Annotated in this window: 48 protein-coding genes (1 of these 48 running past the window's edge); 21 read left to right on the top strand and 27 right to left on the bottom strand. The window is 56.6% G+C overall.

Annotated features, from left to right (window positions below):
* On the top strand, window positions 1-1,110 hold the 3' portion of the coding sequence (locus D6851_RS12115; protein ID WP_120325156.1) for an NADP-dependent isocitrate dehydrogenase. 114 nt of this gene lie to the left of the window's left edge; 1,110 of the gene's 1,224 nt are visible here — the last part of the coding sequence; the start codon falls outside the window, past its left edge; it ends in the stop codon at window positions 1,108-1,110.
* Between the two features lie 209 nt (window positions 1,111-1,319).
* Here D6851_RS12115 and D6851_RS12110 read toward each other — a convergent pair whose 3' ends face one another.
* The gene (locus tag D6851_RS12110) at window positions 1,320-2,405 is read right to left on the bottom strand and encodes an AI-2E family transporter (RefSeq protein WP_120325155.1); all 1,086 of its coding nucleotides are present in this window, start codon (window positions 2,403-2,405) and stop codon (window positions 1,320-1,322) included.
* Window positions 2,406-2,517: 112 nt separating this feature from the next.
* On the opposite strand from D6851_RS12110, the gene D6851_RS12105 reads away from it, so the two are divergent.
* On the top strand, window positions 2,518-3,612 hold the full coding sequence (locus D6851_RS12105) for an AbrB family transcriptional regulator (protein WP_120325154.1): 1,095 nt from the start codon (window positions 2,518-2,520) through the stop codon (window positions 3,610-3,612).
* A gap of 264 nt (window positions 3,613-3,876) precedes the next feature.
* On the top strand, window positions 3,877-5,643 hold the full coding sequence (locus D6851_RS12100) for a cation:proton antiporter domain-containing protein (protein WP_120325153.1): 1,767 nt from the start codon (window positions 3,877-3,879) through the stop codon (window positions 5,641-5,643).
* Window positions 5,644-5,713: 70 nt separating this feature from the next.
* Here D6851_RS12100 and alaS read toward each other — a convergent pair whose 3' ends face one another.
* The 6 genes from alaS to smpB all read right to left on the bottom strand — a co-directional run bounded on the left by alaS (window position 5,714) and on the right by smpB (window position 14,166).
* Window positions 5,714-8,383, bottom strand: a complete 2,670-nt coding sequence (gene alaS / locus D6851_RS12095; RefSeq protein ID WP_120325152.1) for an alanine--tRNA ligase — start codon at window positions 8,381-8,383, stop codon at window positions 5,714-5,716.
* Window positions 8,384-8,483: 100 nt separating this feature from the next.
* The gene (locus tag D6851_RS12090) at window positions 8,484-9,314 is read right to left on the bottom strand and encodes a class I SAM-dependent methyltransferase (RefSeq protein ID WP_120325151.1); all 831 of its coding nucleotides are present in this window, start codon (window positions 9,312-9,314) and stop codon (window positions 8,484-8,486) included.
* Window positions 9,315-9,394: 80 nt separating this feature from the next.
* The gene (gene recA / locus D6851_RS12085) at window positions 9,395-10,465 is read right to left on the bottom strand and encodes a recombinase RecA (protein ID WP_120325150.1); all 1,071 of its coding nucleotides are present in this window, start codon (window positions 10,463-10,465) and stop codon (window positions 9,395-9,397) included.
* 118 nt (window positions 10,466-10,583) lie between these two features.
* On the bottom strand, window positions 10,584-13,025 hold the full coding sequence (locus tag D6851_RS12080) for a hybrid sensor histidine kinase/response regulator (protein ID WP_238474074.1): 2,442 nt from the start codon (window positions 13,023-13,025) through the stop codon (window positions 10,584-10,586).
* Window positions 13,025-13,582 (bottom strand): DUF2062 domain-containing protein, encoded by a 558-nt coding sequence (locus D6851_RS12075; protein WP_120325149.1) that lies wholly within the window; start codon window positions 13,580-13,582, stop codon window positions 13,025-13,027. The genes D6851_RS12080 and D6851_RS12075 overlap by 1 nt, the downstream gene beginning before the upstream one ends.
* Before the next feature lie 101 nt (window positions 13,583-13,683).
* Window positions 13,684-14,166, bottom strand: coding sequence for an SsrA-binding protein SmpB (smpB, locus tag D6851_RS12070; RefSeq protein WP_120325148.1), 483 nt, complete (start codon window positions 14,164-14,166; stop codon window positions 13,684-13,686).
* Window positions 14,167-14,408: 242 nt separating this feature from the next.
* Between smpB and D6851_RS12065 the strand changes: the two genes are divergently transcribed.
* Window positions 14,409-16,343 (top strand): alpha/beta hydrolase family protein, encoded by a 1,935-nt coding sequence (locus D6851_RS12065; RefSeq protein WP_238474073.1) that lies wholly within the window; start codon window positions 14,409-14,411, stop codon window positions 16,341-16,343.
* Between the two features lie 89 nt (window positions 16,344-16,432).
* On the opposite strand, the gene dapA is transcribed toward D6851_RS12065, so the two are convergent.
* Window positions 16,433-17,314, bottom strand: coding sequence for a 4-hydroxy-tetrahydrodipicolinate synthase (gene dapA, locus D6851_RS12060; protein ID WP_120325147.1), 882 nt, complete (start codon window positions 17,312-17,314; stop codon window positions 16,433-16,435).
* A 106-nt stretch (window positions 17,315-17,420) separates the two neighbouring features.
* Here dapA and D6851_RS12055 point away from each other — a divergent pair, with 106 nt between their 5' ends.
* A complete protein-coding gene (locus D6851_RS12055) occupies window positions 17,421-19,361 on the top strand; it encodes a lytic transglycosylase domain-containing protein (protein WP_120325146.1) in 1,941 nt (646 codons plus the stop codon).
* 299 nt (window positions 19,362-19,660) lie between these two features.
* Here D6851_RS12055 and D6851_RS12050 read toward each other — a convergent pair whose 3' ends face one another.
* A complete protein-coding gene (locus tag D6851_RS12050; protein WP_120325145.1) occupies window positions 19,661-20,431 on the bottom strand; it encodes a helix-turn-helix transcriptional regulator in 771 nt (256 codons plus the stop codon).
* A 79-nt stretch (window positions 20,432-20,510) separates the two neighbouring features.
* Between D6851_RS12050 and D6851_RS12045 the strand changes: the two genes are divergently transcribed.
* The 3 genes from D6851_RS12045 to D6851_RS12035 are packed head-to-tail and all read left to right on the top strand — an operon-like array spanning window position 20,511 to window position 22,324.
* Window positions 20,511-21,272: a class I SAM-dependent methyltransferase gene (locus D6851_RS12045; protein ID WP_120325144.1), complete on the top strand. Its 762-nt coding sequence runs from the start codon at window positions 20,511-20,513 to the stop codon at window positions 21,270-21,272.
* A gap of 51 nt (window positions 21,273-21,323) precedes the next feature.
* Window positions 21,324-21,827: a GreA/GreB family elongation factor gene (locus D6851_RS12040; RefSeq protein ID WP_120325143.1), complete on the top strand. Its 504-nt coding sequence runs from the start codon at window positions 21,324-21,326 to the stop codon at window positions 21,825-21,827.
* Complete coding sequence (locus tag D6851_RS12035) at window positions 21,773-22,324, top strand: invasion associated locus B family protein (protein ID WP_238474072.1); 552 nt, start codon at window positions 21,773-21,775, stop codon at window positions 22,322-22,324. Before D6851_RS12040 ends, D6851_RS12035 begins: the two co-directional genes overlap by 55 nt.
* Before the next feature lie 82 nt (window positions 22,325-22,406).
* Here D6851_RS12035 and D6851_RS12030 read toward each other — a convergent pair whose 3' ends face one another.
* The gene (locus tag D6851_RS12030) at window positions 22,407-23,057 is read right to left on the bottom strand and encodes an outer membrane protein (RefSeq protein ID WP_420797109.1); all 651 of its coding nucleotides are present in this window, start codon (window positions 23,055-23,057) and stop codon (window positions 22,407-22,409) included.
* Between the two features lie 251 nt (window positions 23,058-23,308).
* On the opposite strand from D6851_RS12030, the gene rlmN reads away from it, so the two are divergent.
* Together rlmN and ygiD are read left to right on the top strand one after the other, a co-directional pair.
* Entirely contained in the window at window positions 23,309-24,559 is a 1,251-nt protein-coding gene (rlmN, locus tag D6851_RS12025) for a dual-specificity RNA methyltransferase RlmN (RefSeq protein ID WP_120325360.1), read from the top strand.
* Window positions 24,560-24,722: 163 nt separating this feature from the next.
* Window positions 24,723-25,571, top strand: a complete 849-nt coding sequence (ygiD, locus tag D6851_RS12020; protein ID WP_120325140.1) for a 4,5-DOPA-extradiol-dioxygenase — start codon at window positions 24,723-24,725, stop codon at window positions 25,569-25,571.
* A 57-nt stretch (window positions 25,572-25,628) separates the two neighbouring features.
* On the opposite strand, the gene pgi is transcribed toward ygiD, so the two are convergent.
* Window positions 25,629-27,152 (bottom strand): glucose-6-phosphate isomerase, encoded by a 1,524-nt coding sequence (pgi, locus tag D6851_RS12015; RefSeq protein ID WP_120325139.1) that lies wholly within the window; start codon window positions 27,150-27,152, stop codon window positions 25,629-25,631.
* Between the two features lie 198 nt (window positions 27,153-27,350).
* Here pgi and lepB point away from each other — a divergent pair, with 198 nt between their 5' ends.
* From lepB to era, 3 genes are read left to right on the top strand one after another with little or no spacing between them, the layout of a single operon-like run.
* Complete coding sequence (gene lepB, locus D6851_RS12010; RefSeq protein WP_120325138.1) at window positions 27,351-28,190, top strand: signal peptidase I; 840 nt, start codon at window positions 27,351-27,353, stop codon at window positions 28,188-28,190.
* Entirely contained in the window at window positions 28,145-28,864 is a 720-nt protein-coding gene (gene rnc / locus D6851_RS12005) for a ribonuclease III (protein ID WP_120325137.1), read from the top strand. The genes lepB and rnc overlap by 46 nt, the downstream gene beginning before the upstream one ends.
* Complete coding sequence (gene era / locus D6851_RS12000) at window positions 28,861-29,778, top strand: GTPase Era (RefSeq protein ID WP_120325136.1); 918 nt, start codon at window positions 28,861-28,863, stop codon at window positions 29,776-29,778. The genes rnc and era overlap by 4 nt, the downstream gene beginning before the upstream one ends.
* 40 nt (window positions 29,779-29,818) lie before the next feature.
* On the opposite strand, the gene D6851_RS11995 is transcribed toward era, so the two are convergent.
* The 5 genes from D6851_RS11995 to plsY form a co-directional block, all read right to left on the bottom strand.
* On the bottom strand, window positions 29,819-31,267 hold the full coding sequence (locus tag D6851_RS11995) for an MFS transporter (protein ID WP_238474070.1): 1,449 nt from the start codon (window positions 31,265-31,267) through the stop codon (window positions 29,819-29,821).
* Between the two features lie 66 nt (window positions 31,268-31,333).
* Window positions 31,334-33,934 (bottom strand): type I DNA topoisomerase, encoded by a 2,601-nt coding sequence (gene topA, locus D6851_RS11990; RefSeq protein WP_120325359.1) that lies wholly within the window; start codon window positions 33,932-33,934, stop codon window positions 31,334-31,336.
* 274 nt (window positions 33,935-34,208) lie between these two features.
* A complete protein-coding gene (locus D6851_RS11985; protein WP_147395472.1) occupies window positions 34,209-34,877 on the bottom strand; it encodes a hypothetical protein in 669 nt (222 codons plus the stop codon).
* Window positions 34,878-34,957: 80 nt separating this feature from the next.
* Window positions 34,958-36,052, bottom strand: a complete 1,095-nt coding sequence (gene dprA / locus D6851_RS11980) for a DNA-processing protein DprA (RefSeq protein ID WP_120325133.1) — start codon at window positions 36,050-36,052, stop codon at window positions 34,958-34,960.
* A complete protein-coding gene (gene plsY, locus D6851_RS11975) occupies window positions 36,049-36,642 on the bottom strand; it encodes a glycerol-3-phosphate 1-O-acyltransferase PlsY (RefSeq protein ID WP_120325132.1) in 594 nt (197 codons plus the stop codon). The genes dprA and plsY overlap by 4 nt, the downstream gene beginning before the upstream one ends.
* A 151-nt stretch (window positions 36,643-36,793) precedes the next feature.
* Between plsY and murI the strand changes: the two genes are divergently transcribed.
* The 4 genes from murI to D6851_RS11955 all read left to right on the top strand — a co-directional run bounded on the left by murI (window position 36,794) and on the right by D6851_RS11955 (window position 40,827).
* Window positions 36,794-37,639, top strand: a complete 846-nt coding sequence (gene murI / locus D6851_RS11970; protein ID WP_120325358.1) for a glutamate racemase — start codon at window positions 36,794-36,796, stop codon at window positions 37,637-37,639.
* A gap of 127 nt (window positions 37,640-37,766) precedes the next feature.
* Window positions 37,767-38,981: a 5-aminolevulinate synthase gene (gene hemA, locus D6851_RS11965; RefSeq protein WP_120325131.1), complete on the top strand. Its 1,215-nt coding sequence runs from the start codon at window positions 37,767-37,769 to the stop codon at window positions 38,979-38,981.
* Window positions 38,982-39,288: 307 nt separating this feature from the next.
* A complete protein-coding gene (locus D6851_RS11960) occupies window positions 39,289-40,062 on the top strand; it encodes a hypothetical protein (protein WP_120325130.1) in 774 nt (257 codons plus the stop codon).
* Window positions 40,063-40,161: 99 nt separating this feature from the next.
* A complete protein-coding gene (locus D6851_RS11955) occupies window positions 40,162-40,827 on the top strand; it encodes an epoxyqueuosine reductase QueH (RefSeq protein ID WP_120325357.1) in 666 nt (221 codons plus the stop codon).
* Window positions 40,828-40,920: 93 nt separating this feature from the next.
* On the opposite strand, the gene D6851_RS11950 is transcribed toward D6851_RS11955, so the two are convergent.
* Together D6851_RS11950 and D6851_RS11945 are read right to left on the bottom strand one after the other, a co-directional pair.
* Window positions 40,921-42,126, bottom strand: a complete 1,206-nt coding sequence (locus tag D6851_RS11950) for a type III PLP-dependent enzyme (protein ID WP_120325356.1) — start codon at window positions 42,124-42,126, stop codon at window positions 40,921-40,923.
* A gap of 172 nt (window positions 42,127-42,298) precedes the next feature.
* A complete protein-coding gene (locus D6851_RS11945) occupies window positions 42,299-43,477 on the bottom strand; it encodes a carboxynorspermidine decarboxylase (protein WP_120325129.1) in 1,179 nt (392 codons plus the stop codon).
* 193 nt (window positions 43,478-43,670) lie between these two features.
* On the opposite strand from D6851_RS11945, the gene D6851_RS11940 reads away from it, so the two are divergent.
* The gene (locus tag D6851_RS11940) at window positions 43,671-44,207 is read left to right on the top strand and encodes a hypothetical protein (protein ID WP_120325128.1); all 537 of its coding nucleotides are present in this window, start codon (window positions 43,671-43,673) and stop codon (window positions 44,205-44,207) included.
* A gap of 192 nt (window positions 44,208-44,399) precedes the next feature.
* Here the strand turns inward: D6851_RS11940 and D6851_RS11935 are convergent, their stop codons facing one another.
* Complete coding sequence (locus D6851_RS11935; protein WP_120325127.1) at window positions 44,400-45,479, bottom strand: aromatic ring-hydroxylating dioxygenase subunit alpha; 1,080 nt, start codon at window positions 45,477-45,479, stop codon at window positions 44,400-44,402.
* A gap of 77 nt (window positions 45,480-45,556) precedes the next feature.
* Between D6851_RS11935 and D6851_RS11930 the strand changes: the two genes are divergently transcribed.
* Complete coding sequence (locus tag D6851_RS11930) at window positions 45,557-46,117, top strand: TetR/AcrR family transcriptional regulator C-terminal domain-containing protein (protein ID WP_120325126.1); 561 nt, start codon at window positions 45,557-45,559, stop codon at window positions 46,115-46,117.
* 144 nt (window positions 46,118-46,261) lie between these two features.
* Here D6851_RS11930 and D6851_RS11925 read toward each other — a convergent pair whose 3' ends face one another.
* The 7 genes from D6851_RS11925 to otsB form a co-directional block, all read right to left on the bottom strand.
* Window positions 46,262-46,882: a DUF3885 domain-containing protein gene (locus D6851_RS11925; protein ID WP_120325125.1), complete on the bottom strand. Its 621-nt coding sequence runs from the start codon at window positions 46,880-46,882 to the stop codon at window positions 46,262-46,264.
* A gap of 385 nt (window positions 46,883-47,267) precedes the next feature.
* Window positions 47,268-47,645: a hypothetical protein gene (locus tag D6851_RS11920; RefSeq protein ID WP_120325124.1), complete on the bottom strand. Its 378-nt coding sequence runs from the start codon at window positions 47,643-47,645 to the stop codon at window positions 47,268-47,270.
* A gap of 14 nt (window positions 47,646-47,659) precedes the next feature.
* Window positions 47,660-48,871 (bottom strand): saccharopine dehydrogenase family protein, encoded by a 1,212-nt coding sequence (locus D6851_RS11915; protein ID WP_120325123.1) that lies wholly within the window; start codon window positions 48,869-48,871, stop codon window positions 47,660-47,662.
* 355 nt (window positions 48,872-49,226) lie between these two features.
* A complete protein-coding gene (trxB, locus tag D6851_RS11910) occupies window positions 49,227-50,210 on the bottom strand; it encodes a thioredoxin-disulfide reductase (protein WP_120325122.1) in 984 nt (327 codons plus the stop codon).
* A gap of 168 nt (window positions 50,211-50,378) precedes the next feature.
* Complete coding sequence (locus D6851_RS11905; protein ID WP_120325121.1) at window positions 50,379-51,773, bottom strand: alpha,alpha-trehalose-phosphate synthase (UDP-forming); 1,395 nt, start codon at window positions 51,771-51,773, stop codon at window positions 50,379-50,381.
* The gene (locus D6851_RS11900) at window positions 51,770-53,581 is read right to left on the bottom strand and encodes a glycoside hydrolase family 15 protein (RefSeq protein WP_120325120.1); all 1,812 of its coding nucleotides are present in this window, start codon (window positions 53,579-53,581) and stop codon (window positions 51,770-51,772) included. Before D6851_RS11900 ends, D6851_RS11905 begins: the two co-directional genes overlap by 4 nt.
* Window positions 53,566-54,318, bottom strand: coding sequence for a trehalose-phosphatase (gene otsB / locus D6851_RS11895; protein ID WP_120325119.1), 753 nt, complete (start codon window positions 54,316-54,318; stop codon window positions 53,566-53,568). The genes D6851_RS11900 and otsB overlap by 16 nt, the downstream gene beginning before the upstream one ends.
* A gap of 262 nt (window positions 54,319-54,580) precedes the next feature.
* Between otsB and D6851_RS11890 the strand changes: the two genes are divergently transcribed.
* The gene (locus D6851_RS11890) at window positions 54,581-55,153 is read left to right on the top strand and encodes a TMEM165/GDT1 family protein (RefSeq protein WP_120325118.1); all 573 of its coding nucleotides are present in this window, start codon (window positions 54,581-54,583) and stop codon (window positions 55,151-55,153) included.
* Window positions 55,154-55,187: 34 nt separating this feature from the next.
* Here the strand turns inward: D6851_RS11890 and D6851_RS11885 are convergent, their stop codons facing one another.
* Window positions 55,188-56,996 carry an SLC13 family permease gene (locus D6851_RS11885; protein ID WP_120325117.1) on the bottom strand — a complete coding sequence of 603 codons (1,809 nt, stop codon included), beginning with the start codon at window positions 56,994-56,996 and terminating at the stop codon, window positions 55,188-55,190.
* A 333-nt stretch (window positions 56,997-57,329) separates the two neighbouring features.
* Here D6851_RS11885 and D6851_RS18370 point away from each other — a divergent pair, with 333 nt between their 5' ends.
* Complete coding sequence (locus tag D6851_RS18370; protein ID WP_120325116.1) at window positions 57,330-57,602, top strand: transposase; 273 nt, start codon at window positions 57,330-57,332, stop codon at window positions 57,600-57,602.
* Window positions 57,603-57,671: the final 69 nt, after the last annotated feature.

The raw sequence follows: 57,671 nt of genomic DNA, 5'->3' as shown, positions 1-57,671 counted from the left end.
CTCAAATATTTCGACCTGTCGATCCAGAAGCGTGACGAAACGGATGACCAGATCACCGTCGACGCTGCCAATGCGATCAAGGAACATGGCGTTGGCGTGAAATGCGCCACGATCACCCCCGACGAAGCGCGTGTGGAAGAGTTCGACCTCAAACACATGTACCGCTCCCCCAATGGCACGATCCGTAACATTCTGGGCGGCGTTGTATTCCGCGAACCGATCGTGATCGACAATGTGCCGCGCCTTGTTCCGGGCTGGACCGATCCCATCGTCGTTGGCCGTCACGCTTTCGGTGACCAGTATCGCGCCACCGATTTCCGCGTTCCGGGTCCGGGCAAGCTGCGTCTTGTCTTCGAAGGCGAAGATGGTGAAGTAATCGACCGTGAAGTGTTCCAGTTCCCGAGTTCGGGCGTCGCTATGTCGATGTATAATCTGGACGATTCGATTCGTGACTTTGCTCGCGCATCCTTCAATTACGGGCTTGATCGTGGCTGGCCGGTTTATCTGTCCACCAAGAACACGATCATCAAAGCTTATGACGGACGCTTCAAGGATCTCTTCGAGGAAGTGTTCGAAACCGAAGGCTTCAAGGAAAAATTCGAAGCTAAGAAGATTTGGTACGAACATCGCCTGATCGACGATATGGTCGCTTCCGCCCTCAAGTGGAGCGGCAAATTCGTCTGGGCCTGCAAAAACTATGACGGTGACGTACAGTCCGATATCGTCGCGCAGGGTTTTGGCTCACTCGGCCTGATGACATCGGTTCTCATGTCTCCCGACGGCAAGACCGTGGAAGCCGAAGCTGCCCATGGCACAGTGACCCGTCACTATCGCCAGCATCAGGAAGGCAAGTCGACCAGCACGAACCCGATCGCTTCGATCTTCGCCTGGACCCGCGGCCTGAAATATCGTGGCATTTTCGACGAAACACCCGATGTTGTGCGCTTCGCCGAAACGCTTGAAAAGGTCTGTGTTTCCTGTGTCGAAAGCGGCAAGATGACCAAGGATCTCGCGCTTCTGATCGGTCCTAACCAGAACTGGATGACCACCGAGCAGTTCTTCGCAGCCATTGTGGACGGGCTCGAAGCCGAAATGGCCAACTGGGCCTGATCCCACACCGGCTTACGCCGATTGCAAACAGGCCCTGCGGTTCAGTCGTGGGGCCTGTTTTCTTTTATGTAGGCCAGTTCCCTCTGGCCCACTTCACTTTCAGGCTCGATCTCAAGGCTGTCACGATAAGACTTTTCCGCTATTTCCGTTCCGACGCCCCTTCCTGTTCCGACAGTGAATGCTCCTTCGGTTCATTAAGCGAGCATAAGTCAGTCAGCCGGTTCTTCGCCCATGCCTTCACGGGCAACGGTAATATTCTTGCCCAGCAGTGTGCGCACATAGACTCGCTGGATAATAACGAAAAGCACAATAGTAAGCGGTGCAGCCAGCAGAACCCCCAGCGAACCGAACAGCATACCGGCGCCGAGAACCGCAAAAAGCAGCACAGCAGGTGGCACATTCACCGCCTGTTTCTGGATCATCGGCTGGAGGAAGTTACCCTGTAATTGCTGAACCACCAGGAATAAACCGACAGTCCACACAGCCGTCATGGGAGAAACGGTAAAGGCCAGCAGAACTGCCGGTACTCCGGCTATGATCGGCCCAACCATCGGAATAATATCGAGCAGACCGGCAATAAGCCCCAGCCCGCCCGCAGCGGGAACGCCGAGAACTGCAAGCCCCGCCCAGGTCAATATTCCCACCAAAATGGAGGAAAAAAGCTGTCCGATCATCCAGCCGCGCAATCCGCGCCAGGCATCATCGAGAACCTGACCAGTGACAGTTTCCGCGGCGCGCGGCACCAGTAATACCAGTCCACGGCGATAAACTGCCGGATCGCCAGCAATGAAGATGGCACCGACAAAAACGAGAACCAGATCGGCAATCCCGTTGCCTGCCGCCAGCAGATACCCGCCGGCCTTGGCGATCAATCCGGAAAAATCGCTACTGCCCTGACTCACAAGATTACGTGCGCTTTCTCCGAGCCCGAACCGATCGAGTAAATCCTCGACCTGTTCCATGGCGCCGGGCAAACTGTCCCTGATCGTGTCGAATTCGCTCACCATCTGCGAGCCAAACAGGATGAAAGCCCCAATAAAAACCGCCACAAGTACGAATACGGCACAGATCAGTGCGCCGGCCCGGGGCAAACGAGTCCAGCGGGCGATAAGACGTGTGAGCGCATCGAAAATCACTGCCAGCACCGTGGCGGCAAAAATCAGCATGACGAAACGCGTCAGATCGACCAGCACCAAAGCCACGCCCAGTATCGCCAACAGCATCACCGCCGCTGCGGCGACCCGCCCCATCGTCCATACCTGCCCTGCCCGGCTCTTATCTGCATCGCTATTCATAGATTATTCCCCGACGAGATGGCCCGCCCTGTTTCTCCATCCTGTTGTGGCACAATTTGCAAAGCTGCCATATGGACAATCTATCCGCCCGTCGCGAGAAACCGGACCGTGAATGCCTGAAACGCCCGCCGACCTGCCTCAACCAACGGCATTGACGCGACTGCCTTACATAGTGCGCTGGATCGTGCTGGCAGGCACGTCAGCCCTGATATGCGCTATCTTTATGGCGCTTCACGTTCCCGCGGCTTTGTTGCTCGGTTCCATGATCGCCGCTGTAACACTTGCCCTCAAGGGAATCAGGCTGAGTTTACCTGAGCGGTCGCATATCTTTGCCCAGGTCGTTATCGGCTGCCTGATTGCTGAGAGTCTTTCTGCAAATGCCATGGCTGCCTTTATTCAGCAGGCTCCTCTGCTGTTGGGAATCATTCTGGCTACTATCGGCGTGACCTCTCTGGTCGGCTATATTCTGGCGCGAATGGAAATCTTGCCCGGAACCACTGCTCTGTGGGGCAGCTCTGCCGGTGCAGCCAGCGCCATGACGCTAATGTCCGAAGAATTCGGGGCCGACCCGAGGCTCGTTGCCTTCATGCAATATGTCCGTGCCATGGCAGTCGCCGGACTGGCATCGATCATTACCACACTGGTTGTTCACGCTACGGGAAATGTCCCATCCGATATCGATCCCGATCAGGTTTCTTCTTTTCTGCATATCTCAGTTGCCATGCTAATCGCCACAGCTGCAGCCAGCATAGCCGTGTTTCTGCGTATTCCCGCAGGTGCCTTACTTGGCCCGCTTCTGGTAATGGGCAGCCTGAAACTGGCAGGTTTTCTGAATGTCACGATGCCGATCTGGCTGCTCATCCCCGCCTATCTCATAATCGGCTGGCGGATCGGTCTCGGTTTTACACGGCAGGTTCTGCGCCATGTCTCGCGAGCCCTGCCCGCGATCATGCTATCCACCGCGTTACTGTTGTTATTCTGCGCTTTGCTTGCGCTCGCACTGGTCTTTTTGCTCGATGTCGACCCGTTAAGCGCCTATCTGGCAACGAGCCCGGGAGGGGCAGACTCGATCGCCATTATCGCTGCGACCAGCAATGTCGATGTGCCGCTGGTCATGTCGATGCAGATGACCCGCCTTATTCTGGTCGTTATTCTTTCCCCTTTCCTTGCCCGTATTCTGGCCAAAAGGCTGACATCTGCGAAATAAAGCTTAAGGGCGAGCCGGAAGAACGTAAAATTCATGCCCGCCTGCTGCGCTTGTTTAAAGCTCTGTCGGGATCGGGCCGGAAAAACCTGTTTAAACCCATTCTGTATCGCACCTTGTGAGCAGATCACCCAAAGGGGCTTGCCTCACCACAACGGGGCAGACATTTTGCATAACCAGACAAGCCCGGTTTCCGCTCGACATCCGATAGCATAATACGTCTCCCGGATAATGAACCCGATCACAATGGAATGACAAAGAAAATATATGCACGGCGAACTCAATTCCTCTGTCCTGTCCGATGCGCTGGTCATTCTTGGCGCAGCCGGCATTGTGATCCCGCTTTTCGCCCGTTTTCGTATCACGCCTATTATCGGTTTCATTCTGGTCGGCCTGCTGGTCGGCCCCTACGGCCTTGGCCGGATGGTGCTGGATTATCCGTGGCTCGTCCATGTCACGATCAGCGAACCCGAGGCGCTCGATCCCTTCGCTGAATTCGGCATTATCCTTCTCCTTTTCACTATCGGGCTGGAACTGTCCTTCAATCGTCTGTGGGCCATGCGAAAACTGGTTTTCGGCCTCGGTGCGCTCGAATTGCTGACGATCTCAATGCTGATAACGGCCATGCTGTGTATGCTCGGCCAGTATTGGACGGGGGCTCTCGGGCTTGGACTCGCTCTGGCCCTCTCCTCCACAGCGCTGGTCCTGCCAATGTCCGGCACACAAAGCCCTGTCGGCCGTGCGGCCCTTTCCATGCTTTTGTTCGAAGATATCGCCATTGTGCCGATTATTTTCCTGCTCGGCGCCCTGGCCCCTTATGCCGATGCCGGTGGACTGGAAGGTCTGGTGGATACGCTATGGATGGGTCTGGCTGTCGTCGCTGCAATGATGATCGTCGGTCGCTATGCCCTGCCCCGTCTATTCGCTCAGGCAGCGCGAACCAAGAGCCCCGAAGTCTTTCTCGCCGCATCGCTACTCGTAGTCATCGGCTCCAGCCTTGCCACCTCGGCTGTGGGCCTTTCGCCTATCGTGGGGGCACTGATCGCCGGCTTGCTGATTGCCGAGACCGAATATCACAATGAAGTCGAAAGTATCATGGAGCCCTTCAAGGGCCTCGCACTCGGGATTTTTCTGCTTACCGTCGGCATGGGTATTGATCTGGCCACCATCTGGAACAACCTCGCTCCCATCGCCATCGCCGTAGTGTCGGTTCTGGCGCTCAAAGCCTTGGTGACAGGTATCCTCCTGCGCCTGATGGGCGCGCGCCGCGGCACCGCCACCGAGACTGGTATTCTCATGTCCAGCCCCTCGGAAACGACGCTCATCGTGCTGGCTGCAGCTGCGCAAGCTATGCTGATCCAGCCCGGAACAGCACAATTCTGGCAAATCGTCACCGCCATTGGCCTTACCATCACGCCCCTTCTCGCCCTGCTCGGCCGATTGGTAGCCAAGAGGGTCGAGCCTTCTCCCGATCTGTCGGAGTTCAGGGACGATGAAAGCACCCATCGTGTCATCATTGTCGGTTTCGGGCGTGTCGGCCGGTTAGTAGCCGATATGCTCGCATCCCATGACAAGCCCTATGTAGCCATCGATTTCGATTCCGATATGGTGGAACAGGCCAAGCGGGAAGGGTACAATGCTGTGTTTGGCAATGCTTCACGCAATGATGCTTTGAGCAAGCTGGAAATCGATACCGCACCGGCAGTCATCCTGACGATGGACGAACCGGTTCTGGCGCAGCAACTGACCCGTAAACTGCGCAATAACTATCCCGACTTGCCGGTTATTGCCCGTGCACGTGATGGTGCCCATGCAGCCGAACTCTATCGCAATGGCGCAACACATGCCGTGCCCGAAACGCTGGAAGCCTCGCTCCAGCTTTCCGAAGCGGTGCTGGTCGATCTGGGAGTGGCGGTCGGTCCGGTGATCGCATCGATCCACGCCAAACGAGATGAATTCCGCAAGAGTATTCAGGAAGGCGGAGAGCTGGATTACACACCGCAATTGCGGACCAGAACAGCAGACAGCGCCTGATTCCGTTATAAAAAAGCCCGGCTCCTCTTCAGAGCCGGGCTTTTTTCTCCATAGAGAAGCCGGGTTGAAATCAACTCACCTTTTCGCCGGCCAGCTCTGCCTTAACTGCAGCCAGCGCATCGTCAGCCTTCGAACCTTCCGGTCCGCCACCCTGCGCCATATCGGGGCGGCCACCGCCGCCCTTACCGCCCAGTGCAGCTACACCCGCACGCACCAGAGCAACCGCATCGAAGCGATCGGTCAGATCGTCAGTCACCGCCACGGCAAAGGCAGCACGGCCATCATTGACTGCCACAATAGCGGCAACACCGGAGCCCATACGCTTTTTCGCATCGTCAAGCAGACCGCGCAGATCCTTCGGATTGAGACCCTGAAGCACCTGGCCCGAGAAAGTGACGCCGCCAATATTCTCATCTTTTGATGCATCGGCCGCACTACCGCCGCCAAGAGCCAGTTGCTTCTTCGCTTCGGCCAGTTCCTTTTCGAGCCGCTTACGCTCCTCTACCAAAGCGCTAGCGCGGGCCTCAGCGTCCTCTGGGGTGGTCTTCAGCACCCCGGCGATCGATTTGAGCGCCTCTTCACGCTCCACCAGCCATTGCCTTGCAGCCTCACCGGTCAGTGCTTCGATACGACGAACGCCGGACGATACGGCACTGTCGGAAATGATACGGAACAGGCCGATATCGCCCGTTGCACGAACATGCGTACCACCGCACAGCTCGATCGAATAATTTTTCCCCGAACCGTTCCAGTTGCTGCGCCCCATGGAAAGAACACGCACTTCCTCGCCATATTTTTCACCGAAAAGCGCCATGGCACCAGCTTCGATAGCGTCATCCGGGCTCATCAGACGCGTATTAACATCTTCATTATGACGGATTTCTTCGTTCACTTCGGCTTCGATAGCCGCAATGTCCTCCACCGTCAGCGGTTTGGGATGCGAGAAATCGAAACGCAGACGGTCTTCTGCCACCAGAGACCCTTTTTGCGTAACATGATCGCCAAGACGATTACGCAAGGCCGCATGGACAAGGTGAGTGGCCGAATGGTTGGCCCGAATACGATCCCGCCTCTCTGCATCGACAGCAAGATGCACCGTATCGCCTTTTGCAATGCCCCCTTCTTCGATCACACCATGATGCGCATGCAACCGGCCCAGCGGTTTGGTCGTATCGGTAATTGCGATCCGCAGCCCTTTGTCACCGGTGACGAGGCCCGTATCGCCCATCTGACCGCCGCTTTCGCCATAAAAAGGCGTCTGGTTGGTCAGCAGGGTAACTTTCTGCCCTGCCTCCGCACTGTCCACTTCCTTGCCGTCAACGACCAGCGCAACCACATGGCCATCGCCCGCCGTAGCAGAATAGCCGGTGAACTCAGTAGCGCCTTCGCGATCGGCAATATCGAACCAGACTTCACTATCGGCAGCCGCGCCGGAACCCTTCCACGCTGCGCGCGCCGCAGCTTTCTGCTGCGCCATAGCGGCATCGAATCCTTCACGATCAACATCAAGGCCACGTTCACGCAGTGCGTCGACCGTCAAATCGTATGGGAAGCCATAAGTATCGTAGAGCTTGAATGCGGTTTCACCGGGCAAAGCCGACCCGTCAGCCATGCCGCGCGTTTCTTCATCGAGCAGACGCAGACCCTTTTCCAGCGTCTGCCGGAAACGGGTTTCTTCACGCTCCAGCACTTCCTGAATCAACGGTTGTGCACGGGTAAGATCCGGATAGGCCTGCCCCATCTCAGTGATGAGCGCCGGCACCAGACGATGCATCAAGGGGTCCTTTGCCCCCAGAAGATGGGCGTGGCGCATGGCGCGGCGCATGATCCGACGCAGGACATACCCACGTCCCTCATTAGAAGGCAGAACGCCATCGGTGATGAGGAAACTGGTCGAGCGCAAATGATCGGCAATTACCTGATGGCTGGCGCGCTGCTCTCCTTCCGCACGAGTTGCGGTCAGATCCTCACTCGCAGAAATCAGATTGCGGAATGTATCGATATCGAAAACGTTCTGGCGCCCCTGCAACACTGATGCAATCCGCTCGAGTCCCATGCCGGTATCGATACTGGGATGCGGCAGGTCGCTGACAATTTCGTCATTGGCCTGCAAATGCTGCATAAAAACCAGATTCCAGATTTCGACGAAGCGATCACCGTCTTCTTCTGGTGATCCCGGCGGACCACCGGCAACGTCAGGGCCATAATCCCAAAAAATTTCCGAACACGGACCGCATGGACCATCCGATCCCATGACCCAAAAATTATCCTTAGTGGCAATGCGAATAATCCGGTCTTCCGGCAAACCCGCAATCTTGCGCCAAAGATCGAAAGCTTCATCATCCGTGTGATAGATTGTCACAAGCAGGCGTGACGGATCGAGACCGAACTCTTTGGTTACAACATGCCAGGCATGGGAAATTGCCTGTTCCTTGAAATAGTCGCCAAAACTGAAATTGCCGAGCATTTCAAAGAATGTCAGATGGCGTGCGGTATACCCTACATTATCGAGGTCATTATGCTTGCCCCCGGCGCGCACGCATTTCTGCGAGGTGGTAGCTCGCGGCGCCGGTGGATTTTCCAGACCGGTAAAAACATTCTTGAACGGGACCATGCCCGCGTTCACAAACATCAGGGACGGGTCGTTATACGGGACCAGCGGAGCGGACGGCACTTTCTCATGGCCTTGCGAGGCGAAATAATCGAGAAAGGCGCTGCGGATGTCGTTCGTCGAGTACATGGGGCGGAATTAGGCGGTGGAGCCGCCCAGGACAAGCGGATTTGACCGCTTAGGCTCACCAATTCTCCCGATCAGACGAAAGACTGCCGCAAATTGGCCTCTATCGCTTTGTCGCAGAGACAATCCAGACTGCCGCAGGCAGGGAAACGATGCCGTCAGAACAGTTTTTCATGGCAATTTCGCGAATCCCTTCACGTAATCGCTCTTTTTCCATTGTTTCCATCTGCGCCATAGCGCGTGCTGCCGGACCGATCGTAGTGAAATAGGTGACTGCGTCGAGAACAGCATCACGACCTTCCCCGGCGATAGCGGGATAGTCATAGGCTTCGAAAGCGATATCGCCCCAGCCCCCGTCCTGCAAAATCGAACGAACACGATCCTTATCCGCAAAAGCGAAAGGCCCCGGTGCGGTCGGATCAGTAACCATCCTGTCCGGAGCAGGCAGCAATTCACTCATTTTTGTGAAGAAAGGATTTTCATCGGTGGATCGAAAACAGGAGAAAACCAGCCTGGCTGCCGGAGCCGCAACATCAGCAAGGTGACCGAAGGCTGAAGATGGATCGTCGAAAAACATCACACCATGGCGAGAGATAAGCAAATCGGGTGCAAAGCCGTCCTCTGCCTGCCAACGCAACGCATCCATGTTGACGAAAGTGACATTCGCGCCTTCTGCCCGTGCACGCTGACGGGCAATTTCGATTAAGCTCGGGGAAATATCGAGACCGACAATCTTAATTTGCGGATGAGATTTGGCGAGAGCGATGGCCGTTTCCCCTGCCCCGCAACCAATATCGAGAATGCGAGAAGAAGGCTGCCCGGCAATACGCGTGAGGAGATGCGGTGTAAGACGGGAGAAACTGAGATCGGTGCGCTGCCATTCTTGCGCCCATTTATCTCCCATCCGTGCTTGCCATTCATTCTTATCCGGCATGCGATATCACTTCCTGCAACAGAAAAGGGGGGCAGAGTGTTACGCTCTGCCCCCTCATTAATCAATATTGCAAATCACTATCAGTCTTCGCCATCATCCTTGTCAGGTCCGGTCATCATTTCCTCGGCCACCTCATCGGTCTTACCCCGGATAGCATTTTCAAGCTTGTCACAGACTTCCGGATTGTCCCGCAGATATTTCTTGGCGTTTTCGCGGCCCTGCCCGATCCGGATCGAATCGTAGGAAAACCAGCTTCCTGACTTTTCGACCAGACCGGCTTTGACACCAAGATCAAGAATTTCCCCGATCTTGGAAATACCTTCCCCATACATGATGTCGAATTCGACCTGCTTGAAAGGGGGAGCCACTTTATTTTTCACTACTTTCACGCGTGTCGCATTGCCGACAATTTCATCGCGATCCTTGATCTGTCCGGTACGGCGAATATCAAGGCGAACCGAAGCGTAGAACTTCAGAGCATTACCACCCGTCGTGGTTTCGGGATTGCCGTACATCACACCGATCTTCATCCGGACCTGATTGATAAAGATCACCATGCAGCGCGAGCGGTTGATCGAACCGGTCAGCTTACGCAGCGCCTGGCTCATCAAGCGGGCCTGAAGGCCGACATGACTATCCCCCATTTCGCCTTCGATTTCAGCGCGCGGTACAAGAGCGGCAACCGAATCCACGACCAGCACATCAATCGCATTGGAGCGTACCAGCGTATCGGTAATTTCGAGCGCCTGCTCCCCGGTATCAGGCTGCGAAACGATCAGTTCATCGATATCCACGCCCAGCGCTTTGGCATAGACAGGATCCAGCGCGTGTTCGGCATCGACGAAAGCAGCCGTACCGCCTGTCTTCTGTGCCTCGGCAATGGCATGTAACGCCAGTGTCGTCTTGCCCGAGCTTTCCGGCCCGTAAATTTCGATAATCCGGCCCCGCGGCAATCCGCCAATACCAAGCGCAATGTCCAGACCGAGCGAGCCCGTGGACACCGATTCGATCTGCATGGCTTCGCGACTGCCCAGTTTCATGGCAGACCCTTTGCCGAAGGCCCGGTCTATCTGGGCAAGTGCGGCATCGAGCGCTTTCTGACGATCCACGTTGCTTTCCTTAGCTTCAACCACTTTGAGATTTGCAGCCATGACATGACCTCCGTCGGTTTCCTAGGGGGGAGCCCCAATTCATCAACTGGAAAGCTGTGTACTCAATTTGTTCCAAAAGAACAAGAGAAGAACACCATTGTGTCACATCAGGACAGAATCAACCTTGCCCGCCATGCAGAATTTCTCCCACTTTGACCGCAATCTGCTGAACTGAAAAAGGTTTGGGAATGAAATGCATTCCATCAATGTCGATTTCCCGGCGCAACTGCTCCTCAGCGTAACCGGACATAAAAAGTACCGGTAAATCGGGTGCGAGCTTGCGAATTTCACGCGCCATGGCCGGCCCGTCCATACTCGGCATTACCACATCGCTGACCACCAGATCGAACGGCTCCCCGCCAGCCCTGACGATTTCAAGCCCTTCATCACCATCCTCGGCTGAAATAACGGTATAGCCTTGCCGGACAAGTGCCCTCTCAGCGACGGCGCGCACCATATTTTCATCCTCGACGAGCAGGATACGGCCACCACCCGACCATTCGCTTGCCTCTTCCGATTCCACCACCGGATCAGTCTCCGCTTCGCCACCTTCGTAGACCGGCAGATAGATCAAAAAACGCGCGCCTTGCGCCTTACCGTCCGAACCGGGAACATTATCCGCAAAAATAAACCCACCCGATTGCTTAACGATGCCATAAACGGTGGAGAGGCCTAAACCGGTTCCCTTTCCCTGCTCTTTCGTAGTGAAGAAAGGCTCAAAAATCTTCGGCAGATAGGCCGCCGGTATCCCTCCCCCGGTATCCTCAGCAATCAACACGGTATAATCCCCGATGGGAATTATGTCGCTGCGCATCCGGCGGATATCGGCAGCGCTGACACAGTGAGTCGTAAAACTCAGTGTACCGGTGGCATGTTCGCCCGCCTTATCCTGTGACTGGATGGCATCGCGGGCATTCACTGCGAGATTGATAATAACCTGCTCAAGCTGGCGCGGATCGGCGCGCACCGGCCCAAGATCACGATCGTGATGCGTTTCGAGCGTGATCTTGGCACCGAGCAGTCGTTTCAGCAATTGCGACACTTCGGAAATGATATCAGGTAATTGCAGCACTTCGGGCTGCAAAGTCTGCTGACGAGAAAAAGCCAGAAGCTGCCGTGTCAGTGAAGCCGCACGGTTGGAATTGGCTTTGATCTGCTGGATATCGTCATAATCGCTATCGCCGGGAATGTGACGCAGCAACATCAGATCGCAATAGCCAATGATCGCGGTCAGCACATTATTGAAATCATGAGCGACGCCGCCGGCAAGCTGCCCGACTGCCTGCATCTTGGTTGCCTGCGCAACCTGACGGCGCAACCGATTCTCTACCGTCGTATCGGCCAGGCAAAGCAGTACCGCCGGCTCGCCCATGCCGCGAATACCGGCGAGCCGCAGCGAAACGGGTTCGTCAGGTTCAGTCCGCAAACGAATGGCCATATCGCCACTATTGACCAGACCTTGCCCATAGCGGCGCACCGCATCGGATATGGCCGCTTTGTCTTCTTTTACGACGAGATCCGACGGATAAGGCGGTAAATCGGCCTTCTCTACACCGGAGGCCCGACGGAAGGCGGGATTGGCGAACAGAAACCGCCCGTCGCGATCCGCCATCGCGAGGCCAAGCGGCAATTGCCCAAGCAAAGCTTCAAGCTGCGTTCCCTGCGCAGCATTCTCACTGCCCCAGCCGCCAATTCCCACACCGGTATCGAGCAGCAGCATCAGACTGGCTGCATGTGCAGTATCTGTATCCGGATCTGACGGATCGATTAGTGGTACCTGCACCAGCGTTTGAGGACTGCCTTCGCGCCCTTCGCGGCTGTAATAGATCCGCTCCCGATCGTCGCTACGCAAAAGCGCAACAAAATCCTGGCCAACCAGACTGGCCGACTCATCGCCACATGCACGCCGGGCGAAACCCTGATTGACGGCTATGATCGCTCCCTCAGGACCAACTACAGCCAGTTCCAGCCCGGCATGGGACATCATCTCGCCAAAACTGTCCCGCAGGCGACGTGAAATAACGATTTTGGGGTCATCCCTGGCAGTCGACGTAAAACGCCAAACCAGATATTCGTCACTGCGCCCTGCCCGTTCGGCTTCTGCCTCCCACTTGCCTTTATCACCAGCGACAATGATGCCACCATCGCGTCCATCCCGCCAGGCGGACCGGGCCAGTCGCGACAAAGCCTCAACCGATTCCGGATTGAGCGGCAGCCGCGGTGGGGCATGAGCCGATCCGAACCATTCATCGAACTTTGCACTGGCGCAGATCAAGCGCCCTGCCCGATCGGTAATAGCAATGGCACGATCATCCTGTTCCATGGCCACAAGCGCAACAGACCAGTCGGCAGTCATAGTCGTTTCGCTCTGCACCACCGGCCGTCGACGGAGCAGAGCCAGCGCCATGAGTCCTAATACGACCAGCCCGCCAGCATAGGAAACGGATACTAACAGGCTTCCGGTAATCAGAAAAATCAGCGCAACGCTGACCAGCGCCGCCGCTGCAATCAGCACCGTGTCAGCCATAGGCGGCTGGCCGTTATCGGCAAGAAGCTTCATTATTCCGCCGCGGTAAAGGCCGAATATTGTCCGAGACGCCTCTGGCGCCGCCGCATAACAATGCCACGCCAGACGACAATCGAAATCAGATAGCCCAGAATCGCCGCGACCAGAGAAATGACGAAGAGCCCGGTAATAAGAGCCGGTGCTGCGTCAGACAGCAACCAATGCGTCCATTCCCCCAGAGTTGCGCCATCGGTCATCAATGCACGGAAAGAGGCCATATCGGAATGAAATCCCATCGCGCTGCCGAGCCAAAGCGCCGCTGCCACAATCAACGGTGTCGTAGCGGGATTGGACAAGAACGTCATCGCTGCAGAGAGGGGAATATTGGCACGGCAAGGCACGCACATCAGCGCGGCCCCTACCATTTGTACACCCGGTATCATAGCGAAGATGCCGACGAACAGGCCGATGGCCACTCCGCGCGGAACCGACCGGCGCGTCAACCGCCACAATTCGGCACGGTGCGCAAGATGACGCACATAGCGGCTCTCGGCGAGCTGCTCTCGTGTCGGCATCTGGTTGCGTGCCCATTTGCTAAGGCGGCGTTTCATAATTCTCCCATTACACCAAAGCCGATTCTATGAAAGATACCATGCCACGAACCGGCTGAACGGATCGTTTAATTGCATGAAACTTTCTTCCCGTTACTCATCTATCCTTTTTCACGCATGATCCGCGCCTTGTCACGCTTCCAGTCACGATCCTTGATCGTAGCGCGTTTATCATGCGCCTGCTTGCCCTTGGCGAGCGCGAGTTCAACCTTGGCCCGGCCTTTGCCATTGAAATAGATCGACAGGGGTACCAGCGTCATCCCCTTGCGCTCCACTGCACCATGCAAGCGATTTATTTCACGCTGATGCAGCAGCAATTTGCGCGGACGTTTCGGCTCATGGTTGAAACGGTTGCCATGGCTGAATTCGGGCACATTCGAATTGACCAGCCAGGCCTCGCCGCCCTTTACCTCAGCATAGCTTTCAGCAATGGAACCTTCACCAAAGCGCAGGCTCTTCACTTCGGTTCCGGTGAGTGCAATGCCCGCCTCGAAGGTTTCCTCGATGTAATAATCAAACCGCGCCCGCCGATTCTCGGCCACGGTCTTGTGCTTGTCAAAAGTGGAAGGTTTGGGACGTGCCATAATTGGATGGCATGTAGGGCGCCTGCACGAAAAGCGAAAGATGCAGGATGAGAAATCCGCATCTTCCTGCGTATTGCAGCATTCCCTCATAATGGATTCGCTCCATAGAGCGACTTCAACACATCAAACAACGAACCGGATACTGCAAAGAATAAAAGTAAGGCTTGCTGTCCGCTCCTTCAAATGCAAACAATAACCTTGGGTAAAACCCGGGGGAAATAGTGCTCAGTATAAGAAATGCCATGCGCGCGCTGTGCAGCGTTGCGTCTATTGCTATGATACATCCTGCGGCCGCACAGGAGACACCGCCACCGCTCGATGCTTATGGTGAGTTGCCTCTTTTTGACGATGCTGCACTTTCAGCCAGCGGAGAGCGGCTCGCTCTCGTCATGACTAAAGGCGACAAACGCCAGATTGTTCTGACTGATACCGCTATGCAGCCCATCCGTTCTATCGCTGTTGGCGATACCAAGCTACGTGACTTGCAGTGGGTTGGCGACGAATATCTGCTTCTCACTTATAGCCAGACTGAGGAGTTACCATTTGGCTATGTGGGCGACAAAATGGAATTTTATCGCGTTATGATCGTCCCAATGGATGTCAATGAAGATGTCGAGACCATTTTTCTCAACAAGCGCGGTATCGCCAACGCTGTTTTTGGAAACTACGGTATTCGTAAGGTCAAAGGGAAGTGGGTCGGCTATTTCAGCGGCATACTCTTCAAGCAAAATGGCAGTGGAACTTACAAGTTCGATCATGGTCGCCCTGCGCTGCTCGCCGTCGATATAAAACGCAATGAACCTGAAATTGCATCCTACCCTGCTAGCGAAGGCGCCTATCGAGACTGGATCGTCGGACCGGAGGGCGAAATCGCTGCGCAATTCGACTTTTACAAACGCAACGGCGACTGGCGAATTACCGGCCCTGAAGGCAAGACGATCGCCAAAGGTCAAAAGCCGGATGCACGGATCGCACTCCTTTGCCTTGGGACAGAGGGGCAATCAGTCATTTATAGAGAAAACAGCGATGAAGATGAAGAGAACCACTATTTCAAGGTTTATCTATCGAGTGGAGAGGCGAAAGAAATTCTGACCGGTAAAAACGTAACGGCTATTTCCTGTAATGAAACGAACGGTTTAATGGATGGCTATTTTAGAGAAGCCGGCCTTCCCGTATTCATTGCTAAAAAAGACCAACTAGCAGCTCAAAAGATCTGGGGATCGATGGCTAGTGGCAAAACATCTATGATAAGCTGGTCCAATGACGTAAAAAAAGTAATCGTGCGACGCAGCGGATCAGGCATTTCTGGAAGCTGGTATATGGTCGATCTTGCATCGAATAAACTGGTTCCGCTCGGTTCTGAAAGACCTGCTATCAAAGCAGACCAAATCGGCGAAATTCGTAAAATTGATTATATCGCCCGCGACGGTCTCGAAATGAGCGGTATTTTAACATTACCTCCTCAGCGGGAGACCAAAAACCTTCCCCTCGTTGTCTTCCCTCACGGCGGACCTCATTCACATGACGAACCTGTCTTCGATTGGTGGGCCCAAGCTTTTGCTTCACGCGGTTATGCTGTGTTTCAACCCAATTTTCGTGGCTCTACCGATCAAGATATGAGCTTTAGACGCGCCGGGTACGGTGAATGGGGCCGCAAAATGCAGACCGACATCACGGATGGTGTTGCAGAACTGGCCAAGCAAGGACTCATCGATCCTGCACGTGCCTGCATCATGGGGGCAAGTTATGGCGGATATGCGGCATTGACCGGAGTAACTATTCAGCAGGATCAATATAGATGTGCCATCTCTTATAGCGGTGTAAGCGATCTGCAGTTAATGTATCGTACTGGCTATATTGAGGAAAGTGGCCGCTCCAAACTGACACAGCAACGCTTGCTCGAAGAATTAGGCCCGCGCGATAATTTGGTGGAGTATTCGCCGGACAAACAAGCTGACAGAGCCAATGCTCCAATCCTCCTGATTCATGGGATGGATGACACTGTCGTGCCATTCGCCCATTCAAAACGCATGGCCGATGCTCTTAAAGATGCGGGCAAGCCCTACAAACTTGTCGAACTGGAAGGCGAAGATCACTGGCTGTCGCGGTCCAGCACACGCAACCGGATGTTAAAGGAAGCGCTCAGCTTCGTGCAGAAATATAATCCGGCAGACTGACACGCCGGCATCCGCCCTGTGCGCTAACAAAAAGAGAGCGCGGAAAAGCTTTTACTCTTCCGCGCTCTCTTTGCACTGCATTCCGTCAATCAGATCAGTCCGGCATTTTCGAGCGCCGCATCCACAGCCTTACGTGCATCTTCGTTACAGCGGACCAGCGGGAGGCGCACTTCATCGCTGAACCAGTCATGCACACGGCTAAGCGCATATTTTACCGGGCCGGGGCTGGAATCCTCGAACATCGCATAATGGAGCGGATAAAGCAGATCGTTCAGCTCGCGCGCACGCACAATGTCATTATCGACGCAGGCTTGCTGGAATTCAGCACATAGTTTCGGCGCGACATTGGCGGTCACCGATATACAACCCACCGCGCCGGCAGCATTCGCCGGAAGCGCCAGTTCGTCATCGCCCGAAAGCTGACAGAAATCTTTGGAAATCCCCATCCGATGATCTACTACGCGTGACAGATCGCCGCTCGCATCCTTGATCCCGACAATACGGTCTGGGTAGGCCTTGGCGAGTTCACAAACCGTTTCCGGTGAAATATCGGTGACGGTACGACCTGGCACATTATAAAGAATAATCGGCAGATCGATATGTTCAGCAAGATAGGCGAAATGCGCCTTGATGCCGGCCTGACTCGGCTTGTTGTAATAGGGGGCGACCACCAGAGCGGCACTGGCACCGCATTTCTTGGAAAAGGTCATATGCAGCAGGGCATTCATCGTATCGTTGCTGCCACAACCCGCTATGACAGGCACGCGGCCCGCCGCCTGCTCCACGCATACTTCGATTACCCGATGATGCTCGGCATTGGACAGTGTCGAATTTTCTCCTGTCGTGCCACAAGGCACCAATGCCTTGGAACCGCTTTCAATCTGCCAGTCCACAAGACGACGAAACGCGTCTTCATCGAACGCTCCGTCGCGAAAAGGAGTCGCCAAGGCCGGAATCGAACCTGAGAACATTTGCGCCGCTCCCGCAATTCAGTCATAAAAACAGAAACTCATGCCGTGTGCATGAGTCCTTTCCGGGTTTCCCCGTTCAGCGCCTGATAAGGAGCCAAAGGCCATAATGTCCAGCATGGTCCGTACAACTCTTTTTGCAACTCTTCTCGCTTCCACCGTCAGCGCCTCCGCGCCTGCCGTCGCGCAGGATGCTGCCCAATGGGACAAAGCCCGGCAAAATCTGGTCGCCAGAGAGCCGGGTCGCATGGCTCAGGCTGTCAGCCGGTGGGAACAGCTTACATCTTCAAACAATCTGTCTTTCGACGATTACGCCAATTTTGTGAGCACTTATCCGGATTTTCCCGACACCGCGAAATTGCAGGCCTATGCCGAAGCCCGGCTGGACAAGGAATTCGTCGACCCGGCCAAGCTGGTCGCCTTTTTCGATCGTAATCCGCCGGTTACCAATGAGGCCCGGGCACAATATGCACTGGCTCTGGCCACGCAGCGTCCGAATGATGCCTTCAGCGTCGCTCGTGAAGCATGGCGTGATGGTGAGATGGACGAAACCGCCGAAGCCAGTATCTATTCCATGTTCGGTCAACGCCTGACGAGCGAGGACCACGAAGCACGGCTGGATGCGCTGCTCTGGCAAAGAGATCGGGAAGCCGCCGAACGGCAGATCGCTTTTGCTTCGCCTGCCAGACGCCCGCTTTTTGCCGCCCGGCTGGCAATTCTGCAGGGTGGCGACGGAGCGACCAGTTTTTCCGGTGCATTCAGCGATCCAGGCTATCTGTTTAACCGTTCGCGCGAATTGCGGCTGGAAGGGAGCCCTTCCGCAGCCGTCACTATGCTCGCCAACCGCCCCAAACTGAGTAAGCTTCCATTCGACCAGACCAAATGGGTTGAGGAATTGCTCAATGTGGCCAAAATCGCAGACGCGCGCAGCGCCATGCGTATCGCCGCTTCGGTGGATGACGGCTTCGCCCCGGGCGCGGATATCAGTTCCAAAACCTATAAGCTGCGAGACGATTACACGTCACTGATGTGGCTTGGAGGGACGAAAGCCCTGTGGGATCTGGGCGATCCGGCTTCAGCGGCCCCGCTCTTCTTTCGTTACGGAGCAGCAGCGCAAACGCCGCAAACCCGTTCCAAGGGGTTTTTCTGGGCCGGCCTTGCAGAGCAACGTGCCGGCAATATGGAAGAAGCGCGCGGCTATTACGACATGGCGGCGCAATATCCCGATCGTTTTTATGGTTTGCTGGCGCTCGAAGCACTGGATCGGCCGATTCCCGATTTCAGTGACCTCCCTGCCGTGCAACCGACGAGCGAGGAACGTGAAACCTTTTATGCCGATCCGCTGACTCAGGCCGTTTCCGAAGTCGCCCGCGATGCGCCGTGGAGCACGGGCATTCGCTTCTATCGTGAAATTGCAAAGCGTGCCGATACACTGGACGATCACCTGCTGGTGGCGGAACTTGCCCAAAAAATCGGCCGGCGGGATTTGGCCGTCAATGTCGGTGAAGCCGCCGGTGCAGACGGCCTGACCGGCTTCACCCGCTTTGCTTATCCCACGCTGGACACACCGCGGGGCACGGACTGGACAATGGTTCATGCCATTGCCCGTCAGGAAAGCCAGTTTGCCGATAATGCCATCAGCTGGGCCGGTGCACGCGGGCTGATGCAGCTTATGCCCGGCACGGCGCGCGAACAGGCTGGAAAGACAGGCATCCAGTATATGTCCGCCTCACTGATCGATGATCCGTCCTATAATGTCCGGCTCGGCAACGGCTATTTCCAGCGTATGCTGAATTATTACGACGGCTCCTATCCACTCGCCGTCGCGGCCTATAATGCGGGTCCCGGCAACGTGAACAAATGGCTGCGCGCCAATGGTGATCCGCGTACAACATCGGTCGACTGGCTGCGCTGGATCGAAGAAATCCCGATTTTCGAAACCAAGAACTACGTTCAGCGCGTAATCGAAAATGCCGTGGTCTATGAAGCGCTTTATCCCGACAAGGCAAGCTATAGAAAAGGCCGGAAAGTCAGCGATTTTCTTAAGTGAACAGAGTTGGAGGCACGTTCGGGCGGTGGGCAAGAAGCCACCCGCCCTACCTGCACCTGCCGGGATGTAACAACCATACATCTCATCTCCGAGCTTATTAGGCCAGTGCCCCAATAGGAAAGCCTGCCACTCACTTTAGTCAGCCAGCTTCGAGCTGTTTTATAACAGCGGATCGAGCACCGGCTCCGATGAATCGGGTTTCGACCGTGTTGCCTTTCATGCCCGGTTCAACAGCAAGGTAACCCGCTTTTTTATCAGAACACTCACCCGATAATCAGGCAGGACCAGTATATTAGCCATCACCCATCGGGTTGAAGAAACACAAGGCGAAAATCGGGACGTTCAGCGTCGGCCAGCGTATGCTGCACATATGTCACAAGGCCTTTTGTGGGATGATGGAAACTACGTCGGCCGCCTTCGCGTTCGGCAACGGTTTGTCTACCCCATCCCATGCGGAAGACATCGCTTTTTTCGCATAGCCAGTCGACGATGCTCTGCACGCGCGGATCGCCATGTTTACGACCATAATCACGTCGGAACTCGGCAAGAACACGCAGAGCGCGTTTCTCCCAGTCGGGCAGCAGCTCACGTGCTGCGGGATGGGTGAAAGTATAGCGCAACAGATTGGGCTGATCGGCCCCTTCGAACAGGCCGGTAAACAGGGTTTGTGCCTGATTATTGGCGCAGCACAGATTCCACATGGGATCGAGGCCATAGGCGGGCCATGGCACATTCTCCACCAGCGTGACGATCGAAGCCGGTGCGTCATCGGGCAAGACAGCGAAGGGATCGGCGGGATCCTCCCGCTCTGCCAGCGCAAAGAGGTACTCGCGCTCCGCTCGTGCAAGACACAAAGCCACAGCCAGCCGGTCCAGTGTATCGGCGGAGGGGCGCACTTCACGCCCCTGCTCGATCCATGTCACCCAGGTCACACTGATATGTGCCCTGTCAGCCAGCTCTTCCCGCCGCAATCCAGGCGTCCGCCGTCTCCCGCTCCGTTCCGCTATCAGGCTTTCGCGCCTTGCCCGCACAAATGCACCTAGCAATTTGCGCTGTTCATCGCTCGTCATATCAACATTTATACCAGTATAATTATGTTTCTTGTAACAGGTTTATAGCAGGTCATGATGGAGGTGAAAGGACATCATCATGAATATGAAACACACCGATCTGATTCACCGGCAATTCGGTTCCACCGCAAATGCTTATGTCACAAGTAGCGTTCATGCGAGCGGTGCGGATCTCGATTGGATCGCTGAGCGGGCTCATCAGTGCCGCCCTGCCCGCGCTCTTGATCTGGGGACCGGCGGAGGACATGTCGCCTATGCGCTGGCCGCTCATGCGGATCGTGTGATGGCAAGCGATCTTTCCCCTGACATGCTGGAAGAAGTCGCTGCCGAAGCGGGCCGGCGCGGAATCGATAATATCGATCGGACAGCAGCACCCGCCGAGAAACTGCCTTTCACCGATGAAGCGTTCGATTTTCTCACCTGCCGTTTTTCCACCCATCACTGGCAGAACGCACAGGCCGGGCTGACAGAAGCACGGCGCGTGCTGACAAACGGTGCCCCTGCCCTGTTCGTGGACATTTGCGCACCGCAAACCTCTGCCGCGGCAGACACCCATTTGCAGGCTGTAGAGTTACTGCGCGATCCATCGCATATACGCGATTATACGCCGTATGAATGGCTGAACATGCTGGGCCGCGCGGGCTTCTCAGTACGCTCCTTCACTACCGCCCGCCTGCGCATGGATTTCACCACCTGGACCGCAAGAATGCAGACACCCGACACGCATATCGCTGCGATCCGCGCATTGCAGTCATGTGCCAGCTCCGATGTCACCTCGCTCTTCGCCATTGAAGAGGACGGCTCTTTTACTATCGATATGGTATTGATCGAAGCGGTATAGGGCGTTCTCTTCCTCTCGCCTCCATCGCCACAATCGGTTAGATGGAGGCGAATGAAACCCGCATCCAATCCGATTACACCGCAGGGGCTTGCCGCTCTCAAAGCCCGCTATGACCATTTGCTCGGTACGGAACGGCCGGAAATAGTCGAAATCGTGAGCTGGGCAGCAGGCAATGGCGATCGTTCTGAAAACGGTGATTATCTCTACGGCCGCAAACGTATGCGCGAGATCGACCGCGAACTGGGCTGGCTCGCCCGCCGGATGAAAGCCGCACGTGTGGTCGATCCGGCAGAGCAACCGGACAAGTCGCGCGCGTGGTTCGGTGCCACCATTACCATCGCCGACGAGGATGACGCAGAACGCACGCTTACACTGGTGGGCGACGACGAACAGGATGCCAGCGCCGGTAAAGTCGGCTGGAGTGCACCCATTGCACGAGCTCTGCGCGGCGCAGCTATCGGCGATTTGCGGATGGTTCGGCTGCCCGGCGGCGAAAAGGAATGGGAAGTCATCGCCATTTCCTATCCCGATACAGCAGCTATTCCTTCGATCTGATGCGCCGGTTCGCTGTTCTGCCACTGGCGCTGGCATTGTTAGTTCCCGGCGCTCCACTGGCTGCGCGAGACAGTCTGGGTATATTCGGCGATTGGGGCAGCTTTCGCGATCCCGAAGTGCCGCGTTGCTATGCGATAGCCTTGAACGAACAGCACCACGGAAAAAATAATGCGCAGGGTTTTACCAGTATCGGAACCTGGCCCAAACGACAGATAGGCGGACAAATTCACATCCGGCTGTCCCGCCCGCTCGCCAGCAAAAGCCGGATCCGCCTGTCTGTCGGGAACCACCGTTTCACGCTGACCGGCAATGGCACGGATGCCTGGGCGCAGGATAAAGCAATGGATGCGGCGATCACAGCAGCCATGCGCTCTGCCTCGGCCATGAGCGTCACGGCAGTAAGCGATCAAGGCCGTCATTTCACAGACCGCTACAGCCTGGCAGGAGTCGCCAGCGCGATGGATGCTGCCACGCTCGCCTGCGCAAAACAGCGCTGACCCTTTTCAGAAAGGACACCTGAGCAAAAAGGGCCGGAGGTTCCCCCCCGGCCCTGAGTTGGATCAGCTTATCGTGTCCTGATCAGAAACGGTAACCGAAGCCGACCATGACCTGGTGACGGTCGGAGTCGACGTCGAAACGATCGCTTTCGGGCAGATCATCGGCGTCGAATTCGCCCTTTTCATAGTTCGAATAACGATATTCGATCTTGGCGAAGGTGTTGGGCGAGAGAGCCTGTTCAACACCGGCACCTACGCGCCAGCCGTCGAGATCGAGGTGATCGTTGAATTCATTGCTGCCATCGGTGCCCAAAAGCTTGTAGCGGGCATTCGTGTAACCGCCCTTGGCATAAACCAGCGTGTTCGGCGTTACGGCATAACCGGCGCGGATACCGGCATAGAGGTCACGTCCGGTTTCGACTTCACCCAGACCGAAAACGTCGTTTTCATAGGTGTTATCCTTATTGTCGGCGGTGGAACCGGTGATTTCACCTTCTACACCGACAACGAAACCGCTCGGCGTGGCATAATCATAACCAATGCCGCCACCATAGCCGAGACCGTCGATAGAGGCGTCGGAATCCCCATCGACCGAGCTGCCCGGCTTGGACTCGTCCCAGCCGAGAAGACCTTCAACACGCGGACCACTGAAGTTTTCCTGCGCTGTCTGAGCCATTGCCGGGGCGGACAGGGCTGCGAACGTAGCAACGCCAGCCAGTGCAAAACCCTTAATCATATCTGTACTCCATTTCCTTGTTATGACGGCCTGCGAGCCGTGCAGGAGGGAGAATGGATCGATCGCGATTGGGTTTCATGAATATAACACAACGAAATTTGTGATGCTTTTGCGCAACACTATTGCGCCCAATCGTTCGGCAGCAACGTCAAACGGATGTCATAAGAAGGGGGATATCGGGAACCGGCACTTTCGCGCACTTTCTTCATGCGCTTTCAATCCGGTGCATCTCGCATTATATGCCCGCCATGGCCGACACACATCTCATGACCATACCCGGACAAGTGAATCCGGTTCCCGTCGCACGCGACATTACCCCCCGCGCCGACGGCCGGGTAGACCTGCTCGGCCTGCCGAAAAAGCGGATTACCGAGCTGTTTGCCGATGCCGGGCTCGATGCAAAACAGGCTAAATTGCGCGCCAAGCAAGTGTTTCACTGGCTTTATCATCGCGGCGAAACTGAATTTTCCGCCATGACTGATATTGGCAAAACCATGCGCCCATGGCTGGAAGAACGCTTTGTAGTGGGCCGCCCCGATGTGGTTGAAGCCCAGCATTCTTCTGACGGAACCCGCAAATGGCTGCTGCGCACCCCCGACGGCCATGATTATGAAATGGTCTTCATTCCCGATGCGGATCGCGGAACCCTGTGCATTTCCAGCCAGGTCGGCTGCACGCTGAATTGCACATTCTGCCATACGGGAACCATGCGGCTGGTGCGCAATCTGACACCCGGCGAAATCGTCGGTCAGGTCATGCTGGCGCGCGACGCTCTGGGCGAATGGCCCAAGGGCCGCATGGATATCGCCGAAGAAGAAGATGAGGCCGAATATCGCGCCGATGGCCGGCTCCTCACCAATATCGTGCTGATGGGCATGGGGGAACCGCTCTATAATTTCGATAATGTCCGCGATGCGATGAAGCTGGTGATGGATGGCGAAGGGCTCGGCCTGTCACGTCGCCGCATCACGTTGTCCACCAGCGGGGTGGTTCCTGCCATGGCACGCTGCGGCGATGAAATCGGCGTCAATCTCGCCGTCAGCCTTCATGCTGTGCGTAAGGAAGTGCGTGACGAAATCGTTCCGCTCAATCGTAAATACGGGATCGAAGAATTGCTGGCCGCCTGTGCAGCCTATCCCCGCGCATCCAATTCGCGCCGGATCACATTTGAGTATGTGATGCTGAGAGACAAGAATGACAGCGATGACGATGCCCGCGAACTGGTCCGTCTGCTGAAGAAATACGATCTGCCCGCGAAGGTTAATCTCATTCCCTTCAACCCGTGGGCAGGCGCACCTTACGAATGTTCAGCGCCGGATCGTATTCGCAGTTTCTCCAATATTATTTTCGAAGCCGGAATCAGCGCTCCAGTTCGCACCCCGCGCGGGCGCGATATCGATGCCGCCTGCGGCCAGCTCAAAACCGCCGCAGAAAAGAAAAGCCGGGCTCAGCTCCGGCGCGAGGCTGAGGAAGAGGCCGCCAGCGCACCTGCGGGATAGGCTGTCCGCGCAAAAGCGAGCGTAAAGAATGGATGCTGCGCGCAATTATTTGCTCGACAGCGACTGAACGCCTCTCCTGTCTTTGCGCCGGAGCCCGGCCTGCTTATCTGGGATCAGACCTCAAATTGTTCGGCAGCATATTTGCACGCCAGAAGGATTATCCATGACTCGTATGCCCGCTGTCTTTGTCGGCCATGGCAGCCCGACCAATACATTCGACAATACGCGCTATACCCGCGCATGGCGCGCTCTGGGCAAAGCCCTGCCCCGCCCCAGAGCCATCCTGTCCATTTCCGGCCACTGGTATTTCGGAACCTCAGCGATCACCGCAATGGAACGCCCTCGCACGATCCATGATTTTTACGGTTTCCCGGAAAAACTGAACACTTTCCAATATCCGGCACCCGGCGCGCCGGAACTGGCCAGACGGATTGTCGATCTGGCAAAGCCTTTTTGGGCCGGGGCCGATCAGGACCAGTGGGGCCTCGATCACGGTACATGGTCCGTTCTTGCCCATATGTACCCGGAAGCCGATATTCCCGTGGTGCAACTGTCGCTCAATGGCGTGCAGCCGCTCGAATATCATGTCGAATTCGGCAAGAAGCTCGATGCTCTGCGCGATGAAGGTGTGCTGATCCTCGGAACCGGCAATGTCGTGCATAATCTTGGCAAGACGAACTTGCGGGCGGGCGACCATGGCGAAGACTGGGCCATCCGTTTCGAACAAGCCGCTATCGAACAGGCAACAAACGATCCTGCTCATATTCTGAAACTGACCGGGCACCCCGATTTCGCCATGGCCGTGCCGACGCCCGATCACTTCATTCCGCTGCTCTATATTGCCGGACTGGCTGCGGCAGCGGGCAAGCCGCTCGATTGTCTGATCGAAGGCTGCATGTATGGCGGCATTTCGATGACCACTTTCGGCCTCGATACCGATCCTGCGCTCAGATCCGTTCTGGACCGCGCGGCAGAAGCTGAAACGCTCGAACAGGCGATGGAACTGGCCTGACCACAAATGAACTGCCTGCTGCGAAAGGGGAACCTTTCGCAGCAAACATCATCTCGTTCAGCTCAAACCTGCAAGTCCAAGCAGTTTTTCTGTGCTGGCATCAAAAGTTTCGCCACCTTTTTCGATCTTTTTGGCGATTTCCTTACCCAGTTCGACACCGAACTGATCGAACGGATTGATTCCCATCAGCACCGCATTGGCAAATGTGCGATGTTCGTGGAACGCAATCAGCGCTCCCAGCGCTGCGGCGTCGAAATCGTCGCACAGGATCGTGGTCGAAGGACGATCTCCCGGATAGGAACGCGCCGGATCGTCGCTTTTCTTCCCTGCCATCAACGCTGCCCCCTGCGCAAAACAGTTCATCAGCAGAATGCGGTGATGAGCCGGGTCGAGTTCATCGCCCGGAGCGATACTGGCAATAAAGTCGATCGGCACGATATGCGTGCCCTGGTGCAAAAGCTGGAACACCGCATGTTGCGCATCGGTGCCGACACCGCCCCATGTGATCGGCGCGGTCGGTCCGTTAACCGGCTCGCCTTCAGCCGTTACACTCTTGCCGTTCGATTCCATTTCGAGTTGCTGAAGATAATCCGGGAACAGGCCAAGTCTTTCATCATAGGCGAAAACGGCTCGCGTCTGGCAGCCGCGCAATCGCGAATAATACAGATCAGCAAAAGCCGCGCGCAGCGGAAGATTGTCAGACATCGGCGCATCGCGAAAATGCCGGTCCACCGTCGCGGCTCCTTCGAGCATCGCGGAAAAATCTTCCCAGCCGATTGCCAGCGCAATTGGAAAACCGATCGAAGACCAGAGCGAATAGCGGCCGCCAACGCTTTCGGCGAAAGGCAGGATCCGCGTTTCATCCACGCCCCATTCCACTGCCGCCTCGGGATTAGCTGTCAATGCAATCACGCGGCCAGATGGGTCCTCCACACCATTATCGGTCAGCCATTTCACCGCACTGGCGGCATTGGTCATGGTTTCGATAGTGGTGAAAGTCTTGGAGGCTACGGCTATCAGCGTGGTCGCCGGGTCGCAGGCTTCGAATGCCTGCTCCAGCGCACAGCCATCGATATTCGAAACCACATGCACATCGACCAGCGCCAAATCGCGGCTCAGTGCATCCACCGCCAGAGCCGGGCCGAGGGCGGAACCGCCAATGCCGACATGGATCAGATGCTTTACATCGCCCAGCACACCCTCATGGATCGCGCCCACAAGCAGACGCATCCTTTCAAGCAGAGCCGCTGCCTCCTCAACACTGCTTTCCTTACCCACACCGCGCAAAGCGGAATGTTCGGCTGCCCGGTTTTCCGTCGGATTGACCACTTCGCCGGCGAACAGACGCCGGCGCATTTCATCGAAATGGCTCGCTTCGGCGAGGGTTTGGAAATCGCCGATCAGTTCATCGGTCAGGTGTGTCTTCGACCAGTCGAACAAAATGCCCGTTTCTCCGAGATCCAGACGGCCCGACATTTTTTCAACCCGGTCAGGATCGGCAGCGAACAAAGCCTCCAAAGTCGGGTCCTTATGCAGACCGAGGGACTTCCAGGCGACTTCGCGGGCTTCGCTCACAGGCATTCTCCATGACTAAACTGAGGGACACAGGGCTAATCGCTCCCGCAGCATTTTGGAACCGCCAAGTTACGCAAACATGGCGAAGCGTTCAAAATGGAGGCAAAGATGCTGCAGCGCATGGGCAACAGGCTTTTTCCTGCTTATGGTGCAGGCACTCAAGAGGCTTGACGCAGGCCCGCCCGCTCAACATGGATTGCGACCATGAACGACACCGCCACCGGCGAAGCCGGAACCACCGCCCCCTCTTCGGAAAAAGCCGAGGGAAAGAAGGAAGACAGCTTTCTTCTTTTTCTTTTGAAGCTGGTGCTTTTCGTACTGATTTTCCGCAGCTTCATTTTCTCTCCCTTCTCGATCCCCAGCGAATCCATGCTGCCGCGCCTCGAAACGGGCGATTATCTGCTTGCGGCGAAATGGCCTTATGGCTTCAGCAAATATTCTCTGCCTTTCTCCGCTCCGCTTATTCCGGGACGGATTCTGGCCGGGCAGCCGGAACGTGGCGACGTGGTTATCTTCAAGGCGCCTCCCCTCGATCAGCAGGATTATATCAAGCGCGTAATCGGCCTGCCCGGCGATCAGATACAGGTGATCGGCGGCGTGGTGAATATTAACGGCCAGCCAGTGAAGCGCGAAAGAACCGAGGATTTCGTGATCCCGGTCAGCGTGAATACATCATGCAAAGAAGCACGCTTCGCTGAGAGGCAGAAGGATGGCGCACTTGTTTGCCGCTATCCGCAATTCCGTGAAACATTGCCCAATGGCGTCAGTTTCAACACGCTGGATTTCGGCATGTATCCGCAGGATAATACCGATCCGATCATCGTTCCCGAAGGCAAAATGTTTCTGATGGGCGATAATCGCGACAATTCGATGGATAGCCGCTTCCCCGCGGTTCCCGGCGGCGGTATCGGTCTGGTCCCGCAAGCCAATCTGATCGGCCGGGCCACTATTGTGATGTGGTCGACCGACGGTTCCGCCGAATGGCTTAAACCCTGGACATGGTTCACCGCCGCAAGGTGGAGCCGGATCGGACACGGATTTTGAGCCGCAATCTTTCTTCTGAAACGGTGCAGTTCCTGCGCGGCCTCGGAATCGATCCAACGGGGAAAGAAGAACTCTGGATCGAAGCGCTGACTCACGGCAGCACCGGAGAGAAGCGCAATTATGAACGGCTGGAATTTCTCGGTGACCGGGTGCTCGGCCTGTCGATCGCCGAATGGCTCTATGAGCGGAATGACGGCCCCGAAGGCAAGCTGTCCCAGCGCCTCAACGCACTGGTCAGTCGCGAAATGTGCGCTCGTATCGCCCGGCAGATCGGCCTGCCCGATCATATCCGCCTCGGCAAACAGGCACGCGACGATGGCGGGGCCGATAGCGACAATATTCTCGGCGATGTTATGGAATCGCTGCTCGGGGCGAGTTTCGTCCTGCGCGGTTTCGAACCGAGCCGCGACATGGTGCGCGATCTGTGGAGCAAGGCCATGGCCAGCCATGCCGGGCAGCAGAAACATCCCAAATCCGCCTTGCAGGAATGGGCTGCCGGAAATCAGCGCAAGCCGCCCGAATATGAGCTGATCGACCGCTCCGGCCCCGATCACGCGGCACGCTTTACCGTCCGCGTCACGGTGAAGAATGTGGGCGCAGTGGACGCTGTGGCGAACAGCAAACAGGATGCCGAAACGGCGGCAGCAAAGAAATTTATGGAGACCTATTCTTGAGTGAAACCACCCCGTCCGCCAGTTTGCCGCATTGCGGTGTGGCCGCCATTCTCGGCGCGCCCAATGCGGGCAAATCGACGCTGGTGAACCGTCTTGTCGGCCAGAAGGTCGCCATTACCAGCGCCAAGGCGCAGACCACCCGCGCCAGAATGCTGGGTATTGCGCTGAAGGATGAAACACAGATCATTCTCGCCGACACGCCGGGCATTTTCTCCCCCCGCCGCAAGCTTGACCGTGCGATGGTCACTGCCGCCTGGGAAGGCGCGCATGAGGCCGATGCCATCGTGCTGGTGGTCGATAGCGTGAAACAGCGCCGGCACGAACTGGAACCGCTGCTCGAAGCCCTTGCCCGCCGCCCCGAACGCAAGCTTCTGGCGCTGAACAAGGTCGATGCGAGCAAGAAGGAACCGCTTCTGGCACTGGCGCAGGATCTCACCTCCAAGGTCGAGTTTGAAAGCGTTTTCTTCATTTCGGCACTCGATGGCGAAGGGGTGGAAGACCTGAAGGATCACCTTGCGAAGCTAATGCCCGAAGGCCCCTGGCATTATCCCGAGGATCAGGTCTCCGATACAAGCGAACGTCTGCTGGCGGCGGAAATCACCCGCGAACAGCTCTATCGTCAGCTTCATGAGGAATTGCCTTATGACAGTGCCGTGCGGCCAGAAGCCTATAAGATCCGCCCCGACGGTTCGATCGAGATTCACCAGCAGATCGTGGTCGGCCGTGAGACGCAACGCCCCATCGTGCTGGGCAAAGGCGGCCAGAAGATCAAGGCCATCGGCGAAGCGGCGCGCAAGGAATTATCCGAATTGCTCGGCGTGAAAGTCCATCTCTTTCTGCATGTGAAGGTGGAGCAAAACTGGGACGAGAATCGTGAAATCTTCGAGGAAATGGGTCTCGACTGGATTAAATAAGGCGCGCCTGCGCCTCGCTACCGGTCCCTTGGGCGAATACTCAGCCCGCGCTGCCCGATGCTTTTGCAGCTTTTCGGGCAGCCGGGCCGCCGCCTGAGCTGAAAAAGCGCGTCAGGCTGCATAATGCCGCCACCACCGCCAGCACGGCGGAAACAATCAACGGCCAGGGGCCCACACCCAGCCCGCTACTCAGCAAAATGCCCACAACCACCGCCGCCATGGTCTGCCCCAGCAGCCGCGAAGTGGATAGCAAACCGCCCGCCGCCGCTGCCCGGTCTTTTGGTGCACGGCCGATCAGCAGACGCGAATTGGGGGCAAAGAACAGGCCGAAACCGAGCGCGGCCACACTTAGCCGCCAGGCAATACCGAAAGCGCCTGGCTGGTCGGGCATGGTCACCATCAGCGCAAGCGCAATCATCGCGATCACCATTCCTGTCACACCCAGCTTGGTCGGTGCCACACGGTCGGACATCCAGCCGGCGAAAGGCGCAACAAACAGCATGGTCAGCGGGAATGGCAGCAGCAAAAGCCCCACCTGATCGGGGCTGTATCCCATGGTCTGTTCCAGCCGGAACGGCAGCGCCAGCATCAGCGCACCGGAGGAAATAAAACAGGTGATCGCGGCCAGTGCGGACAGACCGATAACCGGCTGGCGCATAATATCCACCGGGACAACCGGATCGCTCCGCGCAGCTTCGCGACGCACCAGCAGCACAGCCGACAGGACGCCCAGAAGGGCCAGAACCGTGCCCGGCCAGTGGCTGACGCCATGCGTCGCCAGTTGCATACCGCCGATAATCAGCAGCATCGTCAACGCGCTCCACACACCGCTGATCCATTCGGGATCGAGCGGCTTGCGCACAGGATCGGGTAATGATCGCCCAAGCAATAGCGAAATGATCGCCATGGGTGCAGCGGCAACGAACACCCATTGCCAGTCCATATGGGCGACGATGTAACCGCCCAGTGTCGGCGCCAGGGCAGCCGAACTCGCCACGATCACGCTGTTGATCCCGAGCCCGCTGCCGAGCTTTTTCGCCGGATAGATCTGCCGGATCATGGCCGAAGACACGCTCAGAGCCATGCCGGCACCCAGCGCCTGCCCGGCCCGCAAAACCAGTAGAAATATCAGGTCGCTCGCAAAAAAGCACAGGCCCGATGTCACCAGAAAAAGAAGCTGCCCGATCTGATAAAGGCGGCGATGGCCGATCCGGTCCCCGACATTGGCAAAGGGCAGTAACACCATCACCAGAACAAGTTGGTAAACGGTGACAACATTGGTCACCACACCGTCATCCACACTCAGTTCACGGGCCATGGTGGGAAGTGCCACATTGGCAATCGCACCATCCAGAACCAGCAAAGCAGTGCCGAAAGAAATGGCGATAATCGCCCAGATACGGCGGGGGAAAGGCAGGCCATCCTGCTCCATGGCCCGGGTGAAGGCGCCGCCGCGATCATCATCCCAATGCGCGGCGTTCACCGACATATCGCCTCTTTCCTCTCTTCGCACCTGCAACATAGGCCGGGTATGTGTGCACCCGGCCCTGCCCTATCAAGTATCGGCATCCTTTTTGGTTGCCGTTTTTTTCTTCGGTGCGGTTTTCCTGGTCGTTGTTTTCGCAGTGCTTTTCGCGGTAGCTTTCTTAGCCGGTGCCTTTTTGGCAGCAGCCTTCTTTTTCGGTGCGGCCTTCTTCTTTTTCGCCGGTCCCTTGGCGGCCCGTTCGTCGATCAGCCGGATCGCTTCTTCCTCGGTAACATCTTCCGGCTTCATATCCTTAGGGATCGTCGCATTGGTGGTACCATCGGTGACATAGGGGCCATAACGACCCGGCAGCACCTTCATTTCACCGCCACTGGTCGGATGTTCCTTGAAGGTTTTGATCGGTTCGGCCTTCGCCCGGCTGCCTCGTCCGCCGCGCTGCGCTGCTTCGGCGAGCATCGAGACGGCGGCATTCATGCCCGTTTCGAAAACATCGCGGGTGGACTGCAATTTGGCATATTTGCCGTCATGTTTGAGATAGGGGCCATAGCGCCCGATCGCTGCGATGATCGGTTCGCCCGTCTCCGGATGCGCACCGATTTCACGCGGCAGATGCAGCAGCTTAACCGCCCATTCAAGATCGAAATCGTCGAGATCCTTGGGAATGGAAGCGCGTTTGGCTTCCTTTCCTTCACCCATCTGCACATAGGGCCCGAAACGCCCGGTCTTGCGATGAATTTCCAGCCCGGTTTCCGGATCTTTGCCGAGGATACCTTCCTCGCCCGTATCCTCATTACCGCCCGGTTGCGCGAATGGACGGGTATATTTGCATTCGGGATAATTATTGCAGGCAACGAAAGCCCCGTAACGCCCGCCGCGCAGCGCAAGGCGGCCATCGGCACAATTGGGGCAGGCCCGCGGGTCACTGCCATCATCCTTCGGCGGGAACAGAAAATCGGACAGAAACTCGTCCAGCACCTCGGTCACTTCCGAGGGTTTGCGTTCCATCACTTCGTCGGATTTCGGTTTGAAATCGCGCCAGAAACTTTCGAGCAGTTTTTTCCATTCGGCCCGGCCGCCGGAGACTTCGTCCAGTTCGTCTTCCATGCCCGCGGTGAAATCATAGGCCACGTAACGTTCGAAGAAACGTTCCAGAAAGGCTGTCAGCAGCCGTCCGCTTTCCTCTGCGAAAAAGCGATTCTTTTCGGTGCGGACATAATTGCGGTCTTTCAGCACCTGAAGCGTAGAAGCATAGGTCGACGGACGGCCAATCCCCAGCTCTTCCAGCCGCTTGACGAGGCTGGCTTCGGAAAAGCGCGGTGGCGGCTGAGTGAAATGCTGCGTCGCCTGCACCTCCTTCTTGGCCGGGCTATCGCCCTTGTGCATCACCGGCAGCAGACCCGATTCGTCATCGTCGTCCTTATTATCGCGGCCTTCTTCATAAACAGCGAGGAAACCGGGAAATTTCACCACCTGCCCGGTGGCGCGCAATTCATGGCGCCCGGTCGGCTCACGCATAGTGATCGTGGTGCGTTCGAGGCTGGCCGCCGCCATCTGGCTGGCCATGGCTCGTTTGAAAATCAGATCGTACAGCTTCGCCCCATCGCCGCTACCCGCGCGGTCGCGGGTGAAATCGGTCGGGCGGATCGCTTCATGGGCTTCTTGCGCATTCTTCGCCTTGGTCGAATAATGGCGTGGTTTTTCGGGGAGATAGTGCCCGTCATACCGGTCCGCAATGGCCTTACGCGCGGCGGAAATGGCGCTTTCATCCATTTGCACACCATCGGTACGCATATAGGTGATAGCCCCGTCTTCATACAGGCCCTGCGCCAGCCGCATCGTGTGGCTGGCGGAAAAACCGAGCTTGCGCGCCGCTTCCTGCTGAAGCGTCGATGTGGTGAAAGGCGGGGCGGGATTGCGCTTGAGCGGCTTGGTTTCGACATCTTCGATCGTGAAGCGCGAATCCTCGACCGCCTTCCTGGCGGCATCGGCCATGCCCTTATCGCCGATCGACAGACGTTCGAGCTTCTTGCCGTCATAACGGACCAGCCGGGCATCGAATGGCGTGCCATCCTGCTCCATTTTGGCAAGGACCTGCCAATATTCCTGCGGTGTGAAGGCCTCGATCTCGCGTTCGCGATCGACAATCAGGCGCAGCGCCACCGATTGCACGCGCCCGGCACTCTTGGCTCCGGGCAGCTTGCGCCACAGGACGGGCGACAATGTGAAACCGAACAGATAATCCAGCGCACGGCGGGCGAGATAAGCATCGATCAGATCCTTATCGAGCTGGCGCGGTGCTTTCATCGCATCGGTCACCGCTTTCTTGGTGATCGCATTGAAAGTGACCCGCTCGACATCCTTGGGCAGCGCCCGGCGCTTCTTGAGCAATTCGAGCACATGCCAGGAAATCGCTTCCCCTTCGCGATCGGGGTCGGTCGCGAGAACAAGGCGATCGGCATCTTTGGCCGCATCGGCAATCGCCTTAATGCGCGATTGCTTATCCTTGTACGGTTCCCAGTCCATCTCGAAATCTTCGTCCGGCCGCACGGAGCCATCCTTGGGCGGCAGATCCCGCACATGGCCGTAGGAAGCGAGAACGGTGAAGTCCTTGCCCAGATATTTCTCGATGGTTTTCGCCTTGGCGGGCGACTCGACGATCACGAGCTGCATGGAAGTATTTATGTCCTTACGCGTATGTGTACGCATGAAAGTGGTGGCACCATTGCAGGTTCGTCAACCCACCAAGCGGAAAAAGCACTTAACGGGGCATCCCAGAAACAGAGTCTCCATGGGCATAAAGCGACAGCCAGATCGCCACCGGCAACGGGATCAGCAGGAAGGCAGGCGCTTCCCTTTTTGTGGCCGGATAATGAAAACCGTCCTGGCGGGCCCGACGGAGAATATGGTTCCATGGCGAAATTCCCTTCTCCGGTGCGATGCCGCGTCAGTTGAAGACTTCGGTGAGCTGTTCGTCTTGCGGACCGAGCAAAGCGAAAAGAGCGACAGGCAGCGCCAGAGAAATCACCGACACACATTGAAGCAGCAGATTCGGAATCAATGTGCTCAGCAGAACGCCTCCCACATCGGAGCCAACGGCAAAGAGCAGCCCGATTATCACAGCCAGCGGAACAATGAGGATAAGGCCTGCCAGAATGATCGGCACTTCATGCTCTTTGGTGAGCCTGTTGCTTTCCGCGAAACAGTCCATCGGATCGGCATACCCACCGATCAGCAGCGGATAGACCAGCGACCAGCGCGCGGCGAGAATCAGCCCCGGAATAATCAGCAGCAGCAAGCCGAGAGCAATACCGAGAGAGGTCAGAATCGAAAGACCCAAAAACGCCAGATAGCGTCGCCCCGTTCCACCGCCCGATAGCCGGGCCTGTTTCAGCATTGTCTCGATCAGCAGATATTGCGCCAGAAAATCGAGTACGGTGAGCACGAATTGCAGCAGGGAACCGGCAGCCGACACAACCGAAAAAGTCAGCAAATCGGCCAGCGATGTGGCAATCGCAAAAAACAGCACATACAGACCAAGCACTTGGCTGTTAGCTGCTATAGTCGCGCTTACGCTGCTGAATATGTCGCCTGGCGACAGGGTTTTATCCGCCATTTTCATCCCTGCTATCACGTGTATCAGCGCTCTTTGTCGGTCTGCGGACGATCTGTCCACTCCGGCGCTTACAATGCCCGTCACTCTTCACCCAGGCTGACCCGTCCACCGGCATGGCGCCGCAGCCGTCCGGCAATCTCCAGTTCCAGCAGCGCCATCTGCACCGCACCGGCACTTGCGCCGCTTTGCCGGATCAGTTCATCCACCCCGATAGGAGCGCTGGTAAGCAGGCCGGCAATATCGGCAGGGTCCTGCGTCCAGACTTCTTCTCCGAAAGCAAAATCCGTCCCGGCCGCTTCCCGGAAAGCAGAGCGGGCCTGCCCGTCAAAGCCGGACACCAGTTCGAGCACATCTTCCGCCGACTGCACCAGCACGGCGCCGTCGCGAATCAGCTGATTGCAGCCATGGCTGCGCGCATCGAGCGGGGAACCGGGTATCGCCATCACTTCGCGCCCTGCCTCTCCCGCCAGCCGGGCGGTTATGAGCGAACCCGATTTCGGCGCGGCTTCCACCACCAGCGTGCCGGCGGCCAGCCCGGCAATGATGCGGTTGCGGCTCGGGAAATGGCTGCCGCGCGGTTCGGTGCCGGGCGGCTGTTCGGCCAGCAGCAGCCCCTCCTGCGCGATCCGTTCCTGCAAGCGGCTATGCTGCGGAGGATAGGTAATATCGATCCCGCTGGCGATGACACCGATCGTCGAGGGCAACGCGCCTTCATGCGCCGCTCCGTCAATCCCGCGCGCCAGACCCGAGGCGACCACCTGCCCGGCACCGGTGAGCTGCGCCGCGAAATCGCGCGCCAGTTTCACCGCCGCGGCCGAAGCGTTACGCGCGCCCACCATGGCGACACAGGGCTGCGCGGCCAGCGCTATATCGCCGCGATAGATAAGAATCGGCGGCGCGCTTTCGGTTTCGCGCAGTAGCGCAGGGTAATCGGGCGAATCGTGAAACAGATAGCGCGCGCCGGCTTTGCGCGTGGCCAGCACTTCCTGCTCGATCCGCCCTTCGGGCGCCGCACGATAGGCCCGGCCCCCACGCCGGGCGAGGTCGGGCAAAGCTTCCAGCGCCGCTTCCGCCGTGCCGAAACGCTGCAGCAGACGGGCATAGCTGACCGGACCGATATGGGGTGAGCGCAGCAAACGGATCCGGGCAAAGGCTTCCGCTTGCGTCAGGCTCATTTGCCCGAACCCACTCTGGGTTCGGTACCCGCTTTCAACCGGGCGATATTGGCGCAATGCAGCACCAGAATCAGCGCTGCAATAGCGCACAGCACCGGCACCAGTTCCCAGCGTCCCAACGCCATCGCCACGAGCGGCGCGGCCACAGCGGCGCTCATTCCGGCGAGCGAACTGATCTTCGTGCCATAAAGCAGCCCCAACCAGACCACCGCATAGGCAAGGCCGAAAGGCCAGCCCAGACCGAAACAGACCCCTGCCGTGGTCGCCACGCCTTTCCCGCCTCTGAACCCCAGCCAGACCGGAAAGCAATGGCCGATCACTGCGCCCAGCGCCGCGAAACCGACCGCACCGGGCAGGAACTGCCAGGCCAGAAAGACCGGCAGCCAGCCTTTGAACAGATCGAGCAGCAAGGTCGCCGCAGCAAGCTTTTTGCTGCCCGTGCGCAACACGTTGGTTGCGCCGATATTGCCCGAGCCGATCTTGCGCACATCGCCTTTGCCCGCCAGCATGGCAAGCAGCAGACCGAAAGGTATCGATCCCAGAACATAACCCAGCACAGCCGCCAGAAGGGCATCGAGCCCGTGTGTCATTATCACTCCTGTTATCCCCGCCCGTCAGGCCGTTCATGCGAGGCAGCCACATCACACCCGGCCATGAAAAGGCCATGACAGGCCGCCGCCTTCGTTCTTTCCATAGCGCCTCGCTTGCAATTCCACAGGGGGAAAATATGCGGAAATGGATATGACCGATGCCTCCTCTTCCATTTCTCCGGCCGCCTCCCCCGCAGCGCCGCCCGCTTCCGATGCCCCGCTGCTGATTTTCGATTCGGGAGTCGGCGGGCTTTCCGTGCTGGCGGAAATCCGCAAAAGCCTGCCTCAGGCACCGGTGATCTATGCGGCGGATACCGCTGCCCTGCCCTATGGCGAAAAGACCGAAACACAGATCGCAGCGCGTGTGCCCGCCCTGCTCGGCCGCATGGTGGAACGCTATCGCCCGCGCCTCATCGTCATCGCCTGCAACACCGCGTCCACCATCGCGCTGGCCGCCGTACGCGAAGCGCTCGCCCTGCCGATTGTCGGCACCGTGCCCGCCATCAAGCCTGCCGCTGCCATGACCCGCAGCGGCGTGATCGGCCTGCTCGGCACCGCCGCGACGATCCGGCAGGCCTATGTCGACAATCTCGAACGCGAATTCGCCGCCGGCAAACATCTGATCCGCCACGCCGCCCCCGGTCTGGTGGCTGCTGCCGAAGCCAAATTGCATGGAATCGCACCCGATCCGGCGCTGTTTCGCGAAGCGGTGGACGGGTTGCGCAGCCAGCCGCATGGCGACGCTATCGATACGGTCGTGCTCGCCTGCACCCATTTCCCGCTGATCCGGACGGAGCTGGCCGAAATACTGGGACAAAATGTCCAATTCATCGATGGGGCAGCCGGTATCGCCCGGCGGGTTGCCTATCTTACGCAAGGACAGGCTTTCACCCGGAAACAGTCGGATTTTGCGGTATTTACCGGTGACGGGGCCGATGAAAAGCCGTTGCAGCGAATGTTGCAGAATTACGGCATCGATCACATCGATCGCTTTTAATGCGAAAGGCTCGCAAACTCCGCCCTTTCAACAGGTTGCGGAACATCGTAAAGCGCTCTGCAAATACCCCCCGGCCGCGATAAAAGTGGTGCCAGACCACAAATGCGGCGCAGAATGGACCGGTTGTGTGAATTACGACCAGATTTTTGATCAGGCGATTGACCGTCTTCACTCCGAAGGCCGCTATCGGGTGTTTATCGACATCCTGCGCAATAAGGGCGCCTATCCCAATGCCCGCTGTTTTGCCGGGCATAACGGGCCCAAGCCGATCACAGTGTGGTGTTCGAACGATTATCTGGCCATGGGACAGCACCCCAAAGTCATCGGAGCGATGGAAGAAGCGTTGCACGATGTCGGCGCCGGTTCCGGCGGCACCCGCAATATCGGCGGCAACACGCATTATCATATTCAGCTCGAACAGGAGCTGGCCGATCTGCATGGCAAGGAATCGGCCCTGCTGTTCACCAGCGGCTATGTGTCCAACGATGCCACGCTTTCCACGCTCGCACGCCTGCTGCCCGGCTGCATCATCTTCTCCGATGAACTGAACCACGCCAGCATGATTGCCGGCATCCGCAATTCGGGCTGTGAAAAGCGCGTCTTCCGCCACAATGATGTGGAGCATCTCGAAGAGCTGCTCGCCGCGGAAAGCCCCGATGTGCCCAAGCTGATCGCTTTCGAAAGCGTCTATTCGATGGATGCGGATGTGGCGCCGATCCACGCCATCTGCGATCTGGCCGAGAAATATAACGCGCTCACCTATATCGACGAAGTCCATGCTGTGGGCATGTATGGCGAACGCGGCGGCGGTATTTCCGAACGTGACAGGGCTGCGCACCGGATCGATCTGATCGAAGGCACGCTGGGCAAAGCTTTCGGCGTGATGGGCGGCTATATTGCAGCGGACAAGAAGATCATCGACGTGATCCGCTCCTATGCTCCCGGATTCATTTTCACCACCTCGCTCAGCCCCGTTCTGGTGGCCGGTGTGCTCGCTTCGGTGCGCCATCTCAAATCCTCTTCGGAAGAGCGGGAGAGGCAGCAGGCCAGCGCGGCAATGCTCAAGCAGATGTTCCGCGATGCTGGTCTGCCGGTGATGGATTCGACCACCCATATCGTGCCGCTGATGGTGGGCGATCCGGTGAAAGCGAAGCGGATCAGCGACATTCTGCTCGCCGAATATGGCGCCTATGTGCAGCCGATCAATTTCCCGACCGTACCGCGCGGCAAGGAACGTCTGCGTTTTACGCCCGGCCCGGCTCATACCGAAGCCATGATGCGCGAACTGACCGAGGCGCTGGTGGAAATCTGGGACCGTCTGGATATCCGGCTCGCCGCTTAAACGATAATTGCTATAGATCCTCCCCCGCGCGCCTGTATCGGCGCTGCGGGGCAGAGATAATTGGTGCAAGGCACCATCTTTCCCGCACTGCGTTACGCATCCTCATGCGAAAACACGCGGTTTTTGCATTCTCAGCGGAAATTATCCGGAAGATCAGTGAGCAGATCGCTGCGGAAACTGCGATAAAACAGCAGGCTTTCTGCCTGTCAGCAGGTATCCTCAACATTTAAATTAAATTGCACGAAACATTTACAGAGCCTCTTCGTACTGCCAAGTATCGTGTTGCAACTGCGAACAGGGGACCGGTATGAGCGAGGAAATCGTCCAGATTGGCCATGACTTCTGGAATATCCGGGGCAAATTCAAGATTGCCGGCCTGCTGAATGTCGGGACACAGGCATCGCTGATCCGCCTGCCCAGCGGACGCTTCATCTTCCTCGATTCCTACACGCTGACACCCGAAATGCTACGCAAGGTCTACAGCCTGACCAAAGGCGGCAAGGCGGTGGAAGCGATACTCAACCTCCATCCGTTCCATACGGTGCATTGCGAAGCGATGAGTATGCTGTTTCCGAAAGCGAAACTCTACGGATCGAGCCGCCATAAGGATCTGTTTCCTTATCTTCCCTGGGAAGACGCACCGGTCGAAAGCCCGGAAGTAGCAGAGCTTTATGGCTCCGTGCTCGACTTCTCCCTCCCGCGCGGAGTGGATTATATTTCAGACAATCAGAATGTGCATTTCTCCTCGCTGCTCGCTTATCACAAACCATCGGGCGCGCTGCATGTGGACGATACGCTGACCTATTTCGACTGGCCCAAGCCACTGGGCTGGATCATGCCTTCGCCGCGCATCGCCTTTCACCCGACACTCGGCAAAGCGCTGGAAAAGCGCCCCGGTGCGGCGGCGGATTTTACCGGCTGGGCGCAGGAACTGGGCCAGAAATGGGCAGAAACCCGCGTGGTCTGCGCCGCCCATTCGAGCAGCACTGCGCTGGTTCCGGGCAGTTTCCCGCAGAAAATCGAAGCGGCGCTTGGCCGTGTGTCGGGCAAGCTTGCCAAACATCGCGACAAATATGGCTGAGCGGCCATAAGCTGCGGGGCTTCATTCGCGGCGCATGATCGGCTATGGCGCGCGCAATAGGCCTTTTATGCGGCCCCCCGGGGCCTGATGGACTGCATTATGACGACAGATATAGACCGCCCGGTTCTCACCCCGCCCGACGGGCATAAGCGCGTGCTGCTGCATAGCTGCTGCGCGCCCTGTTCAGGTGAAGTGATGGAAGCCATGACGGCGAGCGGGATCGACTATACGATCTTCTTCTACAATCCCAATATTCACCCCAAAAAGGAATATCTCCTGCGCAAGGATGAAAATATCCGCTTTGCCGAAGAGCATAATATTCCTTTCGTCGATGCCGATTACGATACGCAGAACTGGTTCAAGCGCGCGCGCGGGCTCGAATGGGAACCCGAACGCGGGGCACGCTGCACCATGTGTTTCGATATGCGTTTCGAACGCACCGCGCTTTACGCCCATGAAAATGACTTTCCGGTCATCACCTCGTCGCTCGGCATATCGCGCTGGAAAAACATGAAGCAGATCAACGATTGCGGCGAGCGCGCAGCCGAGCATTATCCCGATCTCAAATACTGGACCTTCAACTGGCGCAAAGGCGGCGGAGCGGCCCGGATGATCGAGATTTCCAAGCGGGAAGAGTTCTACCAGCAGGAATATTGCGGCTGCATCTATTCGCTGCGCGACACCAACGCCCATCGCGAATCGCAGGGACGGGAAAAGGTCGAAATCGGCAAACATTATTACGGCAAGGATCAGGCGCCGGGCTGAACGCCCTGCCCGCTTCGCTTTACCGCCCGAACATGAAAGGCCCGGCAGGATCGCTCCTGCCGGGCCTTTCCTTGTCTGTCTGTAGAGAGCTGCTCAGCGCAGACTTACGACATTGTCGCTTTCGCGCGGATCGGGGCGGTCGCCGCGATAGAGGCTGGCCATGGGCTCGCTGGTGACATTGACGCAATGGGCCGCACCGAAGCCGTTAAAGCCGGTTTTCATCGCCGCGCCATAGGCGCCGAGCATCCCGATCTCGATATAATCACCGGCCTGAATATCGGCCGGGAGCATAAACGGCCCCTTCATGAAATCGGCATCGTCGCAGGTCGGGCCATAGAAGGAAAATTCCTCATGCGCGCCCTTGAGATCGTCTTCCAGCGCTTCCACCGGAAAGCGCCATTCGACATGGGCTGCATCGAACAAAGCGCCATAGGCCCCGTCATTGATATACAGCTCATCACCGCGGCGCTTTTCCACGCACACGATCAGCGAGCTATATTCGGCGGACAGCGCCCGGCCCGGTTCGCACCATAATTCGGCCGAATAGGAAATCGGCAGATTTTCGAAATGGCGATGGATGACCGAGAAGTAATCTTCCAGCGGCGGCGGTTCCATGCCGGGATAGGAGCTGGGGAAGCCCCCGCCCACATCCACGATATCGACCGTCACAGCCGCTTCGGCAATCGCTGCACGGACCCGCTCCAGCGCCTGTACATAGGCAAAGGGTGTCATCGCCTGACTGCCGACATGGAAGCAGATGCCCAGCGCATCGCAATGCTGGCGGGTCGCCTGAAGCAGCGGCGCGGCATCGGCGAGATCGATCCCGAATTTGGACGCCAGCGAGAGTTCCGAATAATCGGATGACACACGCAGCCGCACCAGCAGGTTGAGATCGTCGGCCTGCACGCCCTCTTCGGAGGTCGTCGCCTGCACGATCTTCTCCAGCTCCTCGATCGTGTCGAGGCTGAACGTCTTCACGCCATGGGTGTGATAGGCTTCGGCAATGGCGCGTTTGGTCTTCACCGGATGCATGAAGCACAAAGTGGCATCGGGCAGCGCTTCGCGCACCATGCGCACTTCGGCGATGGAAGCGACATCGAAATGCGTCACGCCCGAATCCCACAGGATGCGCACGAGATCGGGCGAAGGATTGGCCTTCACCGCATAGAGCGACTTACCGGGGAAGTTCCGGGCAAAGAACCGACCGGCCCGAGCCGCCGCATGCGGGCGATTCAGGATGACGGGTTCATCCGGCGAAAGATCGCGAACTACAGCCGAGGCGTCAGGGTAAATGTGCAATTCAAGGGACCCCCAAACGGTTAGTTTTACAAAACGAGGCTGCCTTGCGGTTAGGAAGTCCCCTTGGGGCAGCAGAGGGCGCGCATATAAGCCTCGCATATCGACATGCAAGGGGAAATTTATGACACTCGCCAGAGCGTTCCCCTTGCGCGGTTTCCCGACCAACGGCGGATCAGGACAAGCGGTTCCGGAAATCCTCGTAACCGAACTGCCGGATCTGTTCGAGCTGATCGGTTTCACTGTCCCACAGCCAGACAGACGGCAGCGTTACACCGTTGAATGTATTGGTCTTTACCATGGAATAATGCGCCTGGTCGAGAAACGCGATTCGCTCCCCCGGCTTGCAAGGCACCGGCAGGCGATAATCGCCGATCACATCGCCCGCGAGGCAGGACGGGCCGCCCAGCCGCACCGGCTCCCCGCCCCCGTCTTCTTCCTCATGAAGCATGGCCGGACGGTAAGGCGCTTCGATCACATCGGGCATATGGCAGGTGGCCGACAGATCGGTGATGGCAAGCGGCATTCCGTTCCAGTGCGAATCGAGAATCGTCCCCGTGAGGATGCCCGCATCCAGCGCCACGGCCTCGCCCGGCTCCATATAGATTTCCGCACCCGTACGTTCCTGCAGCTCGATGAGGAATTCGACCAGTTCGTCCCGCTGATAATCGGCGCGGGTGATGTGATGCCCGCCACCCAGATTGATCCAGCGCAGATGGCCGAAATAGGGTTCGATATGGGGTTCGAGCGCATCCCATGTCCGCCGCAGCGGTTCGAAATCCTGCTCGCACAGCGTATGAAGATGGATACCTTCCACCAGTTCGATATGCTCGTCTTCGAGCTGATCGACCGGGAAGCCGAGCCGCGAATGCGGGGCACACGGATCGTAGCGCGGCACTTCACCCTCGGCATGCATCGGATTGAGCCGCAGACCGACATCGAAATCGATTCCCTGCGCCCGGGCATGGGCGATAACCTGCGAACATAATTCGATCTGGCCCGGCGTGTTGAAAATCACATGATCCGAAATACGGCAGATTTCCGCCAGATCGTCAGGCTTATAGGCCGCGCAATAGGTGGCGATTTCACCATCGTAATGTTCCGAGGCGAGCATCGCTTCCCACAGGCCCGAAGTGCATACGCCATCGAGATATTCCCCAATCATCGGCGCCACCGACCACATGGAAAAGGCCTTCAGCGCAGAGAGCACCCTGATCCCCGCCCGATCGCGTATATCGGCGAGAATCCGCAGATTCTCCCGCAATTTCGCCGCATCCACCACGAATGCGGGGCTATCGACCCGATTGAGATCGAACTGAGCGAAAGCTCCGGGATCACCGGCTCGTGTTTCCATAAAGGTCCTCACTCCTGCTGTGGATCGGGCTGAACTGCTGCGCGATGTACCGAAAGGCAGGCCGCATGGCCAGCGCTGCGATCGGCCCGCGGCATCGCAAGCGTCCCAACCCGATATGAACATAGCCACAGGAGGGCGCTTGCGTCCTGCCCCGCCACTTCTAAAGAAGAGACGGGCTTATAAGGGGGAACCGATGTTCAGGACAGCCGGCTGCGCCATGGCGGCGCTCTTCACGCTTTCATCTGCCACACAGGCTGCGGAGCCGGGAACCGCACCGCTTCCCCAAGCGCTGCTTGCGACCGTCGGATGCTGGAGCGGCGATGGCGAAGTGATGGGCAAGCCCGTCACGATAGACATCGCTGCGAAACCGATCGTGCAGGATGCCATGCTGGCACTCGACGCCAGGAGCACCGCAACAGCCGATCCGGATGACAAATATGCAGCCCATCTGATCTTCGGCGCTGCCGCCAGACAGCCCGGAGCCCCGACAGAGCGGATTACAGGCTTCTGGGCCGACAGTTTCGGAGGCGCTTTCACAGCCACCGGAGATGGTGAAAGCCACCCGGATAGCTTCGACATGACCTATCGCTATGCCGATAATGCCTTTGTAAACCACTGGCATATCTCGAAAAATCGCCTCACATGGCAAATCGTGGCGCAAGACGGAGAGGGTGCCGAAAAACCCTTCGCCAGCTACTCGCTCGACAGGACACCCTGCGATCCCACTTAGGCGGGGCTACCGACCCGATCGGAACCGCATTGCACAAAACGCCGGGCGCACCCGCGCATGGTCCTGATTTTCACTGCGAAGCGGGCGGCTCCTCATACGCGATAGCCCAAGGAGCGCGTCCCATGACCGGCAGGGTGGTCTGGAAAGAGCGGAGATTGCGAGGACGCGTTTGGGCTGCAAGGAAAACGGCAACTAACCGTTCTGGGGCACAGTGAGCTTCACTTCATCCGCAGCATGAACGGTTTTGCGCTCTTCCTTAGCCAGTTTTTCCACTAACCGATTGAACAACGTCACTCCCCGGTCATGCGCAGAAGGCATCACCTGCGGATCGGGCGTCATATTGATGACCTTCTGCTGCGCCTCGATCATAACCTTGTCTTCATCGAAAGCCTGACCGGCTATCTTCATGAGGATGTCACGTGCAGACTCGTCACCATGTTTACGATGCGGTCCCCATGAAAAGAAATAGCGTGCCGTCCGGTCCATCATTGGAGTAACGGCCTGACTGGTAAAGGTCACCCCGCTGACTGCCTTATCGTAATCAGGCACACCGTGACCCAGCTCCTTCGCGGTGCCCAGCGGGAACACTCCGCCCGTCATAAGCAACACGCCCGGTATGAGGAAATCATAGGTCATATAGCTGTCCATCGGTTCTTCGCTGGCACGTGACGATGAACCGCGAGTGTTCTCGATCCAGCGCTGATAGCGAACACCGCGATCCAGCGGCGTGATCCGCGCAGGACTCGCAGCGAATTGCGGACCTGATCCGAAACTGTTCGCATGAACGAAGGTGAGATGGCTGAAATCGAGCAGATTGTCGTTTATAAGTCGCGCCTCAGCCTCATAATCGAGCTGGCCGTGGCCGAGAATATAGTCAGGGTGGTCCAGCCCCACCGCGGGCGGGATAAGGTCTTCGTCGGCCAGAGCCGGGTCGCCCATCCACACCCAGATCCAGCTATGGCGTTCCATCACCGGATAACAGCGGACCTGTGCACGCGGCGGAATCTTGTCCTGCCCCGGCATCTCAACCACTCGCCCATCGGGATCGAACAGCAGCCCGTGATACATGCACCGCAGCCGTTCCCCTTCGCAGCGGCCGAGCGACAGTGGCGCAAGGCGATGCACACAGCGATCTTCCAACGCATGGATCGATCCCGAACCCGTTCGCCAGATCACAATCCGTTCACCCAGTATCGTGATCGCAAAAGGGGTCTCAGTATCAAGTTCCTGCGCCCACCCCGCAACATACCAAGCATTGCGAACATACGTCATGTTTCTTTGCCCTTTCCGGCTTCCTTCTCCACTTGTAGAAGTTGACTTAACATCGTTAAGGAGTCAACAGTCAACCTATGGTACAACGCCTCATACCCGGCCTCACCCGCGATCAAATCGTTGCACAGGCCTTCGTTCTGGTAGAAGATGAAGGGCTGGACAGCCTCAGCATGCGAAAGCTGGCCGGACGCATGAACGTTCAGGCCGCGGCCATTTACTGGCACATCTCCGGAAAGGCTGAACTGCTGGGGTTAATGGCGCGCGACATCTATGCCGCGGCCTATGCCGGGACGCATGGGGCACAGGACTGGCGCGAATGGCTGCGGCAGTTCGGGCGTGCCCTCCATTCCAGCCTTGCCTCACACAGAGACGGCGCGCGATTATGCGCAATCGCCCGACCGCCTTCGCCAGCCGATGCGGAAAAGCAGGCCGCCCATATCGCAGCTCCGCTAAAGGCATTGGGGCTGGAAGCGAGCGTGGCGCTAGCGCATCAGGCCGCTGTCATTTCATTCACTCTCGGCTGGACCATGTTTGAAGCCAACGGCCCCATGCGGGACTTCCTGTGCGAAATGATGGATTTCGATGCGACCTTTACCATCGGGCTGGAATCGCTGGTGAATGGATTGCCAGCCAAATAACGTCGCTTTTACGATGGCAAATTCGGCATCCGATAAAGACTTGGCTATGTGCAGATTCCAGCCAGATTGAATTCATCTGTCCGGTTGCAGGTGACTCATCGTAATTGCGAAATGACTGGAATTGGGTGGTTAGCTGCCGTTCCGCTAGCTTTCGAATACTTCCGACATTCTATTTCGATCGTCTTCGAGCAACCAACTGCCACACCGGGAATAAAGGTCTTCAAGGGGCTCTCTGGCGAGGGAAGTGACATCCATCCCCCGGTCGTCATAGGCATTAACGCATACACCTCGCGCCGGATCGACAAGCTTAGCGAACACTGGCACCCTAGGCGCTACTCCCAAGTCCTGCGCGATTTGATTCCACAAGAGGATGTCGGCTTGCTCCCAATTCAGGCTAAACGCGCGTTGAGTCCAAGCCTCAGCCTCAGGATCGTCTTTTTCATCAGGCCACCAAAAACCTTCCCATTCGGCAAGAGTGACTTCTGTTGAGACGCCCAACTCTGCCAGATGATCAAATGCGGCCCCTGTCGTCCAGCCCAGCCTTTCCGCATTGATTTCTCTGCTGGGCTCCGAGAAGGCCGCGATGACGCCGACGATATTATCTGACGGCAGCGCTATGCGTGCGAGTTTTCGAGCACGGTCGTAGCTCCTCGTGAACTTGGTCACATAGCGTCCTGAATACTCGCCATCATCAAGCTCGAACCTAAGCCAGTAAGGCGAGGCCCACAAATCGCGCTGCCAATTGGGTCCGAAAGCTAGAGACATCAGCAAAACTTATCGTCCGAAAAGAACGTCCGCAATTGGGTCGTATCCGGAACGGCAGCTTTTTTATCACCAAATGCTATTGCGGCCACTGCGATAGAACGGTGAGGCAGTCTAAATTGGACGGATAAGTCAATCGTTCCATTCCCACTAGCTATGACCGTCGGTTATGTCTTCTAACGGCAGCTACCTGCTTTTATGGATATGCGTTATCGTTCCGTATCGCGCAGAATTAAAGCTGCTCCAGCCTCAACAGTTTAATGCCGGTGTCTGGGAGCTTGGAGATTGGTTCAAGTAATCAGGGTTAAAGCGTAAAGCTGCCCTTCGCGCCCTCTCAAACACTATCTGAAAAACCGCCGCCCCCGCGTAACAGAGGCGGCAGTCCCGGTCAGTCTACGCAAATGCGGTTGACGGCTTTGCCGTCCTGAACTTCGGCATAGCAGCCGAACAGCTTGTCATCCTTCTGGCAATAGCCGGTGACTTCCTTTTCCGGGCCTTCATTGCCTTCGGCGATACATTTGCCCTCGCATTGCGCATTGTCGGTGCAGCCCTGCCCGGCATCGGGAAAGGGATGCACGCAGGTTTCGGCCTGCAAACGGCCGCGCTTTTCAACATGGCCGCCTTCGGCCTCGCAGCTCTGCCGTTCCTGCTGGCTGAGAAAGAGTTTCGGCCCGCCCGAGGGGCCGGGCTGTTCCGATTGATGGGACGGCGTGCAGGCGGCGAGCAGCATCGTGCCCGCCAGCGCTGCTATAGTCAGTTTCATCATGACCGGTCTTTCGTTCAGAAATCGAGCGGAGCGGGCAGCTCTTTAACCTGCCAGGGCAGGCCGTTGGTAGCGAGCATTTCGAGGAAAGGATCGGGATCGAGCTGTTCCATATTGAACACACCCTCTCCCGACCAGCGCCCGGTCAGCATCATCGCCGCGCCGACCATCGCCGGAACGCCGGTGGTGTAGCTCACCGCCTGATTGCCGGTTTCGGCATTGGCCTCTTCATGATCGCAGATATTGTAGATGTAGAAGGTCTTTTCGCCCGAACCGTCCAGTGCTTCACCGGTGGCGATGTCTCCGATATTGGTCTTGCCCTTCGTCGTTTCCCCCAGAGTCTCCGGCTTGGGAAGAACCGCGGCGAGGAATTGCAGCGGGACGATTTCCTTACCCTGATAGGTAATCGGCTCGATCCCCGTCAGGCCGACATTCTGCAGCACGGTGAGATGTTTGATATATTCATCGCCGAAGGTCATCCAGAACCGCGCTCGTTCCAGTTCGGGGACGAATTTGGACAGGCTCTCCAGCTCCTCATGATACATGAGATACATATTCTTCGGGCCGACCTGATCGAAATCGAAAGACTGGCTGATCTGCATGGCCGGAGTCTCCACCCATTCGCCCTTTTCCCAGTGGCGCGCCGGTGCGGTGACTTCGCGAATATTGATTTCCGGGTTGAAATTGGTGGCGAAAGCCTGCCCGTGATCGCCGCCATTGCAATCGAGAATGTCGAGCGTGCGAATGGTGCTGAGCTTATGCTTCTTCAGCCACATGGCGAAGACGCTGGTCACGCCAGGATCGAAGCCCGATCCCAGCAGCGCCATCAGGCCCTTTTCGCGGAATTTTTCCTGATAGGCCCACTGCCATTTATATTCGAATTTGGCCTCATCCTTCGGCTCGTAATTGGCCGTGTCGAGATAATGCACGCCCGCTTCGAGGCAGGCATCCATGATCGGCAGATCCTGATAAGGCAGTGCCAGATTGACGACCAGCTTCGGTTCGACCTGCCGGATAAGCCGGGTGAGTGCCGGCACTTCCTCTGCATCGATCTCATAAGTCGCAATATCGACGCCGGTGCGTTCCTTCACGCTTTTGGCAATGGCATCGCATTTGCTCTTCGTGCGGCTCGCCAGATGAATCTCGGTGAAGATGGAGGCGTTCATCGCCATTTTGTGCACGGCAACCGAACTGACGCCGCCTGCGCCGATAATCAGGACCTTGGACATCTGTTACTCCATTGAATTCGAATCTTGCGCGCCCTCTTAGAGAGGTTTGGTGCCGGATGAAATCACTCTGCGATGGTGTTTTCATGACGCTATCCTACAGAATGCGTCAGACGGGCCAAACGATCCGGATGAGCGGCTGCTTTCCGGCCGGTTTTTGCGTAGCTTCCGGTTGGCCTGCGCGGCTATGGCGGCCTGCCCCCCGACGCGGCGCGCGAAACAGCTTTCTGGCCCTGTTCAGGCGGTTTATGGCCCTGTTCGGAACCGTTCAGGCGCCCTTGTTGGGAATCGCCCCAATATCGAAAAGGGCCGGATGAATGACCACCCGACCCTTTTTGCATATCGATAAAAATTCTTTTTATTCAGCCACTTGTTCAGCCCGTTCCTCATTGCGAACAAAGTCGAGAGTGGCCAGAAAACGCTCCGCATCGAGCGCCGCCATACAGCCGGTTCCCGCCGCCGTCACAGCCTGCCGATATGTATGATCCATCACATCACCACAGGCAAAAACACCGGGATGGCTGGTCTTGGGAGTCCCGGCTTCCACCACCAGATATCCCGATTCATCCATTTCCAGCTTGCCCCGAAATAGTTCGGTCGAAGGAGCATGCCCGATGGCGACGAAACCACCATGGCAGTCGAACTCACTGATATCGCCCGTTATTGTATCGGCCAGCTCCAGCCCGGTCAGGCCACCCTGCAACGGATTGCCAAGGAATTTCTCTACCCGCTTATTCCACAGCACAGTGACATTAGGATGCGCAAATAGCCGTTCCTGAAGGATTTTTTCCGCCCGAAGCTCTCCGCGCCGATGGATCAGCGTCACATCGTCAGAATGGTTGGTGAGATAAAGCGCCTCTTCAACTGCCGTATTACCGCCCCCGATGACAGCCACTTTCTTGCCGCGATAGAAGAAACCGTCGCAAGTTGCGCAGGCCGAAACGCCCTTGCCCGAAAGCTCCTGTTCGCCCGGAACGCCCAGCCATTTGGCCTGCGCCCCCGTAGCAATCACCAGCGTATGACCGACATATTCGTCCCCGCTATCCCCCTTCGCCACGTAAGGCGGGCCATTGGCGATATCGACGTCGATAATCGTATCCCACATCATCCTCGTGCCGACATGCTCAGCCTGGGCCTGCATTTCCTGCATCAGCCAGGGGCCCTGAATTACATCGCGAAAACCGGGATAATTCTCTACATCCGTCGTGATGGTGAGCTGCCCGCCAGGCTGCAATCCCTGCACCACAATCGGCTCCATCCCAGCGCGAGCAGCGTAAATCGCTGCTGTCAGACCCGCCGGGCCAGACCCGATAATCAGCATCTTGGTGTTATGCGTTGCCATATATGTCCGTCCATTCTTGCCTTGCGAAGCGCCCTAAACGCTTTCGCCTGTCCGGCGCAATCCGCCCGTTATCGCAAAACAAAATGTGGACAGGCAGCGCTCAAGACAAGAGACCCGCAAGAAAGGCTTTATGCTCGCGCTGCAAGCCCTGCTTGGCTGAGCATATCGTTACTCGGCTTTTTCCCGGATTTCTGCCAGATCCTCGGTGAAATGCTCGGTCCAGCGCAGAACATTGTCTTCCCTGACGGTCTTTATCATCTTCTGCCAACGCGCCTTGCGTTCTTCCAGCGGCATATCGAGCGCGATGCGAATATTATGCGCCACATCGTCGGGACTGTGCGGATTGACGAGCAGAGCATCCTGCAATTGCTGAGCCGCACCGGCAAAACGCGACAGGATCAAAACGCCAGGATCTTCCGGGTCCTGGGCAGCGACATATTCCTTGGCAACGAGATTCATTCCGTCGCGCAAAGGCGTAACCAGTCCGATTTTCGAAGCCCGGTAAAATCCAAAAAGCTCCTCCTGCGACTGCCCTTTATTCACATAACGGATCGGCACAATATCGACTTCAGACCGCTCGCCATTAATCTGCCCGGTTTTCTGTTCAAGCAGCGAACGGATCTGCTGATAAGAGCCGATATCTTCACGTGAAGGCGGAGCAATCTGAATATAGATCAATTCACGCACGCGGTCGGGATAAGTGTCGAAAAAACGACCTATACCGTCGATACGTTCCGGCAAACCCTTGGAGTAATCCAGCCGGTCTACCCCGATCATCGCTATTCGGTGGCGGGTACTGGCAAGAAGGCGCTGCTGCGCCTGGCGTGCTTTGCCAGTCTCCCCTTTGGACATGAAATGGTCATAATCTATGCCAATCGGATAAGCCTTCGCGATTGAAGTGCGTCCGTTCAGCGTAACCTGGCCAGTTTTTTCATTGACCTCGGCACCCATTTCCTTGGCGCAATAATGCAGGAAACTTTCCAGCCACTCATTGCACTGAAAACCGATCAGATCGTAATGCAACATGGATTCAACAAGCCGTTCATGAAACGGCAGCGACACCAGCAAACGCGTCGGCGGCCAGGGCGTGTGCAGGAAAAAGCCGATCCGGTTTTTTACGCCTTTCGAACGGAGCCTCTCCCCTAACGGTATCAGATGATAATCATGGACCCATACCATGTCATCCTGATCGATCAGAGGAACGACACTTTTGGCGAAATTTTCGTTCACCCGCTCATAACCTACACCGAATTCACGCTCATATTCGGTCAGGTCGATACGGTAGTGAAAGAGCGGCCATAAAGTAGAATTAGCGTAACCGTTATAATATTCCTCGACATCCTGGGTTGCCAGATCGATCGTCGCCGTCGTCACATCGTCATGGCGCTGAATATGCAGATCGCCAGTAAATTCCTCAGCTTCTTCACCGGACCAGCCAAACCAGATACCGCGATTTCGTTTCAGCGCTGCATTTAGCGCTCCGGATAATCCTCCCTGTGCACCAGCCACACCTCGTGCCTTCGGAACAGCCACCCGATTCGAAATCACAACTAATCGGCTCATCTCACAGTATCCCAGGATTTGGACAATAATTCAGCACAGTTTATTATTCCTACAAGCGAGTAAGTTTGAGGGAAGTTCCCCCACAGTTCACCCGTTTCAAAATCCATATCCTCGGATAAAAGTCCAGATTTCGTACGATGATTAAGCATTGTGCAGAAGAGTTCTCGCGCCTCTTCATCACGTCCAGCGAGATGGAGAGCTTCGATTAGCCAGAAAGTACAAATATTAAATGCAGTTTCAGGCAAACCAAAATCGTCTTCTTGTGCATAACGCAGCATATGCGGTCCTCGCCGCAATGTTTTCTCAATCGCTGCGAAGGTAGACTGGAAGCGTGGATCATCTGAATCCAGATAGCGCAATTCGACCATCTGCAGCAGACTTGCATCGAGATAGTCTGTTTCGAAAGAGGCTCCGTAATGCCCTTTTTCGCTACCGTTCTTCCACGCGCGTTTTTCAATAGTCGCACGAATCGTATCGGCCCGTTCCTTCCAGAACGCCCCTCTCTCTGTCTTGCCGAGCCGTGCAGCTACGTTAGCCAGTCGATCGCAGGCCGCCCAGCTCATCACTGCTGAGTAGGTATGCACTTCCTGGCGTGTGCGGAATTCCCACAAGCCTGCATCAGGCTGATCGTGCATTCGCCAGGCCATTTCGCCAACCTCTTCAAGACTGGCGAAATCCCTTTCGTCCGCCATTCGCAACAGGCGCTTATCGAAAAAGCCCTGTGTGGTCGGCAGCACGATCTGACCATAACAATCATGTTGCACCTGCTTATAGGCTGCATTGCCGATCCGGACCGGTCCCATATCCCGATAACCGGACAAATAGGGCGCAGTGGTTTCATTGAGTTCAGCCACTCCCATCACAGAGTAAAGCGGCTGAATCTGTCCTCCTTTGGCATCGTCCACAATGTTACGCAGATAAGCGAGATATTTTTCCATCACATCGAGCGCGCCAAGGCGGTTCAGCGCCTGAACCGTGTAATAGGAATCGCGCAACCAGCAATAGCGGTAATCCCAGTTACGCTGAGTGTTGGGCGCTTCGGGAATCGAAGTGGTCAGCGAGGCCACAATCGCTCCCGTCTCTTCATGCTGACATAATTTCAGCGTAATCGCCGCCCGTATAACTTCATCTTGCCATTCAAAAGGTGTGGCAAGCCCCCGTACCCAGAGCTGCCAGTATTTCCGCGTATCAGCATGCATCCGACGCACCTCTGCACGAACATTGCCGCCAAAAGGCTCATCCGGGCCAAGGAAGAAATGCTGATCGCTTTCTACACGAAAGGGACGTTGTTCGAGAATATAGCCAACTGGCGCATCCGTGCTGAGGCGCAGCACCTGGCTGCCCACGAGATAGCGGATATGATTAGTACCGTTCGTAGTGTCTGCAACGCTGGTTCCATAATCGCGCATAGGGCGCAATTTAACTCGCAGGCGCGGTACACCTGCAACCGGACGGACAATGCGCGTAAAAGCCACAGGACGATACATTCGACCAGTCCGCTCATAACGTGGGCAGAAATCAAAAATCTCCACGGCACTGCCATCCTCGGCTTCCAGCCGGGTGATGAGAATGGGGGTGTTGCGTTCATAACGCTGCGTGGCCGAAACCTGCCCTTCCAGTTCGAAACGCCAGACACCGACATCGTGACTTCGACCATTGAGAAGTGAACAGAAAACCGGATCGCCATCGACACGCGGCACGCAGCCCCAGACAAGGCCGGCCTTGTCATCAATCAATCCGGAAACCTGACAATTACCGATAGGCCACAACTCAAGATCAGATGTTACGCCGCTCACAGACCCAGCCATTTAAAGACCTCTTTTGGGGAGGCGAGCATGTAGCGCGCCTCCGTTGGAAAACGATCGCCGACCAAAATGCCAAAACCTCCCAGTCGACTGACAGCGTTAAAACCATCTTCATCGGTAACGTCGTCTCCGATGAAGATGGGCATAGCTCCCCGGAATGGTTCTTCTTCCATGAAAGCCTGGACCGCACCGCCTTTATTTGCCCCGGGACGGACTAGTTCGATAACGAATTTACCTCGCTTCACATGAAGCGCATGCTGCTTTGCAATATTCTCGGCAAATGTAAGACCATCTCGTTCCTGATGCGGTACACCACGATAATGCAGTGCAGCACCATGCGTCTTGATTTCCAGATCGAAACCCTGCGAATCTGCGAAAGTCTGCAAGGCCTCATATACTGCTGGCGGTAACCCCTCTGGTTCCTTTCCCAGCCGGGAGCCGTCCGCGCGAAAACGAGCAATCCCATGCGATCCTGCCCGCGCAAGTGCAAGTGGACCTAAATGCTGTTCAAGGTTATCCGTCGCTCTGCCGCTCACCAAAGCAAGCCGTCCTTCGAGCTTTTGCCCAAATGCTTCAAGCCGGGTAGCGAGATCAGGCGGAACATCGATTCCGTCGGGAGTCAGAGCGAGATCGACTAGTGTCCCATCAAAATCCAAAAAAACTGCGACAGAGCCATTCGAACGAAGAGCTTCGAACGGCGGAGGCACGGGAAGAGCCGATTTTTCATTCATCTCCATCATGGCATAGAGATTGATCCCGTTGGGTCAAGCAAGGTCATAACTTGTCTTGCACAGACCATATCCTTAAGAGAGACGGGTCATCTGGGGAGTAGCCAGCCGCAATATGATTGCGGGCTTTCACGTCAACATACTCGGTCGAGAGGCCGTGGCGCGATAGGAACGAAAGATCGTTCAGGCGAGACCAATGACACTGAAACCCTACCTAGGCCGGGCGGGGCTCTCAGTGTCATTGCCTATGCTTGCCTGGTCGTGGAGTATTATAATGGACGCTTTGCTGACATCCACTATCATAGTGACATTGGCGGAAATTGGCGACAAAACTCAGCTACTCGCCATGATTCTGGCAACGCGATACAAGCGCCCTGTGCCAATCATTCTGGGCATTCTTTTTGCTACGATCGCTAATCATTTTCTGGCTGCTTTTGTGGGGCATCAGGCTGCAGAGTTTATCGAAGGACGTTGGTTTCGTTATGTCATCGGTGCTGGCTTTATCCTCATGGCGGCATGGACATTGCTGCCCGATACATTGGAGGAAGAAGACAAGAAAATGTCGCGATTTGGGGCTTTTACAACCACATTGATAACATTTTTCTTCGTTGAAATGGGCGATAAGACACAGGTAGCAACTATCGCTCTTGGTGCACAATTCGACAATCTGCTGGCGGTAACAGCAGGCACAACATTGGGGATGATGATTGCCAATGTACCGGCGGTGATCCTCGGCAATGCGCTTATCAAGCATATTCCGATGAAACTGGTTCGCTATATGGCAGCACTTCTCTTCCTGATGATCGGAATCTGGACTATTTGGCGAACGGCCACTTTATCAATCTGACGGCCCCCTCCGTTTCCGGCCCCATCTCTTCACACTACACGAGATAGTGAATAGCCAGGCACACAGCGGCCCCTATCGTCAAATTCATGGGCACACCGATTCGTACAAAATCGATAAAACGGTAATTTGCCGCCCCATAAACCAGCGTATTGGTCTGATAACCGATCGGTGTAGCGAAGCTTGCGCTGGCGCCGAACATAACAGCAATGATCAATTGCCTCGCATCGATTCCCATATTGTCTGCAAGACCGATGGCTATCGGTGTCATGATAACAGCAACGGCATTATTCGTTACAGTTTCCGTAAGCAAACTGGCTGAAGCATAAACCGCGATAAGAGCCAGAAAGGGAGATGAAGCCGACAGGTAAGGCCTTATTATATCGACCAGCAAATCAACTGTACCGGCATTTTCCAGTCCTTTGCCAAAAGCCAGCATCCCGAAAATCAATCCCAGCGTATTGCCGTCAATCGCACCCCAGGCTTCTTCAGCCTCAATACATCGTGTCACCAGTACAATTCCCACCCCTAGCAAAGCCAGAGCCTCAATTGGCAATCCAAAGGAAGCAGCCAGAACAACGACCCCAGCAAGGGTCCCAAGTGCGATCGGAGCTTTGGACCGACGGAATGATCGAACGGGTGCGTCGCTTACATTCACCAATGCCACGCTCGAATGCAATGCCTGAGCAGCATCGCTGCCAGCTGCAATAAGCAAGCAATCCCCCGCCCTTACCCGCACATTGGCCAGATCAGGACCCGCAAGATGCCTGGGCCGAGAAAGGCCAAGTACTCGGATGCGATAGCGTGAAAGCACCGGGATATCGGCCAATCGCCGTCCTATGACAGGGTGTGATGCAGGAATAACAGCCTGCAGCAACCGCAAATCTTTCGGCCTGTCCGGCCCGGCAGTTTCCACACCACCGCCCACACCGCTCAATCCAGTTCGAAAATCATAAGCTTCAGCCAGTGAAGCCAGTTCCGAAGGGCTGGCAGCTACCACCAACTGGTCCCCTGCCTTCAATTCCCAATGATCGAAATCACGACGCTGAATGACTTTCCCTCGCTGTGCACCAACGATCCGAATACCTGGCCGACGAGCGAAAGCGGTTGCGCCAAGACACTTCCCAACAAGCTCGCTTTCCGAACTGAGAATAAGATGGGAAAGATAAGTATCGCTTTCGCCTTGGTCTATTGCATCATGTGCGGAACGATTGGGCAGCAAACGCCGGCCGATAGTTCCCAAAACAAGCAATCCTGTAGCAGCAGCGATTGCTCCAACGAGAGTAATGTCAAAAATTCCGAAAGCCGCCTGCCCTTGATCCTGCGCAACACCATCCACCAGCAGATTGGTTGAAGTCCCAATCAGAGTGAGAGTTCCGCCAAGAATCGATATATAAGAAAGAGGAATAAGCAATTTCGTCGGCGCGACACCAAGCACTCGCGCCAGACGCCTGACAATCGGAATCATAACGATGACGACAGGCGTATTATTCATGAAAGCGGATGCCAGCATGGTCCCGCCCCCCATTTCCGCCAGCGCCATTTTCGGCCGTCGCATAGTCCGGCGAATGATCCAGCCGGAAATCTCCTCCATTGCCCCGGTTCGCAATAGCGCACCCGTCAAAACAAACATGGCAGCTATGGTTAGAGGTGCAGGATTGCTAAAAACAGATAAGAGTTCCTGACTGGAAATATATCCGAAAACCAGCATCGTTAGTCCGCCAACAATTGCCACGACAGCAGGCGGCCGGCGCTCCATCGCAAAAGCAACGAACAAACCAATCAACAGGATAAAGCCGATTTGAGCACTGTAAAGCTGGATGGGATCGGTGATCGTGCTCAGCATAGGCCTCTTGAATGAAGTATGAGATATGGCCTCTGAGTAGCCAACAGCTTGTGCAATGCACAAGCGCAAAATGGATAATTACTTATATGCTGGCCTGCGAAGAGGTCCGAACAGGGTTCACGCCCTACGAATACATTTGTAAATGCCGGACAAACGGACCGGAGCGCGTCAATCTAAATCCGCACCATCAACTCCAGGATCAAACACCTTATGTGTCTCTGGCCTGCTAGATTAGCTCCCTCGCCGCTCCCGGCCAGGACCGGCGACGTGGACTTGTGACGGATTTGCGCCGGTCACTTGAGAGCGTCTTGCTCATTCACGGAGACCGAAGGGATGATCAAACATTCAGAAGAATTTCAGCGTGAGGCGATACGGATCGTCTTGACCAGCGGTTTGCCGCGCAAGCGCGTGGCAGCCGATTTGGGCATTAGTTTATCGACATTGACGCGCTGGATCAGTTTGCATCGACAGGAGAATTTGTCTGTGAGCCCCGATACCGATCTGGCCCTCGAGAATGAACGGCTTCGCCTCGAGAGCCGTGTGCTTTGGGAGGAGTATCCGTCTTGGGCAAGTGCCATATCACACCCATTCTCGGTTTTTTCGTAAGAGCGCGTTCGCCAATACAATGAGCTTGCGCATAATAGCTGTAAGGGCGACCTTTTTCTCCTTTCCGGC

This window comes from Altericroceibacterium spongiae, from assembly GCF_003610805.1.
GTDB classification, from domain to species: Bacteria; Pseudomonadota; Alphaproteobacteria; order Sphingomonadales; family Sphingomonadaceae; genus Altericroceibacterium; species Altericroceibacterium spongiae.
The sequence above is the reverse complement of the archived record's forward strand: the minus strand, read 5'-3'. Positions and strand labels throughout refer to the sequence as shown.

Excerpts from the sequence above, each read along its gene's own strand:
- D6851_RS12110 (WP_120325155.1), bottom strand. The coding sequence starts at position 2,405 with ATGAATAGCGATGCAGATAAGAGCCGGGCAGGGCAGGTATGGACGATG.
- D6851_RS12105 (WP_120325154.1), top strand. The coding sequence starts at position 2,518 with ATGCCTGAAACGCCCGCCGACCTGCCTCAACCAACGGCATTGACGCGA.
- D6851_RS12100 (WP_120325153.1), top strand. The coding sequence starts at position 3,877 with ATGCACGGCGAACTCAATTCCTCTGTCCTGTCCGATGCGCTGGTCATT.
- alaS (WP_120325152.1), bottom strand. The coding sequence starts at position 8,383 with ATGTACTCGACGAACGACATCCGCAGCGCCTTTCTCGATTATTTCGCC.
- D6851_RS12090 (WP_120325151.1), bottom strand. The coding sequence starts at position 9,314 with ATGCCGGATAAGAATGAATGGCAAGCACGGATGGGAGATAAATGGGCG.
- recA (WP_120325150.1), bottom strand. The coding sequence starts at position 10,465 with ATGGCTGCAAATCTCAAAGTGGTTGAAGCTAAGGAAAGCAACGTGGAT.
- D6851_RS12080 (WP_238474074.1), bottom strand. The coding sequence starts at position 13,025 with ATGAAGCTTCTTGCCGATAACGGCCAGCCGCCTATGGCTGACACGGTG.
- D6851_RS12075 (WP_120325149.1), bottom strand. The coding sequence starts at position 13,582 with ATGAAACGCCGCCTTAGCAAATGGGCACGCAACCAGATGCCGACACGA.
- smpB (WP_120325148.1), bottom strand. The coding sequence starts at position 14,166 with ATGGCACGTCCCAAACCTTCCACTTTTGACAAGCACAAGACCGTGGCC.
- D6851_RS12065 (WP_238474073.1), top strand. The coding sequence starts at position 14,409 with ATGCGCGCGCTGTGCAGCGTTGCGTCTATTGCTATGATACATCCTGCG.
- dapA (WP_120325147.1), bottom strand. The coding sequence starts at position 17,314 with ATGTTCTCAGGTTCGATTCCGGCCTTGGCGACTCCTTTTCGCGACGGA.
- D6851_RS12055 (WP_120325146.1), top strand. The coding sequence starts at position 17,421 with ATGTCCAGCATGGTCCGTACAACTCTTTTTGCAACTCTTCTCGCTTCC.
- D6851_RS12050 (WP_120325145.1), bottom strand. The coding sequence starts at position 20,431 with ATGACGAGCGATGAACAGCGCAAATTGCTAGGTGCATTTGTGCGGGCA.
- D6851_RS12045 (WP_120325144.1), top strand. The coding sequence starts at position 20,511 with ATGAATATGAAACACACCGATCTGATTCACCGGCAATTCGGTTCCACC.
- D6851_RS12040 (WP_120325143.1), top strand. The coding sequence starts at position 21,324 with ATGAAACCCGCATCCAATCCGATTACACCGCAGGGGCTTGCCGCTCTC.
- D6851_RS12035 (WP_238474072.1), top strand. The coding sequence starts at position 21,773 with ATGGGAAGTCATCGCCATTTCCTATCCCGATACAGCAGCTATTCCTTC.
- rlmN (WP_120325360.1), top strand. The coding sequence starts at position 23,309 with ATGGCCGACACACATCTCATGACCATACCCGGACAAGTGAATCCGGTT.
- ygiD (WP_120325140.1), top strand. The coding sequence starts at position 24,723 with ATGACTCGTATGCCCGCTGTCTTTGTCGGCCATGGCAGCCCGACCAAT.
- pgi (WP_120325139.1), bottom strand. The coding sequence starts at position 27,152 with ATGCCTGTGAGCGAAGCCCGCGAAGTCGCCTGGAAGTCCCTCGGTCTG.
- lepB (WP_120325138.1), top strand. The coding sequence starts at position 27,351 with ATGAACGACACCGCCACCGGCGAAGCCGGAACCACCGCCCCCTCTTCG.
- rnc (WP_120325137.1), top strand. The coding sequence starts at position 28,145 with ATGGTTCACCGCCGCAAGGTGGAGCCGGATCGGACACGGATTTTGAGC.
- D6851_RS11995 (WP_238474070.1), bottom strand. The coding sequence starts at position 31,267 with ATGTCGGTGAACGCCGCGCATTGGGATGATGATCGCGGCGGCGCCTTC.
- topA (WP_120325359.1), bottom strand. The coding sequence starts at position 33,934 with ATGCAGCTCGTGATCGTCGAGTCGCCCGCCAAGGCGAAAACCATCGAG.
- D6851_RS11985 (WP_147395472.1), bottom strand. The coding sequence starts at position 34,877 with ATGGCGGATAAAACCCTGTCGCCAGGCGACATATTCAGCAGCGTAAGC.
- dprA (WP_120325133.1), bottom strand. The coding sequence starts at position 36,052 with ATGAGCCTGACGCAAGCGGAAGCCTTTGCCCGGATCCGTTTGCTGCGC.
- plsY (WP_120325132.1), bottom strand. The coding sequence starts at position 36,642 with ATGACACACGGGCTCGATGCCCTTCTGGCGGCTGTGCTGGGTTATGTT.
- murI (WP_120325358.1), top strand. The coding sequence starts at position 36,794 with ATGACCGATGCCTCCTCTTCCATTTCTCCGGCCGCCTCCCCCGCAGCG.
- D6851_RS11960 (WP_120325130.1), top strand. The coding sequence starts at position 39,289 with ATGAGCGAGGAAATCGTCCAGATTGGCCATGACTTCTGGAATATCCGG.
- D6851_RS11955 (WP_120325357.1), top strand. The coding sequence starts at position 40,162 with ATGACGACAGATATAGACCGCCCGGTTCTCACCCCGCCCGACGGGCAT.
- D6851_RS11945 (WP_120325129.1), bottom strand. The coding sequence starts at position 43,477 with ATGGAAACACGAGCCGGTGATCCCGGAGCTTTCGCTCAGTTCGATCTC.
- D6851_RS11940 (WP_120325128.1), top strand. The coding sequence starts at position 43,671 with ATGTTCAGGACAGCCGGCTGCGCCATGGCGGCGCTCTTCACGCTTTCA.
- D6851_RS11935 (WP_120325127.1), bottom strand. The coding sequence starts at position 45,479 with ATGACGTATGTTCGCAATGCTTGGTATGTTGCGGGGTGGGCGCAGGAA.
- D6851_RS11930 (WP_120325126.1), top strand. The coding sequence starts at position 45,557 with ATGGTACAACGCCTCATACCCGGCCTCACCCGCGATCAAATCGTTGCA.
- D6851_RS11925 (WP_120325125.1), bottom strand. The coding sequence starts at position 46,882 with ATGTCTCTAGCTTTCGGACCCAATTGGCAGCGCGATTTGTGGGCCTCG.
- D6851_RS11920 (WP_120325124.1), bottom strand. The coding sequence starts at position 47,645 with ATGATGAAACTGACTATAGCAGCGCTGGCGGGCACGATGCTGCTCGCC.
- D6851_RS11915 (WP_120325123.1), bottom strand. The coding sequence starts at position 48,871 with ATGTCCAAGGTCCTGATTATCGGCGCAGGCGGCGTCAGTTCGGTTGCC.
- trxB (WP_120325122.1), bottom strand. The coding sequence starts at position 50,210 with ATGGCAACGCATAACACCAAGATGCTGATTATCGGGTCTGGCCCGGCG.
- D6851_RS11905 (WP_120325121.1), bottom strand. The coding sequence starts at position 51,773 with ATGAGCCGATTAGTTGTGATTTCGAATCGGGTGGCTGTTCCGAAGGCA.
- D6851_RS11900 (WP_120325120.1), bottom strand. The coding sequence starts at position 53,581 with ATGGCTGGGTCTGTGAGCGGCGTAACATCTGATCTTGAGTTGTGGCCT.
- otsB (WP_120325119.1), bottom strand. The coding sequence starts at position 54,318 with ATGATGGAGATGAATGAAAAATCGGCTCTTCCCGTGCCTCCGCCGTTC.
- D6851_RS11890 (WP_120325118.1), top strand. The coding sequence starts at position 54,581 with ATGGACGCTTTGCTGACATCCACTATCATAGTGACATTGGCGGAAATT.
- D6851_RS11885 (WP_120325117.1), bottom strand. The coding sequence starts at position 56,996 with ATGCTGAGCACGATCACCGATCCCATCCAGCTTTACAGTGCTCAAATC.
- D6851_RS18370 (WP_120325116.1), top strand. The coding sequence starts at position 57,330 with ATGATCAAACATTCAGAAGAATTTCAGCGTGAGGCGATACGGATCGTC.